Source organism: Pelatocladus sp., from assembly GCF_059505505.1.
The window spans coordinates 1-53,176 of record NZ_JCACKS010000207.1 but is presented as its reverse complement, the minus strand read 5'-3'; the positions used below and the strand labels follow the sequence as shown (position 1 = coordinate 53,176).

The 53,176-nt window shown below is 40.3% G+C and carries 42 protein-coding genes; 16 read left to right on the top strand and 26 right to left on the bottom strand.

The window, feature by feature from the left end; genetic code table 11:
- The 4 genes from AC5JMK_RS17195 to AC5JMK_RS17180 all read right to left on the bottom strand — a co-directional run.
- Positions 1-927: ATP-binding protein (locus AC5JMK_RS17195; protein ID WP_495910649.1), on the bottom strand; the 927-nt coding region annotated here is incomplete at its 3' end.
- A gap of 203 nt (positions 928-1,130) precedes the next feature.
- On the bottom strand, positions 1,131-2,753 hold the full coding sequence (locus AC5JMK_RS17190) for a hypothetical protein (RefSeq protein ID WP_495910648.1): 1,623 nt from the start codon (positions 2,751-2,753) through the stop codon (positions 1,131-1,133).
- 101 nt (positions 2,754-2,854) lie between these two features.
- Entirely contained in the window at positions 2,855-3,289 is a 435-nt protein-coding gene (locus AC5JMK_RS17185) for a tetratricopeptide repeat protein (protein WP_495910647.1), read from the bottom strand.
- Between the two features lie 24 nt (positions 3,290-3,313).
- Positions 3,314-4,090 carry an FHA domain-containing protein gene (locus AC5JMK_RS17180; RefSeq protein WP_495910646.1) on the bottom strand — a complete coding sequence of 259 codons (777 nt, stop codon included), beginning with the start codon at positions 4,088-4,090 and terminating at the stop codon, positions 3,314-3,316.
- Positions 4,091-4,324: 234 nt separating this feature from the next.
- Here AC5JMK_RS17180 and AC5JMK_RS17175 point away from each other — a divergent pair, with 234 nt between their 5' ends.
- Both AC5JMK_RS17175 and AC5JMK_RS17170 read left to right on the top strand, forming a co-directional pair.
- Complete coding sequence (locus AC5JMK_RS17175) at positions 4,325-5,959, top strand: IMS domain-containing protein (protein WP_495910645.1); 1,635 nt, start codon at positions 4,325-4,327, stop codon at positions 5,957-5,959.
- A gap of 124 nt (positions 5,960-6,083) precedes the next feature.
- Positions 6,084-6,872: a M15 family metallopeptidase gene (locus tag AC5JMK_RS17170; RefSeq protein ID WP_495910644.1), complete on the top strand. Its 789-nt coding sequence runs from the start codon at positions 6,084-6,086 to the stop codon at positions 6,870-6,872.
- Between the two features lie 270 nt (positions 6,873-7,142).
- Here the strand turns inward: AC5JMK_RS17170 and AC5JMK_RS17165 are convergent, their stop codons facing one another.
- Positions 7,143-9,584 carry a phosphoketolase family protein gene (locus AC5JMK_RS17165; RefSeq protein ID WP_495910643.1) on the bottom strand — a complete coding sequence of 814 codons (2,442 nt, stop codon included), beginning with the start codon at positions 9,582-9,584 and terminating at the stop codon, positions 7,143-7,145.
- Positions 9,585-9,977: 393 nt separating this feature from the next.
- On the opposite strand from AC5JMK_RS17165, the gene menH reads away from it, so the two are divergent.
- Positions 9,978-10,790, top strand: coding sequence for a 2-succinyl-6-hydroxy-2,4-cyclohexadiene-1-carboxylate synthase (gene menH / locus AC5JMK_RS17160; RefSeq protein WP_495910642.1), 813 nt, complete (start codon positions 9,978-9,980; stop codon positions 10,788-10,790).
- A 28-nt stretch (positions 10,791-10,818) separates the two neighbouring features.
- On the opposite strand, the gene AC5JMK_RS17155 is transcribed toward menH, so the two are convergent.
- Both AC5JMK_RS17155 and AC5JMK_RS17150 read right to left on the bottom strand, forming a co-directional pair.
- Positions 10,819-11,469: a glycoside hydrolase family 24 protein gene (locus tag AC5JMK_RS17155; RefSeq protein WP_495910641.1), complete on the bottom strand. Its 651-nt coding sequence runs from the start codon at positions 11,467-11,469 to the stop codon at positions 10,819-10,821.
- Positions 11,470-11,556: 87 nt separating this feature from the next.
- Positions 11,557-12,219: an SDR family oxidoreductase gene (locus AC5JMK_RS17150; RefSeq protein ID WP_096676261.1), complete on the bottom strand. Its 663-nt coding sequence runs from the start codon at positions 12,217-12,219 to the stop codon at positions 11,557-11,559.
- A 777-nt stretch (positions 12,220-12,996) separates the two neighbouring features.
- Between AC5JMK_RS17150 and AC5JMK_RS17145 the strand changes: the two genes are divergently transcribed.
- Positions 12,997-13,698, top strand: coding sequence for a DUF1997 domain-containing protein (locus tag AC5JMK_RS17145; protein ID WP_096676262.1), 702 nt, complete (start codon positions 12,997-12,999; stop codon positions 13,696-13,698).
- Between the two features lie 92 nt (positions 13,699-13,790).
- On the opposite strand, the gene AC5JMK_RS17140 is transcribed toward AC5JMK_RS17145, so the two are convergent.
- Complete coding sequence (locus AC5JMK_RS17140) at positions 13,791-14,255, bottom strand: DUF4079 domain-containing protein (protein ID WP_096676263.1); 465 nt, start codon at positions 14,253-14,255, stop codon at positions 13,791-13,793.
- A gap of 204 nt (positions 14,256-14,459) precedes the next feature.
- Between AC5JMK_RS17140 and AC5JMK_RS17135 the strand changes: the two genes are divergently transcribed.
- Entirely contained in the window at positions 14,460-15,737 is a 1,278-nt protein-coding gene (locus tag AC5JMK_RS17135; RefSeq protein WP_495910640.1) for an ankyrin repeat domain-containing protein, read from the top strand.
- A 339-nt stretch (positions 15,738-16,076) separates the two neighbouring features.
- Positions 16,077-17,840: a hypothetical protein gene (locus AC5JMK_RS17130; RefSeq protein WP_096676265.1), complete on the top strand. Its 1,764-nt coding sequence runs from the start codon at positions 16,077-16,079 to the stop codon at positions 17,838-17,840.
- A gap of 216 nt (positions 17,841-18,056) precedes the next feature.
- On the opposite strand, the gene AC5JMK_RS17125 is transcribed toward AC5JMK_RS17130, so the two are convergent.
- Both AC5JMK_RS17125 and AC5JMK_RS17120 read right to left on the bottom strand, forming a co-directional pair.
- The gene (locus tag AC5JMK_RS17125; RefSeq protein WP_495910639.1) at positions 18,057-18,632 is read right to left on the bottom strand and encodes a DUF924 family protein; all 576 of its coding nucleotides are present in this window, start codon (positions 18,630-18,632) and stop codon (positions 18,057-18,059) included.
- Positions 18,633-18,637: 5 nt separating this feature from the next.
- Positions 18,638-19,198 carry an SRPBCC family protein gene (locus tag AC5JMK_RS17120; RefSeq protein WP_096676267.1) on the bottom strand — a complete coding sequence of 187 codons (561 nt, stop codon included), beginning with the start codon at positions 19,196-19,198 and terminating at the stop codon, positions 18,638-18,640.
- Between the two features lie 365 nt (positions 19,199-19,563).
- Between AC5JMK_RS17120 and AC5JMK_RS17115 the strand changes: the two genes are divergently transcribed.
- The 3 genes from AC5JMK_RS17115 to AC5JMK_RS17105 all read left to right on the top strand — a co-directional run bounded on the left by AC5JMK_RS17115 (position 19,564) and on the right by AC5JMK_RS17105 (position 26,558).
- Positions 19,564-19,764: a hypothetical protein gene (locus AC5JMK_RS17115; RefSeq protein WP_096676268.1), complete on the top strand. Its 201-nt coding sequence runs from the start codon at positions 19,564-19,566 to the stop codon at positions 19,762-19,764.
- A gap of 23 nt (positions 19,765-19,787) precedes the next feature.
- Positions 19,788-25,652, top strand: a complete 5,865-nt coding sequence (locus AC5JMK_RS17110; RefSeq protein ID WP_495910638.1) for a PAS domain S-box protein — start codon at positions 19,788-19,790, stop codon at positions 25,650-25,652.
- Between the two features lie 138 nt (positions 25,653-25,790).
- Entirely contained in the window at positions 25,791-26,558 is a 768-nt protein-coding gene (locus AC5JMK_RS17105; RefSeq protein ID WP_096676270.1) for a DsbA family protein, read from the top strand.
- 221 nt (positions 26,559-26,779) lie between these two features.
- Here the strand turns inward: AC5JMK_RS17105 and AC5JMK_RS17100 are convergent, their stop codons facing one another.
- Positions 26,780-27,517, bottom strand: a complete 738-nt coding sequence (locus AC5JMK_RS17100; RefSeq protein WP_096676271.1) for a twin-arginine translocation signal domain-containing protein — start codon at positions 27,515-27,517, stop codon at positions 26,780-26,782.
- A 232-nt stretch (positions 27,518-27,749) separates the two neighbouring features.
- On the bottom strand, positions 27,750-28,373 hold the full coding sequence (locus AC5JMK_RS17095; RefSeq protein WP_495910637.1) for a hypothetical protein: 624 nt from the start codon (positions 28,371-28,373) through the stop codon (positions 27,750-27,752).
- Positions 28,374-28,607: 234 nt separating this feature from the next.
- On the opposite strand from AC5JMK_RS17095, the gene AC5JMK_RS17090 reads away from it, so the two are divergent.
- Genes AC5JMK_RS17090 through AC5JMK_RS17080 form a run of 3 tightly spaced genes read left to right on the top strand, consistent with a single transcriptional unit; the run spans position 28,608 to position 30,598 of the window.
- On the top strand, positions 28,608-29,306 hold the full coding sequence (locus AC5JMK_RS17090) for a CAP domain-containing protein (protein WP_495910650.1): 699 nt from the start codon (positions 28,608-28,610) through the stop codon (positions 29,304-29,306).
- The gene (locus AC5JMK_RS17085; protein WP_096676275.1) at positions 29,303-29,722 is read left to right on the top strand and encodes a hypothetical protein; all 420 of its coding nucleotides are present in this window, start codon (positions 29,303-29,305) and stop codon (positions 29,720-29,722) included. The genes AC5JMK_RS17090 and AC5JMK_RS17085 overlap by 4 nt, the downstream gene beginning before the upstream one ends.
- A gap of 18 nt (positions 29,723-29,740) precedes the next feature.
- On the top strand, positions 29,741-30,598 hold the full coding sequence (locus tag AC5JMK_RS17080; protein WP_096676276.1) for an alpha/beta fold hydrolase: 858 nt from the start codon (positions 29,741-29,743) through the stop codon (positions 30,596-30,598).
- 86 nt (positions 30,599-30,684) lie between these two features.
- Here AC5JMK_RS17080 and AC5JMK_RS17075 read toward each other — a convergent pair whose 3' ends face one another.
- From AC5JMK_RS17075 to carA, 5 genes are all read right to left on the bottom strand, one after another.
- Positions 30,685-30,987 carry a DUF1816 domain-containing protein gene (locus AC5JMK_RS17075; protein ID WP_096676277.1) on the bottom strand — a complete coding sequence of 101 codons (303 nt, stop codon included), beginning with the start codon at positions 30,985-30,987 and terminating at the stop codon, positions 30,685-30,687.
- A 71-nt stretch (positions 30,988-31,058) separates the two neighbouring features.
- A complete protein-coding gene (rlmB, locus tag AC5JMK_RS17070) occupies positions 31,059-32,027 on the bottom strand; it encodes a 23S rRNA (guanosine(2251)-2'-O)-methyltransferase RlmB (protein ID WP_096679001.1) in 969 nt (322 codons plus the stop codon).
- 204 nt (positions 32,028-32,231) lie between these two features.
- Positions 32,232-32,714, bottom strand: a complete 483-nt coding sequence (locus AC5JMK_RS17065) for a Mini-ribonuclease 3 (protein WP_495910636.1) — start codon at positions 32,712-32,714, stop codon at positions 32,232-32,234.
- A gap of 350 nt (positions 32,715-33,064) precedes the next feature.
- Positions 33,065-33,469 (bottom strand): STAS domain-containing protein, encoded by a 405-nt coding sequence (locus tag AC5JMK_RS17060; RefSeq protein ID WP_016858418.1) that lies wholly within the window; start codon positions 33,467-33,469, stop codon positions 33,065-33,067.
- 144 nt (positions 33,470-33,613) lie between these two features.
- Positions 33,614-34,795: a glutamine-hydrolyzing carbamoyl-phosphate synthase small subunit gene (gene carA, locus AC5JMK_RS17055; RefSeq protein ID WP_096676280.1), complete on the bottom strand. Its 1,182-nt coding sequence runs from the start codon at positions 34,793-34,795 to the stop codon at positions 33,614-33,616.
- Positions 34,796-35,285: 490 nt separating this feature from the next.
- On the opposite strand from carA, the gene AC5JMK_RS17050 reads away from it, so the two are divergent.
- Positions 35,286-36,350: a retropepsin-like aspartic protease family protein gene (locus AC5JMK_RS17050; protein ID WP_096676281.1), complete on the top strand. Its 1,065-nt coding sequence runs from the start codon at positions 35,286-35,288 to the stop codon at positions 36,348-36,350.
- On the opposite strand, the gene trpD is transcribed toward AC5JMK_RS17050, so the two are convergent.
- Positions 36,280-37,416 (bottom strand): anthranilate phosphoribosyltransferase, encoded by a 1,137-nt coding sequence (gene trpD / locus AC5JMK_RS17045; protein WP_096676282.1) that lies wholly within the window; start codon positions 37,414-37,416, stop codon positions 36,280-36,282. The two genes, AC5JMK_RS17050 and trpD, sit on opposite strands and share 71 nt — an antisense overlap.
- Before the next feature lie 970 nt (positions 37,417-38,386).
- Between trpD and AC5JMK_RS17040 the strand changes: the two genes are divergently transcribed.
- On the top strand, positions 38,387-40,255 hold the full coding sequence (locus tag AC5JMK_RS17040; protein ID WP_096676284.1) for a cyclase family protein: 1,869 nt from the start codon (positions 38,387-38,389) through the stop codon (positions 40,253-40,255).
- A 71-nt stretch (positions 40,256-40,326) separates the two neighbouring features.
- Here AC5JMK_RS17040 and AC5JMK_RS17035 read toward each other — a convergent pair whose 3' ends face one another.
- From AC5JMK_RS17035 to AC5JMK_RS17010, 6 genes are all read right to left on the bottom strand, one after another.
- Positions 40,327-43,083, bottom strand: a complete 2,757-nt coding sequence (locus AC5JMK_RS17035) for an nSTAND1 domain-containing NTPase (RefSeq protein ID WP_495910635.1) — start codon at positions 43,081-43,083, stop codon at positions 40,327-40,329.
- 18 nt (positions 43,084-43,101) lie between these two features.
- Entirely contained in the window at positions 43,102-43,530 is a 429-nt protein-coding gene (locus tag AC5JMK_RS17030; RefSeq protein ID WP_096676286.1) for a Crp/Fnr family transcriptional regulator, read from the bottom strand.
- A 170-nt stretch (positions 43,531-43,700) separates the two neighbouring features.
- Positions 43,701-44,645 carry a GDP-L-fucose synthase family protein gene (locus AC5JMK_RS17025; RefSeq protein ID WP_096676287.1) on the bottom strand — a complete coding sequence of 315 codons (945 nt, stop codon included), beginning with the start codon at positions 44,643-44,645 and terminating at the stop codon, positions 43,701-43,703.
- A gap of 22 nt (positions 44,646-44,667) precedes the next feature.
- Entirely contained in the window at positions 44,668-45,747 is a 1,080-nt protein-coding gene (gmd, locus tag AC5JMK_RS17020) for a GDP-mannose 4,6-dehydratase (RefSeq protein ID WP_096676288.1), read from the bottom strand.
- A gap of 385 nt (positions 45,748-46,132) precedes the next feature.
- Positions 46,133-46,966, bottom strand: a complete 834-nt coding sequence (locus tag AC5JMK_RS17015; protein ID WP_096676289.1) for an undecaprenyl-phosphate galactose phosphotransferase family protein — start codon at positions 46,964-46,966, stop codon at positions 46,133-46,135.
- A 107-nt stretch (positions 46,967-47,073) separates the two neighbouring features.
- Positions 47,074-48,213 (bottom strand): glycosyltransferase, encoded by a 1,140-nt coding sequence (locus AC5JMK_RS17010; protein WP_096676290.1) that lies wholly within the window; start codon positions 48,211-48,213, stop codon positions 47,074-47,076.
- A gap of 268 nt (positions 48,214-48,481) precedes the next feature.
- Between AC5JMK_RS17010 and AC5JMK_RS17005 the strand changes: the two genes are divergently transcribed.
- Positions 48,482-49,408 carry an NAD-dependent epimerase/dehydratase family protein gene (locus tag AC5JMK_RS17005; protein ID WP_096676291.1) on the top strand — a complete coding sequence of 309 codons (927 nt, stop codon included), beginning with the start codon at positions 48,482-48,484 and terminating at the stop codon, positions 49,406-49,408.
- A gap of 347 nt (positions 49,409-49,755) precedes the next feature.
- On the opposite strand, the gene ychF is transcribed toward AC5JMK_RS17005, so the two are convergent.
- Together ychF and AC5JMK_RS16995 are read right to left on the bottom strand one after the other, a co-directional pair.
- The gene (ychF, locus tag AC5JMK_RS17000; RefSeq protein WP_096676292.1) at positions 49,756-50,847 is read right to left on the bottom strand and encodes a redox-regulated ATPase YchF; all 1,092 of its coding nucleotides are present in this window, start codon (positions 50,845-50,847) and stop codon (positions 49,756-49,758) included.
- Between the two features lie 42 nt (positions 50,848-50,889).
- A complete protein-coding gene (locus AC5JMK_RS16995) occupies positions 50,890-51,114 on the bottom strand; it encodes a hypothetical protein (RefSeq protein ID WP_096676293.1) in 225 nt (74 codons plus the stop codon).
- A gap of 356 nt (positions 51,115-51,470) precedes the next feature.
- Between AC5JMK_RS16995 and AC5JMK_RS16990 the strand changes: the two genes are divergently transcribed.
- A complete protein-coding gene (locus AC5JMK_RS16990; protein ID WP_096676294.1) occupies positions 51,471-52,967 on the top strand; it encodes an aminotransferase class I/II-fold pyridoxal phosphate-dependent enzyme in 1,497 nt (498 codons plus the stop codon).
- The last annotated feature ends 209 nt before the right edge of the window (positions 52,968-53,176 follow it).

Below are 53,176 nucleotides of genomic sequence, written 5' to 3'. Positions count from 1 at the left end.
ATCGCGAATTTTTTTCCCTTCTCTCCCTCTTTTTGCAAAATTGGGATGCTCCCGAATCAGTTCTGTTTTCCAGCCCTGGTATCGGGGGTTTTCTAGTAAGGTTTGTACTAAGTCTGCTCCTTGCTCAATACAGGCGGCTAAATTGGGTTCGGTGGGACAGCCGCTTGGTGGCGCATAGATAAAGTTGTATTTTGATAAAAATGGCTGAAAATAAGTATGAATTTCTTCATCGCTCAAGCGAGGATTGAACCTATTTACAGCATCATCTTTGAAATTGGGCGCATTGGTCAAACTTGGTTCTGGAATACCACCGATGTAATACAGCATTTGTCCCACACCCAAGGAAGCTAAGGATTTTTCTTGTTGAGGGGTGAGCAGCATAGAACGCGATAAGGCTTCGCGATTTTTTGCTTCTACAACGCGATGGGCAAGTTTAATATTGGTATTAACCATAATATCAGGGATTAAACCATCAGGATTTTGTTCAGCTACGGCTATTCCTTGGCCAAATCCCCGCACCTCTGCCAGCATATTAGCAAAGTTTTTCACTGCTTTTCCTTTGGGGTTCGCTTGTTCTTTATTGCCAGATTCTGGTACATTCCCCAATAAGTTATGTGCTTCTTCAATCAGTAGCAGGTGTTTCAATTCCCCTGTTGCTTGGTGACGACGAGCTGTCCAATACTGATAGCAACGATTGAGAATCAACCCCATGACAAAAGCACGATCATCAGTATTCGTAATCTGACTCATCTCCAAAATCACAGGATGCTGCATTAACATGTCAAAGGGTACTGATTCTGTCGTATCCAGCATTTTACCAAGAGGTCCACGACGGAACTTATTAATCCGCACTGAGACAGCAGCCAAGATTTCATCGGTACTTTCTTGGGAATAACCGAGTTTCGGTACAATTTCTGAAATCAACACAGCTAAATCAGAAAAACAGGGAGGTTTTAATTTACTGTTGTCTCCCAGATTCGTAAAGCCTTTGCGTTTGTATGCTTCTATCCGACTTTCCGCACTTCATCGTGTAATATCCGTAGATTTCCAAAATCTCACTAACAATGGTTAAATGAACAACACCAATTCTCAATGAATTTAAATATTAATACTTAACGGTTTGACCATTATTAGGAATAATTCTTGAAAATTAAGATAATACATTTTGAAGTGCGGAATATGGGTTCTATGATTAATTGTTCGACGACGTTGGGAAGCGGCCCCCACATACTCATAGAAACTGAGAATAAATCTACCAATGCACCCAAATGGCTATTGAGATTAATTGTCGGGGGTAGCTCGAAGGGATTGAAACGCAATGGTGCAACTCGTTCATCTCCCAAGGAAAAAATCAGTAAATCTGCTTTGAGGGAATCAACTGCTTTGAGTCCGCGATATTCTGTTTTGGCTGGTTCCAGCACCATCCAAGGAATACGATGCGATCGCCATAATGTTTCTAATAAGTAGAGGGAAGTGTTAGTTTTTCCACTACCGGGAACACCGCTAATTAATAAGTGCTGGGTAAGTTGTTTTTTACTCAGATGCAGTGTCCCGATGGAGATTTCCCCTGTAATTTCACTGCTTTTTTCTGGACGACGGGCATCATTAGCACCAGCAGCAGAGGGTAATCCCCAAACACCAGTCCGATCAGCAATGGGTAGGCGAAAGACACTGTGGACTTCTTCTGGACTAAATAACCAAGGAAGACGGTTTAAATTGTAGGTGTTTCCCCAACGATAAAGGGTGAGGTCTACCCAGTTCTGGCGTACAGCTATTTTCTGAGCTTCTGTTTGGCTGATTTTTACTTCTCCACCTCCAGCAGTCTGATTTTCTGTGGCTGGTTTACCGTTGATCGCAGATTGTAATGCAGCAATAATCGACTGTGGTAAGGCACTTTCAGTGATCATGCTGATAGTCATTTCAAACGGCGATCGCCAACTATTTTGCAACTTTGTCCAAGCTTGGGATGCGTGTTCTGCTTCTACTAGTTTTTCTTGATACTGCACGTTGCTGGACATTGACCGTACTTGAAAACTTTCTCCCCGGCTAATTTGAGCAATATTGGCGTATAAACGGGCTTGTTCTGCTAAATAGGTTGCTTCTTGTTGTGTTAACTGAGTCGGTTGCAAATTAATGGCTACTGCTGCTGGGGTGGGATGACACAAAAGGGCGCGAAACAGATCTTGAAAGTTGTCAGGATGGGGAATCCAGGGATTAATCTGAATACCTACTTTATCTGGAATATCCTTACTGGTAATAGTTTGCAGTTGCCTAATAGTGCGACGAAATTCTGCTAAAGTACCTGCATCAGAGGGTAAAAAAGGTAATCTTAATATTGCCAATTCTTCTTCAGTGCGACAGGATTCTAGGGGATAGCCATTAGGAAAAGTATCACGGATTTTGTTAAAGAAGTTGCGGGCAGCGCTAATTGTCTCTATTTCCGCTTGTCCCTCGGTTCTACCGACTAAACCAAAGATTAAATCTTGTTCTGAGTCACCAGTCGTAATAATACGTATACTAAGAGTAAATCTGCTTTCACCGTGTAGTTGTTGTATCCAGCGTTGTTGTGCTTGCAGGATTTGGTTGAGAGCGGTTTCATAAGTCATCCCGGTGCGAAACTGCTCTTTGGAAATTAAATCAGGAATCGCTGGGATCATGGCTCCCCAGAAAACTGCGATCGCTCTTGTCTCAGTGGATTCGATTGCAACTGCTGGAGCTGTACTGGTTTCCCATTTTGTGAGTGCTGTAACCATAAAATTACTGACCAAACAAGGCAAAAGTTAAAAGTTAAAAGTTAAAAGTTAAAAGGTAAAATAAATTTAATTATGGGGATTATCTTTTTACTTTTTACTTTTTAACTGACTCCAAGAAGTTGGCGGACTTCTGTTAAATGCATTCTGATTTTTTGATTTCCTGGTTCTAGCTGCAATGCTCGACTCAAGGCGAACTCTGCACTTTGGTAATCTTGCAAATTTGCTTTGGCAATTCCCAAACCATGCCAAGCTATAGCATCTTGAGGTACTTGTTGCGTAACTTGTTCCCAATAATATGCAGATCGCTGATTATCTCCAATCTCCTCAGCAAATTCTGCCCCCAATCTCATAGATTCAATATAGTGTTGGTGATAAAGTTGCTGTTGGGCAGGATTTTTTTGCACAGCATTATAAGCAATAGTGAGGGATTGATTCAACCTGCCTAACTTGAGAGAAAGCTTTGCAGCTTGCCAGAGTTCCGAAATTTCTGATGTATTGATTTGGAGATGCTGAAGTGCTAAAAGTGGAGAAAGCATTTTTAAGTAATAAACTTAGTTTTCTTAACGTCGAAAAACTTTGCCACCTGCGGAAGTTCTTGTGAGAATTTGTTTTATTTGTTCTTCTGTATAACCTTTAGATTGCAACATTGGTTTGAGAACTATTTCTACTTGCTTTGATAGCATATCATCAAGCTTTTTAGCATCAACTAAATCTAAAGGAGGAATATTGTATTCTTGAGCTTTGCTTTGCCTCCAAAAAATTACAAGTAACACAATGCCAATTACTGGCATCAATTCACCAAGACGACCTATAAAATTAAAAAAGCCAGTTACCAAAGAAAAGCGGGTCGCTGTGCGTAAAAAGAAGTTAGAACTTAGCTTTACTTGCTGCTCTACATACTCTTTCCAAGTCAGCATTTGCAATGGATAAGAGGGATTTCCTCCAATTGGTTGTTGAAATGCAGGTGGATAAGCAGGCTGTGGAGTTGAATTATAAGTACGTGGTGGGGGTGTATAAGCAGGTTGTGTTGTTCCTGGTAAAACTTCTGGGGTTGCAACTAGGACAATACTACCAGCCATAGCAATTCGTGTTTGTGTTTGAATTGGGTAATCATTAATCTGCTGACTATTAACGAATGTACCGTGACTACTACCCAAGTCAATAACGTGCCAAGTATTACTCTGTTGATTGAAACTCAACTTCAGATGATGTGTCGATATAACATTATTATTTGGCAAAAAAATATCACACTCTTTCCCACTCCCTACTACGTACTCTCTATTAGGTGTGATAGTCCAACTTTGACCTGTTTGTTCGAGGAGTAAACTTAATTTCATTAGTCTTAAAAGCTACTTTTAAATGTTTACAAATTCTGACACAAACAACTATCACTCCGTCTGAGTGGACTACTAAGCGACGAAGAAAAATCATTGTATTGCTACTGAATATAGTAAGATTAATATCATTTTATACTGAACAAAAATTATAATTTAACATTTTTTTAAAAATACTCAGATACTAATCAAATAGTCATATAATTAATCAAGGTCTTTATTTAGACAGTCAGCCTTATGGTTCGTGAACAGGGTGATTTGGTACATAAGCGGTATCAAATCAAGCATATACTTACGCAAAAAACATTTGAAGTTACTTACCTGACACAAGACCAAGTTCAATGCAGCGAAAACTGCGTCTTACGAGAGTTCATATCTACAGAAATTGGCAAAGCTGCAATTGTTGGAGAACAGTTTCAGCAACAGTTAAGTAAACTGCAAGGTATAAAAAATCCTCAGATTCAACAACTTCAAGATTTCTTTTGGGAAAGTGAACGGCTGTTTATTGTTCAAAACTATATAGACGGACAGAGTTATCAAGACTTGGTGCGATCGCGCTCTGTTCTTAACGAAGCCGAAGCTATTGAATTACTAAATCAAATTTTGCCCGTCCTCAGCTATTTGCACAGTCAACAAATCACCCACGGAGATATTTCACCCAGTAACATCTTGTTACAAAGTCATGATAATTTGCCGGTATTGACAAACTTTGGGGTAATTGCAGATATCCTGACTCAGATGGGAGGAGAAAACTCGAAAATAAAAATTTTGGATCGAGTCAGAAGACTTGCAACAAATATGATCCCGCTTGGTGAAAGCGAAGATATATATGCTTTATCTCTCACTATAGTCATGCTGCTGACAGGTCAAGAAATTGAAATTTTGTTCAACTCTCAAACTCAAAGTTGGGAATGGGAGAATTGGAAATTGGTCAGCGATCAATTTGCTTCTGTATTGAATCGAATGCTAGCGGTACAAGCATTAAATCGTCTTGATACAGCTGAAGCTGTTTTGCAAGCATTAAACTTTTCCTTTGCACCTGCTGTTCCACCTCCACCCCCACCTCCAATTCCTGCTGTTGCACTGATTCCGGTTCCCGATCCTTGGAATCAATCAATACCGAATTCAGTTCAACCCCCGGTATACGCTTTTGCTCAGTCTTCTCAGCCAGGAACAATAAATACAGTATCTGCTAGCGGAAAAAATTGGCAACTAGCAGTCATTTTAGGATCTGTCGTTGGACTATGTATAGTTGGTATTAGTTATTTGTTTTTAACCCTCAAACAACCCACGCAATCAACTCAGCAAGCATCAACTCCACCAACAAGTCCCTTACCAACAGCGACTGATTCATCCCCACAATCACAAGTCTTACCGACACTCCCAGTTTCCCCCATCCCAACTCCTCAAGAAAATACGCAAAGTTCAGTTTCCACTGTCCCAACTCCTCAAGAAAATGCACGAGTTTTATCATCAACATCTATCTCACAACAAGAAGCTGTCAAACTAGTTAACTATTGGCTAGAAGCTAAACGAGTCATGTTTGCTCCTCCTTATAATCGTCAAGTTGCTGCTGTCATCACCACAGGAAAACTATATACCAGTACTGCTGGTTCCGATGGCACAATTGATTGGTTAGAAAGAAATAATGCAAGATATGAATACGGTTTACAAAGGATTGAAGAAGTTGATCAATTTGTTGCAGATGGGAATAAAGCAGCAATTAAAGTAAAAGTTACTGAACAGCGCAAACTTATTAAAAATGGAAGAATTGATCCCGAACAAAGTGGTTTTGACACCATAGCAGTTATCTACAATTTGCAGTTTGTAGATGGACAATGGAGAATAGCCTCTTCTGAGATTCTCAAATGATTATGTGGTTAAAAAACAGGAAATAGGATAGGGTTAATTCATTATCAAATTATAAAAAATAAATAGGAAATAATCCCTACTGTAGGGGAACAGAGAAAATTAACTCTTTAATTCCTTTTTGAGAATGCATAGAAAATATTGGAATAAAACTTATTTCTTAATTGCGACTATAGTAGCATTAGTCGTGATAGTTTTGGGACTCTATTTATTGATCATTTCATCTGCTAAATTGTCGGCTAGGTTTCATCATAAATTTCCCACTGCTATTGTTACTACTCAGCAAAATTCAAGTCCTTCTGTTGCAACTGAACCAGTATTAACGACCCCTTTGGAAGTAGAAAAATTAAATTCTAATTTTTCTTTGCCAACCAGCATTCCTAGCTCCACCTCCTATGGACATTTTGCTTATTTACATGCATATCCAAGTCAATTAATGACTATAGCTAGTTATGCTACTAAAGAATACCAACGATTCGAGTCCCTAGCTCCAGAGGCTGCGAAAGCACTTATGAAGATGATTTATGCTGCTAGAGATGAAAAAGTCTGGATTATACCAGTCTCAGGTTTTCGCACAATAGAGCAACAAAAAAAATTATTTGATGAACAAATAAAGCGCCGTGGCTCTGTCCAACAAGCAGCAAAAATTAGCGCACCACCTGGTTATAGTGAACATCATACTGGCTATGCTGTAGATTTAGCGGATGGCCACTTTCCCAAACAAGATATAACTTTAAAATTTGAAAACACTGATGCTTTTCGTTGGTTAAATCGTCACGCTCAAGAATTTGGCTTTGAGTTGTCTTTCTATAAAAATAATCCACAAGGTGTAGGCTATGAACCATGGCATTGGCGATACATAGGTTCACCGGAAGCTGCTAATATATTTGCTCAAGCGAGAAAACAAAATCAATAAAAGGGAACGAGGAAGAGGAAATAGGGGGTTTGGGATGGGGATTTAAACCCCAACCCAAACTTGCAACTTATAGAAGATGGGGTATTATATCCTCGACCTACATTGTTAATGTATCGACCTACATTGTTAATGTATCAGCTTACATTGTTAATGCATCGACCTACATTGCGAATGCATCGGCTGACATTGCGAATGTATCGACCTACATTGCGAATGCATCGGCTGACATTGCGAATGCATCGGCTTACATTATTAATGTGGTGGACTACTCTAGTACGGCCACTTCCAATTCACAATTTCGGGCTTATCAGCACCGTGTTCGTAGGCGTAGTTACGGCAAGAAATTTGCTCATCTTTGAGCATTTCTTTGACGTGAGCGCCTGCGACTTTGAGTTGAGGAATTCGATCAATAACATCGATCGCAATACTAAAACGATCAATTTGATTTTGGATCGCCAGCTCTAATGGTGTGTTGATATTACCTTTTTCTTTGTAACCACGCACGTGCATGTTGTGGTGGTTGTGACGGCGATAAGCTAGGCGGTGAATTAACCAAGGATAGCCGTGGAAGTTAAAGATCACTGGTTTATCGAGGGTAAATAGACTATCAAAATCGCGATCGCTCAAACCGTGGGGATGTTCTGTATCTGGTTGTAACTTGAATAAGTCAATCACGTTCACAAACCGAATTTTCAAGTCAGGGAAATTATCCCTCAACAACACCGATGCTGCGAGTGCTTCTAAAGTGGGAATATCACCTGCACACGCCAGTACTACATCTGGTTCTTCACCAGCATCTGTACTTGCCCACTCCCAAATATCTATACCCTTGGTACAATTACGGATTGCAGTTTCCATGTCATGATACTGCAAATGTTGTTGTTTGTCAGATACAATCACGTTGATATAGTTTTCACTCCGCAGACAGTGATCAGCAACTGACAGCAAGGAGTTAACATCAGGCGGAAGATAAATGCGAACCACGTCTGGAGTCTTGTTGAGTATCACATCCAAAAAGCCCGGATCTTGGTGAGTAAAACCATTGTGGTCTTGTCGCCAAACCGTAGAAGTAATCAGGATGTTAAGCGAAGAAACATTTGCTCGCCAGCTAATGTGATTGGAAATTTCTAACCACTTGGCGTGCTGACCCACCATTGAATCAATAATATGAGCAAAGGCTTCGTAGGTGGAGAAAAAACCATGACGACCAGTGAGTAAATAGCCTTCTAGCCAACCTTCCAAGGTGTGTTCACTCAACATCTCCATGACGCGACCATCAGGAGAAAGTTCACCACCGTCAGCATCTTCTGGTAAATACCCTGCAATCCAGAACTTTTTGCTAGCTTCGTAAATCGCACTCAGCTTGTTAGATGTGTTTTCGTCAGGCCCAAATACCCGAAAACTGGTCATATTGGCCTTCATGACATCACGCAAGAAAACACCCAGAGGTTTGGTATTTTCTACTTGAATTTGTCCAGGTTTTTCGATCTCAACGCCATACTTGCGGTAATCAGGTAATTTCAAAGAGCGGCGTAACACACCACCATTCGCATAGGGAGTTGAACCCAAACGTTTTGAATCAGTGGGTGCAGTATCTTTGATTTCTGCTAGTAGCGTACCATTGGCATCAAAAAGTTCTTTGGGTTTGTAGCTGTGCATCCATTCTTCCAAGAGTCTCAGATGCTCTGGGTTATTATGCATTCCTCCCATCGGTACTTGATGAGCGCGCCAGAAACCTTCTACCTTATGTCCGTCTACCTCTTGGGGACCAGTCCAACCTTTGGGAGTACGCATCACTATCATTGGCCAGCGAGGACGGGTAGGAACACCATTACTACGAGCTTCCTGCTGAATTTTGTGAATTTCACAGATGCAATGATCTAAAGTTGCAGCCATTGCTTGATGCATACTTTCTGGATCAGATCCTTCCACAAAATAGGGAGTGTAGCCATAGCCCTTAAATAAATCTTCTAGCTCTTTGTGGCTGACACGAGACAAAATGGTAGGATTATTAATCTTGTAACCATTCAGGTGCAAAATGGGTAATACTGCACCGTCGCGAATGGGATTGATGAATTTGTTGGAATGCCAAGAAGTTGCCAAAGGCCCAGTTTCGGCTTCTCCGTCTCCAACTAGTGCTGCAACAATCAGGTTGGGGTTATCAAATGCAGCACCATGAGCATGAGATAGACTGTAACCCAGTTCGCCCCCTTCGTGAATAGAGCCAGGAGTTTCAGGAGTACAATGGCTACCAACTCCACCGGGGAAAGAGAATTGCTGGAAAAATCGCTTCATTCCCTCTTCGTCTTCGCTACAGTCAGAGAAGTACTTGGAATAGCTACCCTCTAAGTAGCAAGGGCCAAGGAATCCAGGCGCACCGTGACCAGGCCCTACGATATATAACATGTCCTGATCAAATTTCTTGATCACACGGTTAAGGTGGGTGTAAAGAAAACTGATTCCCGGACTAGAACCCCAATGTCCCAGCAAGCGGTGTTTGATCTGTTCAGGTTTGAGAGGCTCTTTTAGCAACGGGTTATCCCGCAGATAAATCATCCCCACAGCTAAGTAGTTGGCTGCACGCCAGAAAGCGTGCATCTTGCGGAGTTCATCAGAACTGAGGGGCGCACCTTCAACTGTTGATCGTGCTTTACCGTAGCAGCTAATAGAGTTGATTTCTTCGGAGGTTGGTTTTTGGGGTGTTGCTACCATTTTTTTGCACCTTTGTAATTTAATTTGGAATTCGCAATTAAATCTGTAGCATTGCAATTAGGAATGCTTTTGTAGTGATTGCACTCTCACGAAGAAAATCTTAACTATCGTTAGATAGAAATAATGCACAATCGACGAATTCTTTACATAATTAAATAGATAAATACGCCTCACTCAACTGCTTGTTTTTATTTTTTGTCCATTATCTCGGTCAACGACAAGCAAACGCTCCTATTCTATCAAGCAAATTTTATCTTAACTATTTCACGACAGATGAGCTAGTTAGCGATTTATATATAAAGAACCAAATTTGTAATCATGTTAATGATTTTTATCAAGTTATCTTATGTGATAAGCTTTTCTTAACCAAAAATTTTATTTTATTTAATTAAATTGACAACAGCAAATTACCAGTTTTACTATTCTTTAGATGGCGATCGCACTCAACCTGTAATTCTTTTTCTCCATGGATTTATGGGTAATAGCCATGAATTTGATGAAGCAATACAATTGCTAAAACATAATTTTTATTGTCTGAAAGTGGATTTACCAGGACATGGAAATACAAAAGTTTTGGGAAGTGAAGATTCCTACACAATGGCAAATACTGCTCAAGGTTTAATTGAATTATTAGATAATTTACAAATTCATCAATGCTTTTTAGTTGGTTATTCTATGGGGGGTAGATTAGCTTTATATCTGACTTTATATTTTCCCCATAGATTTCCCAAAGTTATTCTAGAATCTGCTTCTCCTGGTTTAGCAACAGCAGCAGAACGTCAAGAAAGAATGAAGCGGGATGGACAAATTGCGAGAAAACTAGAAAGAAGTCTTGAAAAAAATGATTTTATTGCCTTTTTACGAAATTGGTATCAACAGCCAATTTTTGGCAATATCAAAAATCATCCACATTTTCAACATTTATTAAAAATAAGAATACAAAACAATCCTATTGAATTAGCAAAATCCCTACGGCTAATGGGTACTGGCTGTCAACCTTCTTTATGGGAAAAACTCAAAGATAATTCCAGTGATTTATTATTAATTGTTGGTAAAAATGATGAGAAGTTTATAGAAATAAATCAAAAAATGGCTGAAATATGTCAACATTGCCATCTAAAAATAGTTAGTCATGCTAGTCATAATATTCATTTTGAAAAGCCAAAGGATTTTGTAGAGAATATTAAGCTTTTTTTGAATGCATAGTTAGTATTTCAGCCTTGACGCTTAACCATTAACCTTTCATAGTATTCAATTCTTCCTGTAGAATTTTCTGATAAATTTTAGGTAAAAGAGGACTCACAGAATTAGTTTCAATACCATATCCTAAACTTGTCCAAGTGGGAGATAGTCGCCGCAAAACATCATTTAATTTTCCCTGACGTAGTAACCGGGAAATATTCACTCCCCAAAATTGAGAATCACTCAACCAACTATGCACAACTGTATCTTGATATTCTGGTTCAAAACTGTAATTAACCCAAAACATCATTCGCATTGGTTTTGGATGATATTTGGGTGCGATCGCATACCAAGTTGTGTTGATAATTTGGTATCTCCCGGCTGCTGTTGAACAATTACCTTTGTTGGGACTGACAATAATTGTCACACATTTTTGTGGATGGCGAGTGAGATCATTAACATGTTCTCCACCATACAAAAGCGAGTAGGGACGATTACCACTAGCTTCACTGGCTGAGATAGTTCGCATTAAGGCGCGGATATAGGGATCACCACCTTTCATGACTAAAGGTGGTTGTCTTTTACTGAATACAGGATCAGGACGCGATCGCAAATCACCAATAATATACCACTGGAATAAATACACAAATACTAGTAAAGCAGCCAGTGGCCCAATGAATTTTTCAACGCCTTTAAATTGCAAGCCTTTCAGAGTTCGACTCCTTCACAAATTGGTCATTGGTCACTGGTCATTGACCTTACAAATGACAAATAACGATGAAATTTTGTTTCAAACCACACCTGCAAATAACTCGCCAAAGCTTTTCGACGCAGCTTCTGGTTTTGCAACAATCTCTACTATTTTATTTCCTGCTGCTGGCTCAAATAAGGCTTCTACGCAAACTTGAGCAACTTTTTGTCGAGGAATGCTACCGTCAAACAAAGTATCCGCATTTTGCATAATGATGGAATCGGTGTTATCTTCATTCTTGAGACCACCTGGTCTGACAATTGTGTAAGTCAAACCACTTTTTTGCAGATATTCCTCAGCTTGTTTCTTCCAAACCAAAATTAGCCAGAACAAGTTTAGAGGATGGAAAAATTTCGATGCAGCCAAAGAGGAAACTATGACAAAATGTTCTATTCCCTTAGCTTTGGCAGCATCGACTAAATTTTTATTTCCTTCGTAATCTACTTTATAGGGGCCTGTAGGATCAAAGCTAGGTTTTGCCCCTGTGGCAGATAAAATAACTGTACTATCTCCCAAAGCAGTAACTAGACTTTGTGGATCTAGCACATCACCTTCTACTAACTCTACTTCTTCACTAGGCAAAATACTCCTTGCTTTCTCGACATCGCGCACCAAAGCGCGAACCGGAATATTTCGCGCCGTCAGTTCTTGTACGATGCGACGACCTGTTTCTCCTGTTGCTCCTGCGACAAAAGCTTTCATAAAACCTCGCGGTATGTGGGAAACTCAGTGGCTTAAGCCCTGAGAGGGAAACGACACGGGCAATTTTAATTGCCTTAATCTTTAATCCATTACACGGGAGTTACTCAATCCCGTGTAGTATTGCAATCTACGCATCTGCGGGCAATTACGAACTGAAATCTTTCACTCTGTACGCATAACGAGGCAAATCGAAGAAATAGAGCCGGGCTTAAAACCCCCTGATTTGGGCGCCCTCTCAAATTCGGGGTCTGAAAACCCCGAATTTGGAGGGAACCCATTAGTGGGCGGTTCGAGATATCCCGAACCAAGCCCGGCTCTATTACACACGCGCCAAATGCGATAACGGTTTTGCTCCAAGGAGCCTTCCCTTACGGGAGTAATGTTAGCCTCGACAATGTTATTGGTCGGTACTATCTGAAAGACACTGACTTAACCCAATAAATCTGTTTAATCCTTCAGTTCTAGAGCAAGGAACTAGCTACGCATCCCCTGGTAGGTCTTTAACTCTTGCCAATAACGTAGTACACAAGGTACTTAGTCTGGTCAACTATTGTCTTAAGTCTTAGGCTAGAAGCTCAGTGTCTTTAGACCTGGGTCGTTGACCTTATACGTTATCCTGGAAAACTAGTATGTCTTCTTTCTGTCTCTATTGTAGAGATTCGATGAAATTTATGATTTATTTTTAAGTTTTCGGTCAAAATATATATCCAGTACGAAATCTTGCACTTGGTTCGGGAAATATTAATTGAGACAAATAAAAAAATATACAAAAATCTTATGCTTTCAAGAAACAAAGAATATCAGTCTATAGAATCATTTGAGTCCTTGGAATCAACAGAAGTTGTTTTGTCTGTGGCATCATCGATCGCAGAAAATGAAGTCGTACATATCGAGAAATCTGTAGACACAACTACGATGTTTTGCGGTCGTTATCAAGACAAGATGGAAATGTATGCTTCTGCTGACACAGTTGCTGAATATTTAGATAATCATGCTAGTTGGTTTTCCCGTTGTGCCGAACCGATGAAAGTAGAATCACTGGGGGAAAATGGTTATACTTTAGTGATTGGTCGCTTTGGATCTTTTGGTTATGAAGTGGAACCAAAAGTTGGTTTAGAACTGCTTCTTCCTGAAGATCGCGTTTACCGTATCCGTACAGTTCCGATTCCCGGTTATCAAGCTCCTGGTTATGAAGTAGACTATAATTCTTCGCTACAGCTAATAGAAATTCAAGAGTCTTCAATTTCCACTATTTCCAGTCAGATAACAACAGTTGAGTGGGAATTGGATTTAAAAGTCTACATCAACTTTCCTAAGTGTATTCAGCGACTACCCAAATCTTTAGTTCGATCTACAGGCGATCGCGTACTTCATCAAATTATCCGCCAAGTTTCCCGTCGCTTAACTCGCAAAGTTCAAGAAGATTTCCATCAGTCTTTAGGTATAGAATTACCAGCAAATGTCAAGAAAAATAAATAAATTGAGAGTCAGCCAAAATTATTGTAGAGACGTGAAATTATCCTGTGGGATCTTGCTACGCGTCTCTACTTTTTTTAGCAGATCTTTAATAACTAAGCATTAGTCAGAATTTTTTGCACAATTTGCATACCTGTGATGGCTTGCCAAGTAAATAAACCCAAAAGGGTAAAGTTCAGCAAAATATGAGTGACACGGGCCCAATTTGCCCCTTTTTGCATATAGGGAGATAAAGCCGCAGAGAAGGCAATTGTACCAGTCATGCCCAACCCTGCTAGTAGATGTGGTCCCACGAACAACTTACCATTATTAATGTAGGTGACAGCCATCCCACCAATAGAGCCTGCCACCATCAAAGCCAGTAATATAGAACCGATTTGGTAGTGTCTGACGTTGTATCTGCCTTTAATCAATTCTTTCTTTTGTTCACCTTGGGAATTTCTGGTACGCTGTACTTGCAGCCCTAAATAGGCAGCATATACAGATACCAGTAATAACGCCCACATCATAATTGGGTGGAAGAACTGCGCCCAGTATTTTAGTGATGGTGATAATTCCATATTCGTTACCTTTGCCCCTATTCTTAAATCTTCATAAAAATTAGCATAACCTTAATTAGGGAATCGGGGATTGGGGATTGGGGATCGCGAAGAGACTTGTTAAATAATTCTCCCTACACTCCCCACACTCCCCACACTCCAATGACCATTGACTCTTGACCCTTGACGATGGACTATTGACTAATGACCAATGACTAATGACCAATGACCAATGATGCTTTGCTGCTAAAGGCTGTAAAAACTGGTGATATTAAGCAAGTGCAGGCGCTACTCGCTACGGGTGCAACACCTGATGTTAGCGATCGCGAAGGTACAACGGCGTTGATGTTTGCTGCTAATTTTGGCTATACGGAAATTGCGCGATCGCTAATTGATGCTGGAGCTAATCTCAATTTACGCAGAAAACGCTACGGTTTAACAGCTTTGATGTTGGCTGCGAATGCCAAAAGTATTGACATTGTGGAACTTTTAGTATCCAGAGGTGCAGATGTCAATGTTACTAATGAAGATGGTAGTACGGCTTTGATGGCAGCAGCACTAAAAGGGTATGCGGAAGTGGTACAAGTCTTACTGGCTGCGGGTGCAGATGTCAATATCAAAGATCACGATGATGATACTGCTTTGAAAGTCGCACTCAAGCAAGGACATGTTGCTGTTGTGCAAGCAATTGTATCAGTCAGTGCAGATATTAATGCCCAGGATGAAGAAGGTGAAACCCCGTTGATGCTAGCGGCAGATTTGGGACATTTGCCAATTGTACAAGCATTGTTGGCGGCGGGAGCAGATGCGAAACTGCAAAATCGCGATCGCATCACAGCACTATCAGCAGCAGTAGCAGCTGGACATAGTGCGATCGCAGCCTGTTTACTGGATGCAGGCGCTGATGTAAATTTTTCAGATCAAGATGGTGAAACTGCTTTGCATTTGGCGGTTGTAGAAGGTTATACCGATGTAGTGGAAGTATTACTCAGCCGGGGTGCAAATGTCCAAATCAGAAATAACCTAGGTGATACACCGTTGCTTGTCGCAGCATTACAGGGACACAGTCAAATAGTCGAAATGCTACTACGGTATGGGGCTGATGCAAATGTGAGAAACTTTGGTGAACTACCTCTAACGTTAGCTGTCACCCAAGGACACAGTGAAATAGTACGGTTATTGTTAGAGTTTGGTGCTAATGCCAATATCCCAGCAGATGACGGTAAAACACCTTTAATCAAAGCCGCAGAACGCGATCGCACCAGCATTATCCAGCAGCTACTAACCAAAGGTGTAGATGTCAATTTTCAAGACTCAGCCGGGGCGACAGCTTTAATGTGGGCAACTTCACGGGGTTATACAGAAGCTGTGCAACTATTATTACAAGCGGGTGCAGACGTAAATTTAAAAAATCAAGGCGGCTATACAGCTTTGATGCTAGCAGAGTTTAATGCTTATCAAGATATAGCACACCTGTTGCGGGTAGCCGGGGCGATGGATTAAATAAGGGACAAGAGAGACAAAGGAGACAAGGGGGACAAGGGGGACAAATCCCCAATCCCTCTTTTCAAAACAGAATACTGAAAAAAAAGTAAAAATTGAGACTATCTTTTGGTTGCATGTAAAAATTACACCAAAAGATAGTTGCTTTGTATGCATAAGTTAGTTCTGCTTACACCCATTAAATATAGCGCTTCTCGGTTGTGTCCAATACGTACCCCACCCCTTAATCCCCTCCCCGCAAGCGGGGAGGGGAGGTTTTGCGTCAGCAAAGCCGGGGTGGGGTTCCGACTGTATTGCAATCGAGTAAGAAGTGCTATAGATTCCTACACATATAAAACTATGAGCGAAAATAATTCTCCAATAGAAAACAATGATCGCTTGCCGTTGCGATCGCCAGAAGAAGTAGATTTAAATTATTTCAATGCTTTTAGAGGCCCAGATGATCAAGGAGGCTTACCACTTAAGGATATGAAGCGGTTATTCTACAAGATGGTAATTGTAGATGATGAGAGTTTGGTGAATACGGAAACTATTAAAGTTCCAGGATTTATTGGTATTTCCGATCAACCGCAAGTGTCAGATGCTCAAGGTAACACACTCTCTGGCTACGAAGATGTTCTCAAGTTTATAGATAAATACGGACTTTTAGTTTGTACTTTTCAATACAATAAAGACAGGTATGGTAAGGCTATTGATTTGCGCTGGCCTCCCAATGATCAAGAACAGTATGATTTGATGGAGATTTTCATCAAAAATGAGGGACACCACTCTGGCGCGATGGTACCAGCCCAGAACTTTGCAGGGGAGAGAGCATTCGCTAGCTTCAACGAACCTGATATGTATCACAATGGGATGTATGGTAACGATGGCTTTGTGGCTGTTGCTCAAGGTTTAGTGTTTCCTGAGTTTGTCACTCCAGAACAATCTCGTGGTTACACTGACAGTATCATCTGTTGGATGGCATTAATTAATCCATTTGTGCAATTTGCGGCTAATGATTTTAATGGTGGTGATCCTACCCGTGTTTGCGATCGCTCCACACTCAAAGAATTTTTGCAAAATTGCGCCCTTGCTAGCCTTGGTGATCCAAAAGCACTAGAATTTCTTAACCGTCCAGAAAATACAGCCTATTGTGCGGAGTTTATCTATATCAGTCTGAATACACCTGTTTATCCTTTTAACAAACAAGGTTTGACTTTGTTATTGGATGGCGATGAAGCAAAAGCATTAGAGATACTTAAACTTCAAGAACATCAAAATAATAGACGGGAAAACATTCTCAGTTTCAAAAGTGGTAATCCGCAATTTAAAGCTTTTAATATTCAAATGCCATTAGTACCAACAGATTTACCACCTTTAGATGTACTAATCTCTAAGCATGGGCAAAATATTGATCCCAATACCATCCCCTTTCCACCTTTTAAATTATCTCAAGTACTGCGTCGTGCTTTCCGTACATTGCTTCCCCGCAGCAATGCCAAGAACAATCCGAAAATAGTGCAAGCACAAGTTAAACTGTTTGGATATATAGAGCCTTTAATTATGAGGCAATTAGGTATTGGTGTTTATAATCCTCAACCAGTACCTGCACCCGTACCACCAATATTAGTACCTGCACCAGTACCCCCAAATCCCCCCACTTCTACCAAGAAATCTGCAAATACTCCTAACACTTCTCCTCAACCGACTCCTCAACCCGAACCTCAACCCGAACCTCAACCCCAGGATGATCCCAGAATACCTGTCGTTCGCGAATTTATAGAATTTGTGCAAGCAAAATTACAACAGCAGTACGACAGTGATGCAGAGTTTGATAGTACTTTCGATGCAATTATGGAAAAAGCAGATAGCTTAGTTGTTAATAGCGACTTAAAGTACTTTGTACCGCCGCGTATTTACATAGATTTAGGACAAAATGATGGTGATGATAATTTACCAAAAGGTTGGGGTTTTGGGCTGGAAACTGTAGGTGCATTGATTTATCGGGGAGTAATTAAAGGTACTCCCCAACCTGCTATGGAAACTCCTCAGCAGTTTTCACAAGAAGCAGCGCAGGATTCTCAACCTAGTACCAGACAACAACCAAACAAGTTAAAAGTTTGAGAACAATTGAGGAGTCTTAGCGCCAACAATTGAGTGAGAGCATCCCAAATATTTCAAATCCCCGCAGACTGGAAGTCTGGGGCTATACAGACAAAGCCTGCTTACGCAGGCTAGAATTGTCCGCGCAGGCGGACTTCGTTTTGTGTAGCCGCCCAGGGCGAACATCGCTCTTGTTTTTTCAAAAATTGGGATGCTCCTGATCACAACCGTATTCAGCTAAAACCATGAACTAGATTGCTGTAAAAACTCCTTTTCGTCTGCGGTTGAGGTTCTTCCTAAAATTACATTTCGGTGAGGAAAACGCCCAAAACGTTCAATCACTTCCATATGACGAATTGCATACTCAATAAAAATAGCGCTATCAGGATCATCACTAAGTTGTTGAAATAATTTTACTGCTTGACGCTGATGCTCTATGTTTTCACTGTGTTCAAAAGGTAAATAAATAAACAAACGTTGTACAGGTAGCATTTTTTTGTCGTAGCCTTGAGCAACAGCATGATGAGCTGTTGAAAGTGCTTCCCAGTCAGTAGCAAAAGCTTCTGGAGTATCACGAAACATGTTACGAGGGAACTGATCTAGCAGCAAAATGAGGGCTAGACAAGATTCGGGAAATTCCATCCAGTCGTCTAAGTAACCTTGTGCTGCTTTTTGATAATCTTTAACAAACCTAGTTCGCAATTCTTCATCAACTTCTGGTTTCTTACTGAACCAAAAATCTTGTGATTTACCGTAACTGGGTTGATCGGATTTGCCAAACCAAAAGTCTAATATTTCTTGTGCCTGTGCCATTGATATTACTGAGAATTACAAATAACTTGTCGCATTTTACGCATATTTGCAGGCAATTCAAAATTCATTGCTTGTTGAATAAAAATAGACGGGATGGGGATGTTAGGAGTAGCTTTGACAGTATAGGTTAGCAAAGTCCCATTGGCATAATCTTGTAAGTATAATTCAGCGCTAAAGTCGTTAAAAGTACCTTTCTCTAGACGAAATTGCACTCTCTGTCCCAATTCTTCTATGACGCTTAAATAAATTTCCACATGGGCTGTGAAAAATAAGAAAGCTTTTTGTGCCGCTTGATACAGACGCTTGACCTCATCTCGTTTTTGCAAAACCTCACTTTTAGTTATATCGGGAAAATAGTGTACCCAACGAGGATAATCTGTGATTTGTGAAAAGACTTGCGATCGCACTAACGGTAAATACATCCAAGCAGTGACACAACCACCCCATGACGTATGTGATCCCATTTGTGTAAAAATTTCACCCTGTATGATCTTCTGTTGCTTGTCTTGACTCCAAGTCATTGGTAAACCTGTGATAAATGAGTCTGAAATATAAGATGCAGACATAATGCTTCACTCACTCCTCAATTAAGTCAATCTTTTTTGGAAAAAGGTTAAAGGTGAGCTAGTACTAGCTTACAGTTTCCTTTTTTCCTTAACTCGACTTTTACACAAATTCTGGTTTAAAGTTGTAATCACCTCGATTGATTGAGTATATTCGACCAATTCTAGTTCCAAATTAATATATATAGTTTCCGGAAATAGTTTTTATCCCGGCTATTATGCCAAATTTTTATCAATCTTAAGTGATTTTAATCACGGAAAATTTTAAGCAAAAATACTTAAAATAATCAAAGCCTGCCATACATTTGCCAAAAGTGTTGCTTATTCATGGATAAAATAATTCAGTTGTTGAGTTAATAGTCAGTGATATGAGTCAATCATCTTCTAAATTAAATCGCAGATTAACCCAGCTTGTGGGTGTCATTCTTGGTATTACAATTGCCATTTGGGTATTAAGGGGATTTGGTATACTAACTTTTATCCCTGGAGGAATTATTTTACTCTTGTTCATGGTAGCGATCGCAATAGGTGTTCTCAATCACTTACAAAAAACTTGGTGGCGTTTCTAAACCACGTCAATTAAGAACCAATTATGAGTAGCAGCAATTCACCACAAATAAGCAAGGGAAACATTCTCGTAGTTGATGACTGCTGGGAACATTTACAAACTTTATCTGCTACTTTGTCTCAATATGGCTATACTGTCCGGAGTTTAATTACAGCTTCAATGGTATTAGAAGTCGCAAAATTGGCTTTACCGGATCTGATTTTGCTTGATATAAAAATGCCAGATATCGATGGATATGAAGTTTGCCAACAACTGAAAGCAGATACGATAACTTGTCATATTCCGGTAATTTTTATTAGTGTCTACAATGATATTTTTGACAAGGTTAAAGCTTTTAAAATTGGCGCTGTCGATTACATTACTAAACCCTTTCAAATAGAAGAAGTTTTAGTACGTGTAGAAAATCAAATTACTATCCAGAAACTCCAACAGCAACTTAAACAACAAAATGAACAGTTGCTGTTGGAAATGCAAGAATGTCAACGCATTGAAGCAGACCGACAATTGCGTGAACAATATCTCACAGCACTTTTAGAAGTGCAACATCGGTTGTTGTCGTTTGATAACAGCGACAAATGCTATCAGGATATTATGCCAATTCTTGGAACTGCTTCTAAAGCAAGTCGCGTCTACGTATTTGAAAATCATCATGCAGATGATGGTAACTTGCTCATGAGTCAACGGGCTGAGTGGTGTAGTGAGGGTATCAATCCCGAAATTGATAGCCCTATTCTACAAAACTTACCGTATCAAGAATATTTTCCTCGTTGGGCTGCTTTACTGGCAAATGGCAAAATTATTTCTGGTATCGTCGCAGAATTACCCGCATCAGAACGGGCGATTTTAGAACCACAAGGTATACTTTCAATTTTAATTTTGCCAATTATTACTAAAGGAGAATTTTTAGGTTTTATCGGTTTTGATAACTGTGTAGAATCACATCTTTGGGAAACTTCAGAAGTAGCTTTTTTACAAGCAGCCGCAGGAGCAATTTCTATAGCCTACGAAGGTTATCAATCAGATTTAGAATTACAAAAACAATTAGAACGTAGTAATCTTCTGAGAAAAATCACAGATGAAATTCGTTCGGAATTAGACCAAAAAATTATTATCAAAACTGCTATTAAACAAATAGGTGAGGCTTTTGGTGTCAGTCGTACACTCATTCATACTTACCTAGACTTGCCGACTCCTCAAATTCCCATATTAGAAGAATTTTTGGCTCCTGAGTGTACTTCCTTCAGCCATTGCAATATACCTGTAAATGGTAATCTTCATACTCAACAATTATTGGCTCAAGATCGAGCTATTGCAGCTAATAATGTTTATACCCATCCACTGTTAGAAAATGCTCAAGAAATATGTCGGGAATATAATATTAAGTCCACACTCGCAGTCCGCACTTCTTACAACGGGCAAGCAAATGGTATGGTTTGTTTACATCAGTGCGATCGCTATCGCAACTGGAGTCTAGAAGAAATTGAACTCCTAGAGTCAATTGCTGCTCAATTGGGAATTGCGATCGCCCAAGCTAAACTACTAGAACAAGAAAAACAAGCCCGGATAGAATTAGAGCAAGAAATTCGCGATCGCCTCAACGCCCAAACAGCTTTACGACATTCCCAAGCCAAGTTAGCTTCAGCCTTTCGCTCATCTCCTGATCCCATAGCTCTGACCACTTTTCCAGAAGTCCGCTACATTGAAGTTAACGATAGCTTTTGTAGATTTTTTGGCTATTCTCATTCTCAGATAATTGGTTGTAACTACCGAGAATTAAATATCTGGGCGAATCAAGAAGAATGCGCCATGCTTACCCAAGTTCTGCGCCATACAAAAGCAGTTCGCAATCATGAAATTGAGTTCCGTACTGCTAGCGGAGAACTCAAAACAACACTGTTTAGTGCTGAACTAATTGAAATCGACGGACAACAATATTTACTTGGTACAGCTCATGATATTACAGAGCGCAAGCAAGCTGAAAATGAAAGCCGTTTGCTGTTGCTGACAACCCAAGCTATCAGCCGCGCTGTAGATGTAGACAATGCTTTAGCCCTTGTGCTGCGGTTAATTTGTACAACTATCAATTGGAATTTTGGTGAAGCTTGGATACCGACTGAAAATAATACAGCTTTGGAATATAGATTAGGTTGGTATGGACGCCACAATCACTTAGACGAATTTTGCCAGTACAGCCAGGTGATCAGACTTGAAAAAGGGATGAGATTACTGAGGCGAGTTTGGCGCAAGCAAAAGCCAGAATGGATAGAAGATATTTCTCAAGTGACAGAATCAGCTGTTGTCGGATTTTTGCCACAAGGAGACGCTACAACTTGTGAAGATACTTCTTCGGTCTCTACGCGATCGCAAATCGGATTAAAAGCTGGTTTTGCTGTTCCAATTTTAGCTGATAATCAAGTCGTGGCTGTGTTGGTCTTTTTTAAAAGCAGCTCCCATGCTTTGGATCGCCGTTTGTTGTATTTAGTCGGTGCTGTCGCAGCTCAATTAGGGGCGCTCATTCAACGTAAACAAGTAGAAGCAGCCCATCGTCAAAGTGAAGAACGTCTACAACTAGCACTAAAAGGGAGCGATTTAGGATTATGGGATTGGAATATCAAAGCTCGTAAAGTCTACCGTGACTGGCGATGGAAGAAAATGCTGGGATACGAACCACACGAAATTACAGATGATTCCTGTGCTTTTGCTCAACTCCTCCATCCAGAAGACGTAGAGCCAATTAAATTAGAACTAAATGCCTATTTGCGGGGTGAGAGTCCCGCTTATGAAGTAGAATTTCGCCTGCGTGCTAAATCCGGTGAGTGGAAATGGATACAGTCTCGCGCTCAGGTATTTGAGCATGACGAATCGGGAGAACCGCTACGGATGACGGGTACGCACAAAGACATCACCGAACGTAAAAACCTAGAAAGAGAATTAGCTTTACGGGAAGCTCGGCTCAATGCTTTTTTCTCCTGTGTTCCTGTAGGCATGAATATATTAGATGATCAACTGCGATATGTGCAGATCAACGAACAGCTAGCAAATATTAATGGCCATCCCCAAAGCGAGCATATAGGCAAAACTCTTTGGGATATGGTACCGGAAGTTGCTCCTTTTGTAGTACCACTTTGTGAACAAGTTCTGCAAACTGCCAAACCCATTCTCAACATAGAAGTGAGCGCGCCATTACCTTCCGAGTCCGACATTATACGGCATTTTTTGACTTCTTACTTCCCCATTTTTGGAGAAGACATTCACCCTTGCGGTGTGGGTACAGTTGTAGTAGAAATCACAGATCGTAAACACACTGAATTAGCTTTGCAAGAGAGTCAACGTCGTTACCAAACTTTAGCAGAAGCCTCACCTGTAGGCATTTTTCACACTGATCATCAGGGTAAGTTCCTCTATGTGAATCAGCGTTTTAGCGATATCACCGGGCTTGCTGCCAAAGCTGATTTGGACAAGTATTGGTATGGAATTATACATATTAATGACCGCGATCGCGTCTTTGCCCAATGGCAAGCAACGATATCAGCAAAAAAGTCTTTTTATTCAGAATATCGCTTTGTACATTCGAGTGGTAGAGTGATTTGGGTCATAGGCCAAGCTTTGCCAGAATTTGGAGATGATGGTGAATTTAAAGGCTATATTGGCACAGTTACAGATATTACTGAACTTAAACTTGCTGAAGATGCTTTGCGTGAAAGTGCAGACAGAGAAAAAGCCATCACTCAAGTGATTCAGAGAATGCGCCAGACATTGGATTTGGCAACAATTTTTACTGCTACTACACAAGAATTGCGACAAGTACTGAACTGCGATCGCGTCGTAGTGTATCGCTTCAACTCTGATTGGAGTGGGGAATTTGTCGCCGAATCAGTCGGGAGTGGCTGGGTATCGCTGATCGAACAACACCAAGATGAACCCAATCTCACAGAAACCACTCTCCAAAACGAACGCTGTACAATCAAAATCATCAGTAGTGGAGATAACCAAGTACTTGATACTTATCTTCAACAAACCCAAGGTGGTATATACACCAGAGGTGGAAGTTTCCTATGTGTACCAGATATTTATACGGCTGGTTTTGATCCTTGTTACATCAATCTCTTAGAACGCTTTCAAGTCAGGGCTTACATAACAGTTCCGATCTTTTGTGGTAATCAACTCTGGGGACTACTAGCTAGTTATCAAAATTCTAGTTCCCGACACTGGAAAAAAGGAGAAATCAACATTGTTGTGCAGATTGGCAATCAATTGGGAGTTGCTTTGCAGCAAGCAGAATTACTAACACAGACTCAACAGCAATCAAGCGCACTCCAAAAAGCTGTGATCGCTGCTGATGCTGCAAACCTTGCCAAAAGTGAATTTCTTGCCAACATGAGTCATGAATTACGCACTCCACTGAATGCAATCCTTGGCTTTACTCAAATCATGACTCGTGACAGGACTCTCTCCAGTGAAAACAAACAGAACCTAGCAATTATCAATCGTGCTGGCGAACACCTGCTCAATTTAATCAACGATATTCTGGAAATGTCTAAAATCGAAGCCGGTAGAACCACATTAACTTTGTCTAGCTTCGATTTAATTTATCTATTGGACAATCTCCAAGAAATGTTGCACATTCGTGCTACAGCCAAAGGCTTAGAACTGGTATTTGAATATGCACCTGAAATTCCCAGATATGTCAGAACCGACTCTAGTAAACTGCGACAAGTTTTACTCAATATTTTGGGAAATGCCATTAAATTTACTGAGACTGGTAGTGTGAAGCTACGGGTTTACCTTGAAGATGAAGAGAAAGTAAAATCAGATTCTTCCCAACCACACAAACTGGCAACCCATAACCCTCGATCAACCGATCACAACACACTCTTTCTCTGCTTTGAAGTCATCGATACTGGGACTGGTATTTTAGTAGAAGAAATTGACTTACTTTTTCAAGCTTTTGGACAAACTGAAACAGGTAGAAAATCACAGCAGGGAACAGGGTTAGGTTTAGCAATTAGCCGCAAGTACGTACAGTTGATGGGAGGTGAGATCAACGTTAGTAGTGCTGTGGGGATAGGAAGCGTATTTTCCTTTTATATTCAGATTGCGATCGCTTGTGTTGATGAAATTCAAACCACTACTTCTGTTTCTCAGCAAGTGATTGGTTTAGCGCCAGGTGAACCTGAATACCGTATCTTGGTAGTTGATGACGCTCATGACAGTCGTTTGCTATTAGTAAAATTACTAGCATCTATTGGCTTTTCAGTCAAAGAAGCTACAAATGGTCAGGAAGCCATCTCTGTTTGGGAATCGTGGAAACCTAATCTCATTTTCATGGATATGCGAATGCCGATCATGGATGGTTACGAAGCCACTAGGGAGATTAAAGGGAGAGAAACAGACGCGGTGCGGGGACGCGCGGACATGGGAGACACGGGGAACATAAATGAAACAATCTCCACGTCCTCTTCACGTACCGTCATTATCGCCCTCACTGCTAATGCTTTTGAGGAACAACGACAGGCAATGATCTCAGCTGGATGTGATGATTTTATTAATAAACCCTTTCGCGAAGAACTATTACTAGAAAAACTCGCCCAATATCTGGGGGTAAAATATCTTTTTCATGAAGAGAATCAAGAAGAAATATCACAAAACCAAACAAATACAGAAACAATTTTAAATTCCCTTGATATGGTTGCTCTATTATCAGAAATGTCAAATGAGTGGTTGACACAGGTGCATTATGCCGCAGCACAATGCAGTGATGACTTGATTATAAAATTAGTTAAGCAAATTCCTTCTAGCAAATCTTTGCTGAGTAATTTCCTCACCGATTTAGCTGAAAATTTTCGGTTTGAGAAAATTATGGAATTAATTGACTTAGCTAATAGTTAATATAAAACCGGGAAATATATTTCCTCTTTGTGTCTTAGTGGTTAAAAAATAATTATTGAAACACCAAGACACTAAGACACCAAGAAAAGTACATTACACCTTACACCTTGAAAGAGCTAACCCTTATTTTTAGTAACTATGAGTAAATTCTTACCTGAAGTTGGACAAATTATGCGATATTTCCGTAGCTTGATAGTATTATGCTTATTATGCCTGGTTCTTACCTGGTCATTGCCAGCGCAAGCCGCTACCCGCGTTAACCCGCAACTCGAAGAACAAGTATTAGAAATTATCCGTAAATACCCAGAAGTGATTATCGAATCTGTTCAAGTTTATCAACAGCAAAAAGAACAGAAATTAAATAAAGTACGACAAGTATTTTTAGAGGATTTAAAAACCAATCCTCAAGCAGTAATTGCTGATTCTCCCACAATTGGCTCAAATGAATCAAAAACTATATTGGTAGAATTTTCTGATTTTCAATGTCCCTATTGTTCTGAAGCTCATCAAACTTTAAAAAAACTGATAGCAAAGCATCAAAAAGATGTCAATTTTGTTTACAAACACTATCCTTTAACTCCAATACATGCTCAAGCAATGCCAGCTGCAAAAGCAGCTTGGGCAGCACAACAACAAGGTAAGTTTTGGGAATATCAAGATGCTTTATTTACTAATCAAGATAAACTAGGTGAATCTTTATATGTAAATATTGCTAAAAAGCTGAATTTAGATTTAGCAATATTTAATCAAGATAGAGAAATTGCTAATACTGCAATTGAGCAAGATATACAATTAGCGAAGAAATTAGGGCTTTCTGGTACACCTTCTTTTATTATTAGCAGTGAAAAGGTTTCTGGTGCTGTACAGATATCTGACCTAGAAAATATTTTAGCGAACGCCAAGTAGTCGTCAGGAATTGATTACTAATGCATGGGATCATCTCAATTTTTTCAATGTACCGCTAAGAGTTTAAACCCCAAGATGCTTGGTGTTAACCCCACAACTATTTGTAGAGACGCGAAATAACCCTGCGGGTCTTGCTATGTGTCTCTACAAATTTATATGTATCGTGATTAGCGTGAAATGGTATCAAATAGGTTAAAAACTTTCTAGAATTAGTATTTGCCTTATGCAAAGTCAACTCTAATTTTTAGGTTTGATTTAAATTCCCCACCTGCATCAACAAACAATGTGATCTCACCGAAACCTCCTCGTCCGGGTTTAATTATTTCATAACGTCGGGTAACTGATCCTGAACGTGTTTCATAACTAGCTAAACTTGTACCCAAAATTTGTCCTGTCTTGGGATCAACATCGCCTAGCCAAGTTCCCCAGTCTTCAAACTGTTCGCGTACTGGAATTAGTGCGTTGTCAAGTTCCACAGCAGACAGACGCTGATCTTTTCCTAAAACTTGAATTGCTCTATCAATACCAGCAGTGGTAGCACCAGTAAATGCGATCGGGGTGACGTAATTTTCCACGATTTGTACTGTACCAAATCCTGAATTCGGACCTACGTCTTCTTGTTTTTGGCGTCCCCACAAAGGACTATTTACACCATCACGTCGCAGTCCAAAGGGTGTTTGTTTTTGTGTGTAAGCACGTTGAGTAAATTGGTTTTGAACAGATTTGACAGCAGAAACTATAGCTGGATCAGTATCAGCAGGTAATGTAGGACTGGGTTTCCGGGCTATCTCAGCATCGACAAAATTCCTAAAAATGCCGTCTGCTTTGCCATCTCGGCTCAAAACGTAATTAGTTGAATAGGAGTTGACTGGTTTGGGAAAGAAGATACCGGAACTAGCTGCAAAGGAAGCACCACTGAGGGTGACTGTTTTGATAAACCTACGCCTAGTAATTGCCACAATAATCTATTATTTACTATTTTTTTAAGTAGTAAGACAAAATTAATTACACAAATTTTGACCTGAAACCCTTATCCAGTCTAAAACCTCATGTGTAAATATTTCTGTTCGATTACTTATCTTGATATTTTGTCGTGAACTAAAGTTCACAACCAGAAGCTAAAGCCCATTTAAATGGGCTGAAATTTTTGCTTAGTAAGCTTTTGCTTACTTAAGCTATAAGCTAGGAAATTTATTTATTGGTAAACTGTAAGCCTAGCTGAGATGTATTTATAGAAGATTTAGAAGATTTGGGAGCTATATAATTAGAGTTAGAGTTTGGCAATAACTGCGCTTCAAAAAAGTATACGGTGCAATAGGGATTTGCTTTTTCACAAAGCAGTTCTATAGCGATATTTTCCGGTTTGGTAATCTTGCGATCCTCTAAGTCAAGTACAGTATTGATCAATTTCCCTGGACCAATATCCTTGTATGCATGTTGTAAATTACCTCCCTGGTAAATATTCACAGTCATGATCGACTGTTGTTTAGAATCATCATCTGATACTCCGATTTGCAATTTCAGTGTGCTGAATTTCTTAGGATCAGCTTTACATGTCAGCATGATGAATTTGTTCCTTGCTGTGTACATAGACATAGATGACGTATAAAGCTGACGGCTGACTGAAACATTAGTGGAATCAGTTTTAATTCTGCCACTCGATTTAGATGTGGTACATGTAGCTCCTTTATACAAAGAAGCTGAATTATCTGCCGATGTGCGTTGCGAAGATGCTGGTAATGTATTAGTGCCTAAATATAAAGCACTCAAAAATGTTCCTATTGTCAGCAACCGTAAGAATTTTGTTTTGCTCATGGTTTAGCAAGGAAAACAGCAAGAATATTTAACCTGATGGGTTTTAACCCTAATTAATGGGTTTTACACCAATTCAAAATTTATACAATATTTTTGCATCCAAGAATATTCTTTCCCAATAAATTGTTAAAAATCTCACTAGTATTACTTCTTGACAAGTACTCCGGAAAGTTTTTCTATTCCTGTGGATCTCAAAATATATTGACTCATCGCTACCAAGTTCTGAGGTTATTAATGCATCGGCTGCTATCTTGGATATTTACCTCTATCCCCATAATCACAGGCTGTTCTGCAAATCAAGTTTTTCAGCCAGATTTTTTACCTACACAAACTCCTGTTGCAACTTCTGATCCCCAAAAGCGGGGAGATTATCTTTCGCCATTAGAACAACAAGTAATTGTAGAAATGAACAAGGCAAGGACTGATCCTAAAGGTTATGTGACTGTACTCAAAAACTACAGAAGTCGCTTTGTGGGTAATCAAGTCCGAATTTCTCAAAATGTCTATTTACAAACTCAAGAAGGAGTCAAAGCTGTTGATGAAGCGATCGCCTATCTCCAGTCAGTTCGTCCTGTGGGTGCTTTGAGAGCATCTAAAGGTATGTCTCTAGCAGCTAGGGATCATGTTAAAGATCAAGGTGCCAAAGGTGCAACAGGTCATGATGGAAGTGATGCTAGCAATCCCTTCACACGTCTAAGTCGTTATGGAACTTGGAAAAGTACTGCTGGTGAGAACATTAGCTACGGTTCGCACACAGCCCAAGATATTGTCATGCAGCTAATTATTGATGATGGAGTCAGCGATCGCGGTCATCGCATAAATATTTTTAACCCAAATTTTAAAGTTGCAGGGGTGGCTTTTGGGATTCACTCCACATACAGGCAAATGTGCGTTATTAATTATGCTGGAGGGTATATAGAAAAATCTGTTTGACACTCTCTGGGCTAAAAGCCACAGAGATTCTTGGTTCCACGAGTCCACTTAAACTAGATGCCTTGCGTTATCTAACCCAGAGGTGGTTCTCTCCCCAAGCTTTGACTTTCCGTCTGCCCAACGGTAGTTGTATTTCTACAAAATTTGTTTTTACTTGCTTGCAGTTGAAGCAAAAAGCTGATCGTTTAGTTCCCTTAAAGATTTTACCTATTCCAGGGTGGAAACTAAAACTGCGGAATAGAACCCCATATCTTCAGTTGTCAAGGTACAGCGTCTGCTTGTTAGGCAGCAACCGGGTTTTTAATGTGGTTGATTACCCTACCACATTGATGAGATTACCACTTGCACCCTCAAGGGTGCAAGTGGTTTTCATCCCTTGCCTCAAGGCGAAGGGTTTTCAACCAACATTCTTATAAAAGCAAAGGCTAAGAATTATGGGCGATCGCTCTGTTTTTCAAAATTCCCCAGCCATACCTCTCAAGGTTTACATAGAAGGTAAAGGCTTCCCTATTCTCTGTTTACATGGTCATCCTGGTTCCGGTTCTAGTCTTTCTGTTTTTACCGATCACCTCTCTAACCGCTTCCAAACTATTGCCCCTGACCTCCGTGGCTATGGCAAAAGTCGGTTTAATAGCAATTTTGAAATGAGCGACCATTTAAATGACTTAGAGAGCCTTATAGACCGCTTGCAGATAGAAAAATGCTTGATATTGGGGTGGTCGCTAGGTGGCATTTTAGCGATGGAATTGGCACTCCGGTTATCTGAGCGCGTTACTGGATTAATTTTGGTAGCAACTGCTGCTAGGCCGAGGGGAAACCATCCACCGATCACTTGGCAGGATAATTTCTATACTGGAGTCACCTCTATTTTGAATTTAATCAAACCGGGCTGGCAGTGGAATATTGAGAAATTTGGTAAGCGATCGCTATTTCGCTACCTCATTCAACAACATACTGCTACTACCTACAAATACATAGCCAAGGATGCTGTTTCGGCTTATTTACAAACCTCAGCGTCTGCAACTCGCGCTCTTTACACGGCAATTAAAGCAGGTTACAACCGCCTTGCTGATCTTGAGCAAATACAGTGTCCTGCCTTAGTCTTGGCAGGTTCTCAAGATCGCCACATCACACCCGACTCTAGTATAGAAACAGCCCGACACTTACAAAATTGCCAATGGCAGTGTTACGCCAACACAGCTCACCTCTTCCCGTGGGAAATTCCCAATCAGGTATTGAGTGATATTGATTATTGGTTGGAGGCGAATCCAGAAATAGTCAATTATCATTAGAGATGCGATTAATCGCGTCTACAATAGTCAATGGTAAAAAGCTTTTGACTTTCGTTAATTGACGATTAACACTTGACCAGCCTTATTTATACTTGACCGCCAAAGGCAGGCTGTGCTTTGCGGTCAATCAATTCCCCCAGGTCTTCAGCAATTGTTAATACATCTGGTTTACAACGTTTTACATCTATAGCTATTCCTTGTGCGCCTTCTTGTTCCAAATCTTCTACATAACCTTTAACTGCTGCTTCTGCTTCTGTTGAGCTTAAAAACGGTCCAAAATAGTATGTACATTTAGGATTCTGTGTAACAATTTCTATCCACCAAGCCAATCCCAAAGTATCGAATGCATTAGCCAAAAATTCCCTAGATTGTTCCCAAATAGTTTTCATGGTTTGCGCCAGTTTTTTTAATGTTGTGTTGGGTCTTAAAAGTTTGTTCTAATTGTGTGCTTTACATTTCTTTATACTCTGTTACCACCGTTTTTCCAAGTGGTTTTTTGTAGTTTATCGAAATGTAGGGTATTTTTTTCCCAACGTTGGCGATAAATTTCATACAATGCCATCCCAGCTGCAACTGATGCATTGAGGCTAGGAGTCTTACCCTGTAAGGGAATTGACACTAAAACATCACAGCAACGTTGTGTCAACAAACTGAGACCTTCTCCTTCAGATCCAACTACTAAAACGATCGCACCATTAAAATCCACTGTTTGTATTGGTTCATTACCCTCACAAGCAGTCCCGTAAATCCAGAAGCCAGCTGTTTTCATTTCTTCCAAAGCACGGTGCAGATTCACTACTCTGGCAACTGGAAAATGTTCTAAAGCACCTGCTGCTACTTTCATGACTGTGGAAGTGATTCCAGATGCTCGTCTTTGCGGGATAATCAACCCTTGAGCACCGATCGCTTCTGCTGTCCGAATAATTGCCCCTAAGTTATGGGGATCGGTGATTCCATCAGCAGCAACTATGACTGGATTGGTTACAGTTTTGGCAGTTTCGAGCAACTCGTGGAATTCTATGTAGGTATAGGGAGCAATTTGTGCTGCTATACCTTGGTGATTTCTCCCATCAGTAATTTGGTCTAAGCGCTTGGGTTCTACCTCATCAATGATCGTGCCATTGTCTTTGGCTTGTAAAATCAAAGAGTGAAAGCGGTGATCGTAGCGCAGGCGGGAAGTAATCCAAATCCGGTTCAGCAAGCGTTGACTTTCCAATGCACTCAAGACTGGATAGCGACCGTAGATCAGATCGCTATCTTGTGCATTATCTAGTGCTTTATCTTGTGGTTGTTGTTTGGTGTTTGGTATATCCACTTTTTTAGTGGAAGTGCGAACAATATTAGGAACAACGCGCTTGCTTTTTAATTTTAGGGTTTGTCCCCGATTCCTTTCACTAGAAGTGATAATCTTTTTTGTGTTGTTTGCCATGAGATTGTTTGGGTTATGTGTAGGGGTGGGCATCCGAATACTAAAAAACTAAAAAACCGTAAAACTTTTTTGCTTGGATCTAGCGATGACGACCTTTTTCGGTGTCCACAAGCTATCGTAGTCAGTCTAAACTCATAACCTCACACCATAATTTACCGAACATAAATAATAAGCAATTCTACTTTTATGAGGTTGTTTTTCTCACTACTTTTCTAATTGCAGTTTTTGCAATAGTTCAGTTAAGCGTAAGTAATCAGTAAGATATAGATAGCCGATTAAAGTCTCTAAGCTAGTTGCTTGTTGATATATTTCCGGGTTTAGCCGTTTAGGACGTCCTGTGGCGGCATTCCGACCCCGTCGGACTATTTCTAATTCGCTGTGCCGCAGATGAGGAATAAGCGATCGCAAATGCAGCGCCTGCTTTTCTGCCCTGACCTGCGCCACTACTAAACGATGGTAACTTTCGCTTCGCTGCGGCGGCAGCAGATAATACATCCTAACATAAAGTTCATATACTGCATCCCCCAAATATGCTAAAGCAACAGGAGAAAGTTGTTGTAGTTGTGCCTGGTCAACGTGCTGTGGGAATAAATTTTCTATAGTTGCTCGCATCAATTCCCAACAAGATGAATCTAACACTCCAGATTCACCTTGTTCATTCAATAAGTTTTCCTCCTTTGATTTCACAAGCTTATTATTCCTTGAAGACTATAGATGAGAGATTAGGGATGGTGCATTTTTTCAAGCAGACTCAGTGTTCTCCCAATAGACCAGCTTTATTTAAGATTAGAATGAAGTTTGAGATTGTGAAGTACCTAATTTCCATTCTTCATAGTTTTTTTGGGATTGTTATTGGTCAAGGGTCAAAAGTCAAGGGCCAATGGTTATTGGTTTTTCCCATTACCAATTACCAATTACCCATTACCGACCTCAACGAATAATATAAGTGTTCAAGTGGACATGATATAACTTCTCACAAAAATTAAGCTATCCAGATTGAACATCGGATAGCTAATTTTTTCAGCACACTCAAGCTATCAAGAAGGGTTCTTGACGTTTTCTAAAGCTTCATCGACTGATTTTTGCAGCATCAGAAACTTTTCTAAACGGACAAGCTTGACTGTTTGAGTTACACGGGCATTAGTGACGATTTGCAAAGTACCTTCAGCATTTTGCGCCTGCTTGGCCAGTTGCACCAAAGCACCCAAGCCGGAACTATCAACAAAGTCGATTTGTGAGAGATCCAGAATAATGTGCTTGGGACCCTCGTCAATCTTGCTTCCTAATACTTTGCGAAACGTCGGTTCCGAAAACGCGTCTAACAAACCTGTGAGGCGGAATAGCTGACAGTTATCCCGGACTTCACGAGTACCTCTCAGGCTAACGGTTAGATTCAGTGGTTCAGCAATAATTCCCTCCTCATATTCATAATGAACGCTCAAGTATAGATGTTTTTGGTAGATGTTGTCTACATTGGGAATTGGAGATCAGTTATCAGTTATCAGTTATCAGTTTCCTTTGTCTGCTCGCTGATTACTGTTTAGTGTTCACTGTCTCCGGTTCCCAATCTCGCACTTTCTCCATTTTTACTTTATTTTTACCTCATTAGATCTGTTTACTGTTTGACGATCTGCGCGCATTGCTTGCACAAAATTCTCGAACAGGTAATCAGCGTCGTGAGGACCAGGAGAAGCCTCTGGGTGATACTGCACAGAAAATATGGGTAGATTCTTGTGACGTAATCCAGCAACAGTGCGATCGTTTAAGTTTAGGTGGCTGATTTCTACAGTTGTCTGAGGTAGAGTATCTGGGTTTATAGCAAAACTATGGTTTTGACTGGTAATTTCCACCCGTTTTTGTAAACCTGCTGGCTGATTCAAGCCACGATGTCCAAATTTAAGTTTATAGGTTTCTGCTCCCAGTGCATGACCCAAAATTTGATGTCCCATGCAAATGCCAAACATTGGTTTTTGAGATGACAGTAAAGCTTTCGCAGTCTCAATACCTTCGGTGACAGTGGCAGGATCACCAGGACCATTAGAGAGAAAAATTCCATCTGGATTATATTTGAGAATTTCCTCTATTGGGGTGTGGGCTGGAACAACAATAACTCTGCATCCGTACCTTGCTAGACGGCGCAAAATATTACGTTTGATGCCAAAATCTAGAGCCACAACGGTGAAAATTTCTTCAGAATTAGTTTTTGCCTCTAGGTTAAACTCCCAAACGGGATCAGTGGTTTGTGACCATTCGTATGGCGTTTGGGTAGTCACTTCACGGACAAGATTTAATCCATTCATGGCAGGAGCTGCTAGTATTCGTTCTAGCAGTTCTGCTTCGTCTAGAATTTCTGTAGAAATGCCACCATTCATGGCCCCAAAAATGCGAATTTTGCGGGTTAATGCGCGGGTGTCTATGCCGTAAATGCCTGGTATTTGGTGTTGTTTGAGGTAGTTTGGTAAAGATTGCGAAGAGCGCCAATTACTTGGTCGGCTACAAATATTACGCGCGATCGCTCCCCGCACATAGGGTCGATCTGATTCCTCATCCTCTGGATTCACACCTGTGTTACCCAATTCTGGGTAAGTAAAAACTACTATCTGACCACAGTAACTAGGATCAGTCAGGACTTCTTGATATCCTGTCATGCCAGTGTTAAATACCACTTCCCCGATCGCAGTAGTGCCTGTAGCACCAAAAGACCAACCGCGATAAGTGGTTCCGTCGGCAAGAACAAGTAAGGCAGGTATTGTGTCAAATAAGGCCATAGGCTGTTAGGTTGAAAAAAGGGATTGGGGATTGGGGATTCTCCAGAGGAGACGCTACGCGTAGACGCGCAAGCGGCTTCTCACAGAGTACGGGGATTGGGGATCGGGGACAAGGGAGACATATCAATTCAAAATACCCTACAGGAAGGCTGCGTCTACAAAATACCTACGGTAGGTGCGTAGCGACTTCTGGTAAGTAGGCGCTCCGCGTTTACAAAATTTAAGAACTTGTTTACCTAATCCCCGATCCCTGATCCTCCATCCCTGTTCCCCTGACCACAGCGAAGAATTATTATCCCATGAATTTATCATTTGAATTGCTTTGTCTGCTTGCGGTACAATAACGACAGACCAGATGATCCCGGAATAAATTTTATCGGCTAAAGCATTCTTTTTAAATAAAGATATAGTGCATCTTTTATTGAATTCGGATATTAGCATTATTCCAAAGTATCGTGGGTGTAGGGGAAAGTATGCGTTCTAAACAATTATGCTTCAGTCTTTGTTATCCCAAGCCACGCTAATATTTCTTTCCACCACACTGGCGATTTTTGCTGTTGCTTGTCGTGAAGACAAACAGGCTATTGTGGATCATGACCAACAACCAGAAGCAGTAGAAAAGAGTCCGATCGCTTCTGATGAGAACACACCATTACCAGTAATAACTCCACAACCACAGCCATACCAAGCTTCGGAAATGCAATCCGATAGTTTTGAGTTAGGGTTGGATAAAGCAGCTAGCGCTGATACTATCAGTCAATCTGCTCAATCAACAGAAGATTGGAATTTAGTAGTTAGTCAGTATGAAGATGCGATCGCATTGATGAAACAAGTAGATCGCCAAAGTACCTACTTTCCTAGCGCTCAAGACAACATCATCCAATATCAACGTCGGATTAAATACGCCCAACAGCAAGCTTTTTCTCGCAAGGAACCACCGCCACAAGTAACAACACAAGTACAACAACAACCTTCCAGGATAGTGCTTGTAGTTCCTCAACCTTCTGCTAAACCACCAATTCTCCAAAAAACCCAACAACCATCAACTAACAACCAACAAAAGGTATTTGTAGCACCCACTACACAGCAGCGTCATGAACCTGTGGTGTTTATCGCTCCGATTAAACGACGAGTCGGGGGGACACCAATTATTGATGTCACTTTTAATGGCAATCAACAATTTGAGATGATTTTGGATACGGGAGCAAGTGGTACAGTTATCACCCAAGGTATGGCAAATGCCTTGGGGATAGTACCTTTTGGAAGAGCCAAAGCAAATACAGCCAGTGCAAAAGCGGTGGAATTTCCCGTTGGTTATGTAAATTCTATGGAAGTTGGTGGGGTGAGCGTCAAAAAAATTCCGGTGGCGATCGCTGGAACAGAACTAGAAACAGGGCTTTTGGGACACGATTTTTTTGGTGACTACGAGATCACCATCAAGCGTGATGTTATAGAATTCCGCCCACCATCCTACTCTGGGCAACTCAATCCTGTAGAAACTCGACTAAATGTTCCAACTTCGTCCAAGCCGCACCACTCTGAAGAATATCCCTAGCCAATTGTACACCTTGAGCGTGATCTAATAATGGGATTGCTCCACCCACTTGCAGTGCTAGTGCAGTATTTAATGCTACTACATCCTGTTGTGCTTGTGTCCCCTTACCTTGCAACACTGCCTTCAAAATATCCGCATTTTCTTGGACATTACCACCCACGAGCGCTGTGATGGGAGCAGGAGTTAAACCCACCTCCTGTGGATTGATTGTTGTTAATGTTACTTCATTTGCCGATAATACAGCCAAATCGGTAACATCACCCAAACCAGCCTCATCCAATTTTTCTCGCCCGTGTAGGGCGATCGCTTTTTGTGTACCCAGTAACTGTAAGGCTTGAGCAATTGTTGCTAATAATTTGGGATCAAATACCCCAATCACTTGCCCTGTAGGACGTAAAGGATTCACTAAAGGCCCAAGTAAATTAAATACTGTCCGCACCTTGAGACTCCGCCGTAACGAAGCAACTGACTTGAGGGCTGGATGCCAACCAGGAGCAAACAAAAAGGTAATTCCCACTTCTTTGACTGCTGCTTGTACTTTCTCACTAGCACAGCTCAGATTTATACCCAAAGCCTCTAACACATCCGCACTACCGACACGACTGGATGCCGAACGATTCCCGTGTTTTGCAACAGGTATACCACTAGCAGCAGCCACAAAAGCAACAGCCGTAGATATATTAAAAGTTGATGCTCCGTCTCCTCCAGTACCGCAGGTGTCGATGAGGGGATCGGGGAAAGGGGATCGGGGAAAGGGGATCGGGGACTGGGAAATTTCTATTTCCCCTTGTTCCCTTTGTCCCAGTGTCTCCGTGTCTCCTTGTCTTCTAAGAGATTGAGATTGCAAGACTCCAGCCATTCCGGCTAATTCCTCAGCAGATACACCTTTGCAATGTAGTGCAGCTAAGATCGCCCCCGATAATTCTGGGGGAATAGCCTCACCTAGCCATCCTTGCATCAACTCTGCTGCTTGAGGGCGAGATAAAGACTGACGTTCTAGTAATTGTTGGAGCAGGTTAGACCAGATCGCAGAAGATTCTTGTCCAGGCTGCGAAGAATGATTCATAAACAAGTTTATTTAATAAAAATAAATTGCCATAAATCAAATTAACTCGAAAAGGTATTTAGTAGTCTGTCAAATTAATTTTGAGGGATAAAGCAACTAAATTCAAATTTTAAGTAAATATACTTTACCGTTTTATTAAATTAGCTACATTCTTTTGTTAAAGTTATAACAAAAAAACTAAGTATATTTCAACACCAACTCTAAGTGTTGAGTTTATAGTTCTTATTCCGTAGTAACAATCAGAATATTAAATCAGTCAACAGTAAACTTATTGAAATGCCTCTTACTCAACTAATAAAGCTGATAAGTATAAAAACACGGATTTTTAATATTTAATTGTTGATTCTAGATAAGATAAGCGTAAGCAGTTGATCCCCTAGTATACATTGTCCAACATCATAGGAGATTTAAAAGAATATTTAGCAGAGTTGTATTTTTACTGGTTTTTACGGTTAATTAAGTATTATATTTTTATTTATGGTAGTTATAGTATACGCAAATTCTTGGTGGACTTTACGTAAATTTAATTAAAGCTTAGTCAAAATATAACTTATAGACTGCTACCCTATTACTAATTCACTTTTTGCTGCAACATTTGAACCCTCTAAAATCTGTGATTTACAGGATTTGGAGGGATTCTTTTTTGGGATCGGGGATTCTCCTAGCGGAGACGCTACGCGTAGACGCGCAAGCGGCTTCTCACAGAGTACGGGGATCGGGGATTGGGGGATTGTACAACAAATTCTTAAATCTTTTTCCCAAGCCATATGCGTGACCGCCCAGTCATTCATCTCATACCATTTCACGTTAATCACGATACACATAAATTTTGTAGAGACGCGATATATCGCGTCTCTACAGGGTCTGTATTTGTATCAGATTTTTTGTGAAATGGTATCACTCTGCCTATCGGGTCAGTCGTGGGGCCTCTGCCCGAACTAGCTAATTTTTGCTAAACTAGCGAAAGCTAATGGATTACGATCGCCAAGTGTTGCCAGAGGAAAATCATTCCGTTTTAGAAATAGCCCATTCTTATTTACTCAACTCAGTTGCAGCTAAAGCAAATGAGATCGACAGCGATCCCAATACACTCATGCAAGCGCTGCAAGAACTTGGAGATTTGGATTTGCTGGCGTTACGTATTCCCCATGATTGGGGTGGTAAAGGAGTTAGTGAGGACACTTTTAGTAAATTTCAAGAATTGGTAGCACGGTACTCTGGTGCTTTAGCTTTTTTACAAACTCAACACCAAAGTGCTGCTGCAATGCTAGTTGCTAGCAGTAATATTAGTTTGAAGCAGGAATATTTACCCCGTATAAGTAAAGGTGAAGTTTTACTCGGTATTGGTTTTTCGCAGTTGCGACGTGTAGGTGAACCACTGACTCTAGCTAAACCAGTCTCAGGAGGATATCAGTTAGATGGAGTCGTACCTTGGGTGACTGGATGGGGAATTTTTGATGATTTTATTATTGCTGCTACGCTTCCCGATGGCTGTGCTGTTTTTGGCGTAGTTCCTTTTCGGGAAACTTACCAAAATTCAGAAAGCAAAATCACACTTACTTCACCAGCACAACTAGCAGCGATGACATCAACTAATACCGTCACTGCTAATTTGAGTAATTACTTTTTACCTCAAGAGTACGTAGTTTCGATGAAACCAGCCGGATGGATTCATGAAAATGATAAAAATAATGTCCTTCGTGCCACCTTTTTAGCTACAGGTTGCGCTTTCGCTGGTTTAGATATTATAGAATCCGTCGTATATACAAAATCATTGCCTGCGATCGCTCATGCTTTGACAGCTTTTCAACAAGAACTAAACCAGTGTCGCACTGAGATTCGTCAGACACAGAAAAATACTCATGCACAACTGTCAGAAAAACTACAATTACGAGCCTGGGCAATTGATTTAGCAACACGCATTGCTCATGCAGCTGTTACCGTTTCTAGTGGTGCTGCCAATTATTTACATCATCCTGCACAAAGAGTATACCGCGAAGCACTGGTGTTTACAGTTACCGGGCAGACTAATGCTGTAATGGAGGCGACGCTGGAGAGGTTGAGTAGGGGATGGGGAAATGGGGGACAAGGGGGAGAAAATAGTTATTTGTTTTCTCAATCAAAAGTTATTCAACCAAAAAGTATCACCTATTCACGAGTCATTCATCTAAGTCATGTGATAGACACTGATATTCCTCAGTGGGAAGGTGATCCCCTGGTAGAATTTGAGACTGTTGCAGAAATAGAAAAAGACGGGTATTTCCTCCGGCGCTTTTCTTTAGGTGAACATAGCGCTACTCATATTAATGCCTCAAAAAGCTTTTATTATGCTGGTGTTGGCATTGATCAATATCCCGCAGAATCGCTAGTTGTACCTGCGGTAGTCATTAATATTCAAGAGCAAGTAAAAATTAACTCAGACTACACTTTCAATGTTGCTGATATTTTGGAGTGGGAAGAGCAATACGGGAAAATTACTAGCAAAACTGTAGTGTTGTTATACACCGGATGGCAGGAAAAGTGGTGCGATCGCACAGCTTTTATGAACCCAGATTCCCAAGGAAACATGCATTTCCCTGCTTTTGGTAGTGATGCAACTGAGTTTTTGTTGAATGAGCGTCATATTGCTGGAGTTGGTATTGATACACATGGTGTAGACTCTGGGCAAGATACTACTTTTACCACCAACTGTCTAGTTTTAGAGAAACCACGTATTGTTCTAGAAAATCTCACCAATTTAGATCAGTTACCACCCAAAGGCGTAACTTTGGTGATTGGGATTTTGAGATTACGAGATGGTTCTGGTTCGCCTGCTGGAGTGATGGCGCTGATTAATTGAACCAGAGATTAACTATTTTGACGATGAAATAAATTTTTCCTTATCTTTTTACTGTTTTACATTCTAATTAACTACTCCCCCTTATTTTCTCCTAGCAACCTCTTCATTTTTTTATCTGTAAAGGGATTTTTACCAATGCGTAAAGCTTTAATCCAAGCTTTTACTTTTAATTTTCCTGTTTTACTATCTGTTGCGGCGATATATGCTTCAAAGTCTTCAATAGCTCCTTGTTTGTTGCCACTTACGGCTCTAGCAAGACCACGCACAACTCGAATTTTTTGATTATCAGCAGCTAGTTGCACAGCATTTTCGCAGGCTTGCATAACATCTGCTGCTTGTTTTTTTAAGCTACCTTGTAAGCAAAGTTCTTTCCAGGCGTCAGCAGAAATTTCTACTTTTGGATCTAGATTTTGGGCATTGATATAAGCGATCGCAGCTTTTTTAATCTTGCCCTTTTTCATAAATTTGTTACCTTCATAAATTAAAACTGGAGCCGCCAAACGCCCTATTTGAGTATTCAGTTTCAGTGCTTCTTGGAACTTAGTCACTGCGCTTTCTAGTTCATTTGTTTCCAAACGTTGTTGTCCTTCTACAAATAATAGTTCTGCTTTGGCTTTGTTAACAAATTCTAGTGCTTTTGCTTTGGAATTAAACTTCAAATCAGAATTCCATTTTTGAGCTTTACGGAAGTGCTTAACAGCACCTTCAAAGTTACCTTCTCTTGCTAACTTTTCTCCTTGAATCAGATATATTTCGCTCAATTCAGTATGTTTATGCTTAGTAGCGTCAAAAGCTATAACTGCCATAACAGCAAATACAAATCCTGCTGCAAATGAACCAACAAGAATGTGTTTGAAAAAAGGATCAAAGATGGTTTCATTGACTGCGTTTAAATCTGTTTTTCTTTCTTGTAGTGCCGTTAGCTGTTTTAACTTTGGCTGTTGTTGCTGACGAATAAAGGTAACTAAATGCTCATGTGCTAATTGATAGCGAACAGTCGGGTTTTCTCGCAATAAGATCACAATGCCAGATTTAACTAATATCTGTAATACCAAATCCAATAAAAATTTCTCTGTGTTTCTATCTCTAATTGAATATTGCTGCAAATCCTGTTCTAATTCTGCACGAGTTTTGAGGGGACAAGTACCTTTTTCATCTGTAAGTAAATACAGTATCAGTTTTGCTAATTGCTGATTTTCTATCCCACAATCTTCGATGACTTCATTTAAATAATGCTGAATCAGCTTTTCTTGTGCTTGCTCACCATACTGCTGATATTCTGCCAAAGTGGTAATATTCTCTGTTTGTAACTGGACGCCCACTATCTGCAAATCTATTGGATGCACCTCACCCAGTTTTCCTGCTAAATCTTGTATTAATTGTTCTAACAATGCAGGTTCCAGTTGAAAACGAGTACCTGTGGTTAAGCATTCGATAATTTTTTTAGCGTCAGTAGGTAAAAGGTTCCCCAATTTATAGAGAATATTTTTACTCAGAATATCTTTATTTATAATCTCCATGCTGGGTAAATCATTATACGTCAGCAAATGATGTAAGTAATTTTCCCGCAGCGACAGAATGACTTTGACGGACAAAATATTCAGACATTCTCCTAAAAACTCAAAAAATTGTCGCCTGGGTTCTGAGAGGGTGTGAATAAAGAAAAACTCTTCAAATTGATCAAAAATCAGGACTGTACGAAGGTTGTGCTGTTCGTTTTGGCGTAGTTGTTCTAAGAGGAAGTGGAATTGAGGAAGAGTGTGAGAAGGGGAAATGGTGAAACTTTGGGGTTCTGGAGTGAATGTTTCTAGTTCTGAATTTAAGCTGTCAAACTCACAAGTCAAAATTTCGATTTCAGAAGTCAAACTTGCAAGTTCTAAGGCTAAAGTTTTAATTTCTAAAGTAGAACTGTCGAGTTTTGAGGTCGAAGTTTTAACTTCTGAGGTGGAAATTTCAACTTCAGAATTCAAAGCTTGATTTTTGCCATTTTCTTGATTTTGCGTTTCTGTATCTTGTGTTGTTGCTGATTTCCGCGCTTCCTCTTCAATCTGATGTGTTAACTCTTCTATCCAGTTTCGATAAACTCGTATTTGCACAACCAAGTTGTCTTGAGTGGCGATCGCTGTCTTTTTCAACGCTGGGATCAATCCTGCATTTAAAAGCGAAGTTTTACCAACACCTGATTTTCCATAAATAATTATTAATTTGTTGTTCTCAGAACCAATGCGTTCAAGTAACTGTTCTACATCTTTTTGGCGACTAGAAGCAGTAATTTCTGGTGCAATATTTTCTTGTTGAGATGTGATCAGCTGCTTCTCTACAGTTGTAACTAACTTTGGTTGCTGTATCGCTTCCAAGCTACCTGCACCAATAAATATTCGCAAGCCATACTTTTGTTCAATTGATCTTTGTTCCAATTTAGTGTGTGTGGCTTCTAGATATTGTTTTTGCTGTTTATATAGTCTCCGCAAACTATTTAAAATACTAATGTAAAGAAAAGGAATATTTTCAGTAATACCAATTTGTTTAGCAGCTTCTAAATTATTGATAGCTGCTATAAATTCATTTAATTGTTCTTGGGCTTGCGCGAGAATAAAGAAACAAGAACTTTTTAGAAATAAGTACTCCGTCAGTTCACAAGGATTTAAGGTTGAACTGTGCAGAATATTTTCTCTATTATGCTGACTGGATAAGACTTGCAATGCTTTTTGAGCTTGGTCTTTAGCATTCCGCCAATTTCGTTTTGCCAAAGCGACCTCAGCCAAAAGATGATGTTCTTGGGCTATTTTCAGCAAATATTTTTTTTCAGAGAAAGTTTTATTATTCACAAATCGATCATCAAGCAATCAGATCGCATTTATTTTATCGTTCAGTTCTCGAATTCGGCGCGAGAGAATACCAATAATATTGACGGCGATTTCAGGAATTTCATCAATTGCTTCATAAAGTTGTTCTTGTGTCAATTCCAAGCATTCACAAGCTTCTAAAGTCGTGGCGGAAGCAGAACGTGGTTGAGCATCAAATACAGCCATTTCACCAAAGGATTCGCCTTTGGGAAATATAGCTAGTTGTTGTTTACCAATATGAACTTTGACTTTACCGGAAACAATAATATAAAGCGATCGCCCTTCGTCTCCTTCGTTAAAAATTGTGTAATTCCCTGGAAATGATAATTCATCCATTACAGAAGCCAAGCGAACGATAAAATCATCGCGTAGTTCTTTAAAAATGGGTACTCTGCGAACAAATAACAAACGTTCAACGGTAGATAACATATTTGTTAAGCTAAAATCATTACCCCTTTTCCTTTTATCGTTTACCTCATTTTCAAGCTAGAATCTCATGTGACCAATCATACAACGAGGGCATGAAAATCTATTCCCTAATCCCTGATCCTCGATACCTATTTTCAAGCTAAGGTGGGCAAAATCGCCCACCTTACTTTTTAAGCAGCGTTTTGACGCCACCATTCAATCGTATTTTTCAACCCTTGCTTAAAGTCTACCTGGGCAGTAAAACCAAAGGCTTGTTTTGCCCTTTCGGTATCCAAGCAACGACGGGGTTGACCGTTGGGTTTATCGATGTCCCAAACAATTTCACCGTCATACTCCATCAATTCACAAATTAAGTTAATCAAGTCACGGATGGAGATCTCAGAACCAGTTCCCAAGTTCACGGGTTCTGAGTCTTTATAAAATTGTGTTCCCATGACAATACCCCGCGCTGCATCTTCTGAATAGAGAAACTCGCGGGTAGGACTACCATCACCCCAAACAGGGATTTGCTTTTCTCCCTTAATTTGAGCTTTGTGAACTTTATGAATTAATGCTGGGATAACATGGGAACTTCGGGGATCAAAGTTATCTTCTGGACCGTATAAATTCACTGGCAAAAGATAAATGCCGTTAAATCCATACTGTTGGCGGTAGGATTGCAGTTGGACTAAAAGTGCTTTTTTCGCTATTCCGTAGGGGGCGTTAGTTTCCTCTGGATAACCATTCCACAGATCATCTTCTTTGAATGGCACTGGGGTAAATTTGGGATAAGCACAAATAGTACCCACGCAAACGAATTTTTCTACGCCAACTTGATAGGCAGCATGAATTAGCTGGGTTCCCATCATCAAGTTATCGTAAAATAACTCGGCAGGTTTTTCCCTATTCAAACCAATACCGCCGACATGGGCTGCTAAGTGAATGACAATATCTTGTTGATCAACTGCACGCTGGCAGTTTTCCATCAGTCGTAAATCACAATCACGCGATCGCGGTAATGTAATTTTTTCTGGATTAGCTCCAGCTTGACGCAACTGGTTGACGACCTGACGTCCCAGGAAACCAGTTCCTCCAGTCACAAGAATGCGTTTATCTTTGAGTTCCAAGGCGTTCATCTTTTGTTCTCGTGGATCTTGTTCACAGATGCAGCACCCCTACTTCCTGCCGAATCATGGCATTATCCATAATTGCATTTGCTAATTTCCCATTCGGAGAAGTCAAACCTAAAGCTTGTAAGTCTGCTTCCACCATTAAGGAAGCTAATTCCTCAAATGTTACCGAAGGTTTCCAGCCCAATTTTTGCTGGGCTTTTGTTGGATCACCAATCAATAAGTCTACTTCTGCTGGGCGCAGATAGCGTGGATCAAATTCCACATAATCTTGCCACTTAAGATTTACATAACCAAACGCCAGTTCCAGAAACTCTTGTACTGTATGGGTTTCACCAGTGGCAATTACATAGTCGTCAGGTTCATCTTGCTGCAACATCATCCACATTGCTTTAACGTAATCTTTGGCGTAACCCCAATCCCGCTTGGCATCCAGATTACCCATATATAGTTTTTTCTGTCTACCAGCAAAAATGCGGGCTACAGCCATGGTTATTTTACGTGTGACAAAGGTTTCACCTCGTCTCGGTGATTCGTGGTTAAACAGTATGCCATTACACGCAAACAAGCCGTAAGATTCCCGGTAGTTTAGAGTTTGCCAGTGGGCATAAACCTTAGCACAGGCATAGGGACTGCGGGGATAAAAAGGCGTAGTTTCCTTTTGAGGTACTTCTTGTACCAAACCAAACATTTCTGAAGAACCAGCTTGGTAGAAGCGCACCTGAATACCTGTACGGTGTTGATAGTCGCGAATTGCTTCCAACAGACGCAGTGTTCCCATTCCCACTGCATCAACTGTGTATTCTGGTGCATCAAAGCTGACCCTTACATGGGATTGAGCGCCCAAATTGTAAATCTCTGTTGGTTGGACTTCTTCTAAGATGCGGCGCAGTGTAGTACCATCTGTCAGATCCCCATAGTGAAGCAACAGCCGCACTCCTTCTTTGTGAGGGTCTTCGTAAATATGGTCGATGCGGTCTGTGTTAAAGGTGGAAGTCCGACGAATAATGCCATGAACCTCGTAACCTTGTTCAAGTAAAAATTCACTTAAATAGGAACCATCTTGACCAGTAATACCAGTGATCAACGCTCGCTTTTGTTGCGTCATGCTCAATTATCCCTTGTCGTTTCTGATGATTATTTATACAAGCGACCCGGTACAACTTAGCAACAGTTTGCTCAATTGCCCAATGGGAAACTCACGAGTTTCCTTGCTTCTATGTTATTTCACCTCAGTAAATATGCCGATTTTAGATTATTTTCAGGATATTTCCTCATTAAAACAAATTAATTTGTCGAAGCTGTCTATATTTTCTGTAATTTTTTACTGAAAGTTTATATATTTTTATAATTTTGAAGAAAGAATAAAGCTGGAACCATAAGCAAAAATTTGAGTGAAACAATAATTGATCAATAATTCTGATTTAATGCTTCATGCTTTTTTTGGCATTTGGGGCAATGAATGCCCCACGAAATCAAGGTTTAGTACTTTTTCAGTAAGCGCCGTTATCTTTTGGTATGATTACCACACGAATCGTTTTCAAAACAATCCATAGATCGAGCCAAAAATTTCGGAATTTCACATAATGCAGGTCTATTTGAACTCGCCGAGGATAGGGAATGTCATTGCGACCAGAGACTTGCCATAATCCAGTTATGCCAGGTCGGATAGTTAAGATTTGGTCAATGTAATAACCGTATTTTGGTAATTCTTCCGCTACTAACGGTCGTGGACCAACAACGCTCATGTCTCCTTTGAGAACGTTCCAAAATTGAGGAAATTCGTCCAAACTGGTAATTCGTAAAAATTTACCGATCATTGTAATTCGAGGGTCATGTTTGAGTTTGAAAGTGCTTTCAAATTCTTGCCGCAACTCTGGCGATGTATCCATCATTTGCATAAGGATTTCGTCAGCATTCGTCACCATGGTGCGGAATTTAATACAATTGAAAGGCCTGTAGTTTTTACCAACCCGTTCTTGGACATAAAAAATTGGGCCTTCTGAACTCAAAGCAATTAGCAAGGCCAAAATTAAATAAACGGGAGAAAACAAAATTAGTACAGAAAGCGAAAAGACAATATCAAATAGTCGTTTACCAAACTCTCCGTTGAGAGCCTGAAAAGACAGACCTCTAGGTTTAACTCTAGGCGTCTTTACTGGTTGACCGCGTTTTAAGAACGTACGCGATCGCCCAATCCACGTTAACCTGGCTTCACCAGATGGTGAGCGTCTTTCAGGCAAAGAGGGGCTGTCTGTAAAGGAACGCCCCGTCCCGGATGCGCTACGCGAGCGCTTGCCGGAGAGGAGTGAGCTCTGGGCAGTCATCATACTCCTTAATAATCCACACCACACATAGTCCCAATCTTAAAGCCAAAAGCAGGTGCTTCTGGGAGCAATTTTCCAAAAGCTTCTGCAAAAACAATATCTCACATCTACTTGGATAAATTTTTTTCGATACACCTCTGTAAAAATTCTAGATAACGCTGGACAAAAATTTGTGTTTTAAACTGTTCTGCGTGCAATCGGACATATTCTGGATTGAATTTACTGTAAGAGGCTTCTAAAGTTTCTGTCGCTCTGATTAGAGATGCTTCTTTTTGTTCCTCAAACAATATACCCGTTGCTTTGTCTTCCCATGTGCGGATATCCCGTACCGTTTCTTTTGCACCACCAGCGTCATAGGCAATCACTGGCGTACCACAAGCTTGTGCTTCTACTAAGGCAATGCCAAAATCTTCACAAGCTGCATATACAAAACCTTTAGCATAAGTCATATATTTTTTTACAACCTCATCAGGCTGCCAACCGAGAATTTGTATATTTGAATTTGCTATTTGACGAATTTTTTTCATTTCTGGACCTGTGCCAATTACTACTAATTTTTTTTGCATTTGGTTGAAAGCTCTGACAATTAGAGATACTTGTTTGTAACTAACTAATCGGGAAACAGTTAGATAAAAGTCTTCTTTGTCAGGTGAAAAAGTAAAATTTTCGATATTAACAGGTGGATAAATAACAGTTGCTTCCCGTCGGTAGCAACGCCAAATTCGACGAGCTGTATGGTAGGAATTAGCAACAAAATAATCAACACGATTAGCACTTAATACATCCCATACACGTAAATTATGTAATAAATATCGTGTTATCCAACCAGGTACACCCTTACCTAATTTGCTTTGGTGCAGATAATCAAAAGTTAAGTCCCAAGCGTAGCGCATGGGACTATGACAATAGCAAATATGTAGCTGTTCACCAGAAGTGAGAACTCCTTTAGCAACAGCATGAGATGAAGAAAGAATAATGTCATACCCACGCAAATCGAGTTGTTCAATTGCTAAGGGTAAAAAAGGTAGGTATTTTTGTACACCTGTATAGGCAAATGGGAAGTATTGAAGAAACGTCGTGCCAATCTGACGTTTATATAAATAACTGTCTGGATTGCGAGATTCAAAATCGATGAGCGCATATAAGTCCGCATCAACAGAGTTCAGAATTTCCCGCACAACTAGTTCCGAACCACCAGTGGCTTTAGGTGTCAGCCACTCATGCACCAAAGCATATTTTAAGGGCACAGCTAACTTTAATTAATAGGTAAAAAAAAATACATGTAAATTGTGAGGTTAACTGAAAAGTTTCCCGTTGTAATTGAAAATGGGAAATGCCCCATATCAACTAAAAGACGTTATCTTCTCAAAATAGGTTCCACAAGCTGATAACCTCAAATTGGGGATCGGGGATCAGGGATTGGGCAACAAGTTCTTGAATTTTGAATTGTTTTGTCCTCCTTGTCCCTATTCCTCAATCTCTTCAAAAGGTAACTGACATAAAAATTGGGGATTTATGCGAATTCTAATTATGGGTGGTACTCGATTTATTGGTGTTTATCTCACACAACTGTTGGTGCAACAAGGACATGAAGTAGTACTTTTTAATCGTGGTAATCGTCCAGCACCAGTTGAAGGTGTAGGACAAATAACAGGCGATCGCACTGACACAATCCAATTAAAAGAAAAACTTTCTAAAGAGAATTTTGATGCCATTTTTGACAATAATGGGCGGGAACTTACTGATACTCAACCACTTGCAGAAATTTTTCAAGGGCGTGTACAAAATTTTGTATATATGAGTTCTGCTGGAGTATACCTCAAATCAGACCAAATGCCTCACATTGAAGGTGATGCAGTCGATCCGAAAAGTCGCCATAAGGGTAAGCATGAAACTGAAGCTTACTTAACACAACAAGGAATTCCCTTTACTTCTATTCGTCCCACCTACATTTATGGACCACAGAACTATAACGATTTGGAAGCTTGGTTTTTTGACAGAATTGTGCGCGATCGCCCAATTCCAATCCCTAGTAATGGCTTACATATCACCCAGCTAGGCCATGTCAAAGACTTAGCAACAGCAATGACCAAAGTTTTAGGTAATTCCCAAGCAGTTAGACAAATTTACAATATTTCAGGCGATCGCTTTGTAACTTTTGATGGTTTAGCCCGTGCTTGTGCTGTTGCGGTGGGGAAATCACCAGATAATATCAAAATCGTTCATTACGATCCGAAAAAGTTTGATTTTGGTAAGCGTAAAGCTTTTCCTATGCGAACACAGCACTTTTTTGCTTCAGTCAATAAAGCTATGACTCAATTAGATTGGAAACCTGAGTATGACCTGATTTCTGGGTTAAAAGATTCCTTTGAGAATGATTATTTAGTATCAGGACGAGATCAAGCAGAAATTGATTTTTCTGTAGATGAGGAAATTTTGTAACCTAACAGTTAATAACTAATTACATTTGTAATTTAAAGCACGTTCTATTTGCATATTTTTTGAGGGTAAAGGGGTTATAGATCCCCGACTTATTTGAGAAGTCGGGGATCTGATACCAATTCTGTGTAAAGCTGCACATTATTTTAACCCCTCCCAACCTTCCCTTACCAAGGCTACGGTGTACATACAAGTCAAAATTTTTCATGTTGAAACTGTATCCCGCCTAGAACTAAAGTTCCAGGCTCATAGCGAAAGTCCACTCAAGTGGACTGGAACAAACTTTTTTTGAGTCCTCTTCAGAGGACTTGCGCTATGAGACTCGGAATAAATTCCGAGGCGGTACTAAATTACACATTAAATCGGAATAGCATCACATCGCCTTCCTTCACAACATACTCTTTTCCTTCACTGCGAACTAAGCCTTTTTCCTTTGCAGCACTCATAGAACCAGATGTTACCAAATCATCGTAAGCAACAGTTTCAGCGCGAATAAATCCACGTTCAAAATCAGTGTGAATTACACCTGCTGCTTGCGGTGCTGACATTCCGGCTGTGATTGTCCAAGCGCGAGTTTCTTTTTCACCAGATGTGAAATAAGTACGCAATCCTAAGAGTGTGTAAGTGGCACGAATTAATGATTTTAAACCGCCTTCTTCCACACCCAAAGATGCAAGAAAATCTACTCTTTCCTCGTCTGATAATTCGATTAATTCTGCTTCTACTTGAGCAGAAACTGTTACCACTTGGGCATTTTCATTGGCGGCAATTTGTCTAACTTTTTCGACAAACTCATTACCTGTTGCCAATTCATTTTCAGATACATTAGCAGCATAAATAATTGGTTTGGATGTCAGTAATCCTAATATTTTAATTACTTCTGCTTCTTCTTCTGTTAAACTAATTTGCCGTACTGATTTGCCTTCATTTAATGCAGTAGCTAATTTTTCCAATACTGTCAATTCAAATTGCGCTTCTTTGCTAGTACGGGCTTGTTTTTTCGTGCGTTCAATGCGACGTTCGATTTGTGCTAAATCAGCTAAACCTAGTTCTAAATTAATTATCTCAATATCCCGCGCCGGATCAACTGAACCTGCAACGTGAATGATGTCATCATTTTCAAAACAACGCACCACATGAACGATCGCATCAACTTCGCGGATATGAGACAAAAATTGATTACCCAGTCCCTCACCCTGACTTGCGCCTTTGACCAAACCAGCAATATCCACGAACTCAACGCGCGCCGGGATAATTTGTACCGAATTGGAAATCTTGCTTAGAACATTTAACCGTTCGTCTGGCACTGCGACAACACCGACATTCGGTTCTATTGTACAAAAAGGGAAGTTAGCAGCTTCTGCTTTCGCGTTAGCTACTAAAGCATTAAATAACGTAGATTTTCCAACGTTGGGAAGTCCGACAATCCCGGCTCTCAGCATGTTAGATTTTGGATTTGAAGTTAAAACTAGACGAAATCAATTTTAAACAGGTTCGGGGATTGTTTGTGGAATTGTTCCTGGAACTGTTTGAGGAATAGGACCAGGTACGGTTTGTGGTATGGGTGCTGGTACGGTTTCAGGAACAGGATCTGGTACGGGGTGAGGAACCGTTGGCCCTGGTGTGGGTTCAGGAGGGGGTACAGGATTTGGTTCTGGGTTGGGAATTGGTGGTTCGTTAGGTTGAGGTTCAGAAATCAGATAAATCATGATCAGTTGTCAGTTATCAATTGTCAGTTATCAGTTATCAGTTATCAGTACCACTGTTTTTGTTAACCTCACACCATACGTATAAAAGGACTGCTGGTACTGTAGCCTACGGCAAGCCGCTACGCGTCTAAACTGATTTAAATTACTTAGCTTTTCCAAGCTAAATGACAATCAACCTTGCTGACATCTTCCTAAATATCTATAACCTTGTTGAGAGTGTTTTAATTAATTCGTAGCGAATTCTTTTGAGGAAATACTCTGCGTTTAAGGTCGCTACTATTTTACGCAAAGCAGTACTAAGGAAAAACACATGATTTACTGATAACTGTTCACTGATAACTGATAACTGTATAAAAATGCTCAATCAAAATCAAACACCTTTATTAGACACCTTAAAAGCCTGTGCGAAACGTCCCCACGCACCTTTTTACACTCCAGGACATAAACGAGGTGTGGGAATTTCCCAGAAAATCGCTGATGTTTTTGGTCAAACTGTATTTCGCAACGATTTACCAGAATTAACAGAGTTGGATAATTTGTTTGCACCAGCAGGGGCGATCCAACAAGCGCAAGAATTAGCAGCAGAAGCTTTTGGTGCTACACAAACATGGTTTCTTGTCAATGGTTCAACTTGTGGAATTGAAGCAGCAATTCTGGCTACCTGCGGCACTGGCGATAAAATTATACTGCCGCGCAATGTTCATTCCTCAGCGATCGCAGGATTAATTCTCTCTGGTGCTATACCAATTTTTGTCAATCCAGAATATGACCCAATTTTAGATATTGCCCACAGTATCACTCCTAACGCAGTAGCAGCAGCACTACAACAACATCCCGACGCCAAAGCCGTGATCATGGTTTACCCTACATACTACGGTGTGTGTGGAGATGTGAAGGCGATCGCGCAAATTACCCACCAATACAATATCCCTTTACTAGTAGACGAAGCTCACGGCGCACATTTTGCTTTCCATCCCCAACTACCCACCCCGGCTTTAAAAGCAGGTGCGGATTTATCTGTACAATCGATTCATAAAACATTGGGTGCGATGACTCAAGCGTCAATGCTGCATATCCAAGGTGAGAGAATAGATCGCGATCGCCTCAACAAAGCTTTGCAGTTAGTACAATCTACCAGTCCCAGTTATTTACTTTTAGCTTCATTAGATGCAGCCCGTCAGCAAATGGCGCTTCATGGTAAAGAGTTAATGTCCAGTACATTGCAACTCGCACAGGAGGCGAGAATTAGAATTACACAAATTCCCGGATTGTCGATTTTACAAAGCCCTTCTTCACAAGAGGGGTTGGGGGAATCTCCAGGTTTTATAACATTAGATCAAACACGCTTAACTGTGACTGTTTCTGGTTTAGGTTTGACAGGCTTTAGTGCCGAAGAAATTCTTGATCAACAGCTAGGTGTCACAGCAGAATTTGCTTCTTTGCAACATTTCACCTTTATTATCAGTTTGGGTAACACCCAAGAAGATATCGAGCAGTTGGTGCAAGCTTTGATTCAACTTACTCAGATGACCTCTTCTGTGACAAAAAAGAGGCAGTATAAGCATAAAGTTTTATGGGATGATATTTTTAACGTGGGAGTTTATGTGCGTATATCGCCCCGTGAAGCTTTTTTTGCTGCTACAGAAGCATTACCAATCCCAGAAACTACTGGATGTGTTTGTGCTGAAATCATCTGTCCTTATCCTCCTGGTATTCCTGTGTTGATGCCGGGAGAAGTTATTACTCAACCTGCGTTGGAATATTTGCAACAAATCCAGGCAATGGGCGGATTTATTAGCGGTTGTGCGGATGTTAATTTAAGTACAATTACGATTGTCAAGAGTAAATTTTGAGCAAATGAGTTAATTTTTTCAGGTCGATACATTCGCAATGTAAGTCGATACATTCGCAATGTAAGCCGATACATTCACAATGTAGGTCGATACATTCGCAATGTAGGTCGATACATTCGCAATGTAGGTCGATGACATAATGCGATCGGATTCTTATTAGACATCTCCGACAACTATCAAAGCCTTTATGTGACTAGCTCTTAGGGTGC

Coding starts and splice junctions, on each gene's coding strand:
- AC5JMK_RS17190 (WP_495910648.1), bottom strand. CDS start 2,753: ATGGTTACAGCACTCACAAAATGGGAAACCAGTACAGCTCCAGCAGTT.
- AC5JMK_RS17185 (WP_495910647.1), bottom strand. CDS start 3,289: ATGCTTTCTCCACTTTTAGCACTTCAGCATCTCCAAATCAATACATCA.
- AC5JMK_RS17180 (WP_495910646.1), bottom strand. CDS start 4,090: ATGAAATTAAGTTTACTCCTCGAACAAACAGGTCAAAGTTGGACTATC.
- AC5JMK_RS17175 (WP_495910645.1), top strand. CDS start 4,325: ATGGTTCGTGAACAGGGTGATTTGGTACATAAGCGGTATCAAATCAAG.
- AC5JMK_RS17170 (WP_495910644.1), top strand. CDS start 6,084: ATGCATAGAAAATATTGGAATAAAACTTATTTCTTAATTGCGACTATA.
- AC5JMK_RS17165 (WP_495910643.1), bottom strand. CDS start 9,584: ATGGTAGCAACACCCCAAAAACCAACCTCCGAAGAAATCAACTCTATT.
- AC5JMK_RS17150 (WP_096676261.1), bottom strand. CDS start 12,219: ATGAAAGCTTTTGTCGCAGGAGCAACAGGAGAAACAGGTCGTCGCATC.
- AC5JMK_RS17145 (WP_096676262.1), top strand. CDS start 12,997: ATGCTTTCAAGAAACAAAGAATATCAGTCTATAGAATCATTTGAGTCC.
- AC5JMK_RS17140 (WP_096676263.1), bottom strand. CDS start 14,255: ATGGAATTATCACCATCACTAAAATACTGGGCGCAGTTCTTCCACCCA.
- AC5JMK_RS17135 (WP_495910640.1), top strand. CDS start 14,460: ATGACCAATGATGCTTTGCTGCTAAAGGCTGTAAAAACTGGTGATATT.
- AC5JMK_RS17130 (WP_096676265.1), top strand. CDS start 16,077: ATGAGCGAAAATAATTCTCCAATAGAAAACAATGATCGCTTGCCGTTG.
- AC5JMK_RS17125 (WP_495910639.1), bottom strand. CDS start 18,632: ATGGCACAGGCACAAGAAATATTAGACTTTTGGTTTGGCAAATCCGAT.
- AC5JMK_RS17120 (WP_096676267.1), bottom strand. CDS start 19,198: ATGTCTGCATCTTATATTTCAGACTCATTTATCACAGGTTTACCAATG.
- AC5JMK_RS17115 (WP_096676268.1), top strand. CDS start 19,564: ATGAGTCAATCATCTTCTAAATTAAATCGCAGATTAACCCAGCTTGTG.
- AC5JMK_RS17110 (WP_495910638.1), top strand. CDS start 19,788: ATGAGTAGCAGCAATTCACCACAAATAAGCAAGGGAAACATTCTCGTA.
- AC5JMK_RS17105 (WP_096676270.1), top strand. CDS start 25,791: ATGAGTAAATTCTTACCTGAAGTTGGACAAATTATGCGATATTTCCGT.
- AC5JMK_RS17095 (WP_495910637.1), bottom strand. CDS start 28,373: ATGAGCAAAACAAAATTCTTACGGTTGCTGACAATAGGAACATTTTTG.
- AC5JMK_RS17090 (WP_495910650.1), top strand. CDS start 28,608: ATGCATCGGCTGCTATCTTGGATATTTACCTCTATCCCCATAATCACA.
- AC5JMK_RS17080 (WP_096676276.1), top strand. CDS start 29,741: ATGGGCGATCGCTCTGTTTTTCAAAATTCCCCAGCCATACCTCTCAAG.
- AC5JMK_RS17075 (WP_096676277.1), bottom strand. CDS start 30,987: ATGAAAACTATTTGGGAACAATCTAGGGAATTTTTGGCTAATGCATTC.
- rlmB (WP_096679001.1), bottom strand. CDS start 32,027: ATGGCAAACAACACAAAAAAGATTATCACTTCTAGTGAAAGGAATCGG.
- carA (WP_096676280.1), bottom strand. CDS start 34,795: ATGGCCTTATTTGACACAATACCTGCCTTACTTGTTCTTGCCGACGGA.
- AC5JMK_RS17050 (WP_096676281.1), top strand. CDS start 35,286: ATGCTTCAGTCTTTGTTATCCCAAGCCACGCTAATATTTCTTTCCACC.
- trpD (WP_096676282.1), bottom strand. CDS start 37,416: ATGAATCATTCTTCGCAGCCTGGACAAGAATCTTCTGCGATCTGGTCT.
- AC5JMK_RS17040 (WP_096676284.1), top strand. CDS start 38,387: ATGGATTACGATCGCCAAGTGTTGCCAGAGGAAAATCATTCCGTTTTA.
- AC5JMK_RS17030 (WP_096676286.1), bottom strand. CDS start 43,530: ATGTTATCTACCGTTGAACGTTTGTTATTTGTTCGCAGAGTACCCATT.
- AC5JMK_RS17025 (WP_096676287.1), bottom strand. CDS start 44,645: ATGAACGCCTTGGAACTCAAAGATAAACGCATTCTTGTGACTGGAGGA.
- gmd (WP_096676288.1), bottom strand. CDS start 45,747: ATGACGCAACAAAAGCGAGCGTTGATCACTGGTATTACTGGTCAAGAT.
- AC5JMK_RS17015 (WP_096676289.1), bottom strand. CDS start 46,966: ATGACTGCCCAGAGCTCACTCCTCTCCGGCAAGCGCTCGCGTAGCGCA.
- AC5JMK_RS17005 (WP_096676291.1), top strand. CDS start 48,482: ATGCGAATTCTAATTATGGGTGGTACTCGATTTATTGGTGTTTATCTC.
- ychF (WP_096676292.1), bottom strand. CDS start 50,847: ATGCTGAGAGCCGGGATTGTCGGACTTCCCAACGTTGGAAAATCTACG.
- AC5JMK_RS16995 (WP_096676293.1), bottom strand. CDS start 51,114: ATGATTTATCTGATTTCTGAACCTCAACCTAACGAACCACCAATTCCC.
- AC5JMK_RS16990 (WP_096676294.1), top strand. CDS start 51,471: ATGCTCAATCAAAATCAAACACCTTTATTAGACACCTTAAAAGCCTGT.